This window comes from Nonomuraea mangrovi (assembly GCF_042681425.1).
In the GTDB taxonomy this organism is placed as follows: Bacteria; Actinomycetota; Actinomycetes; order Streptosporangiales; family Streptosporangiaceae; genus Nonomuraea; species Nonomuraea mangrovi.
In genome coordinates, this window is the sequence record NZ_JBHUFV010000015.1 from 450,713 (window position 1) to 507,786 (window position 57,074).

Here is a 57,074-nt window from a genome sequence, read left to right on the forward strand (position 1 = left end):
GTGGTACGCCTCGGGTGACACCGAAGAGCTGGAGTACGTGGCGCTGACCGAGGCGGCGCGAGCCTCCCTGCGCATGCTCGCCGCCGACCGCGCCGACGGCGTCGTCGCCGCCGCCCGCAGGGTCGTCGTGGCGGCAGAGGTGCCCGACGACGTCCTGTCCATGGGCGCCGACCTGGAGGAGCGGGCCAGGGTACGGCTGGCCGAGGCGGTTCCCATGGCCAAGGTGGCCGCCGTGCACATCGACGACACCTTCGCCGCCGACGACATCGAGGCCGCCATCGCCGCCCTCCCCGCCGCCGACCGTGGAGACGACGACGCCAGGTTCACCGTCGACGGCGCCGAGGCGCACGAGCTCATGTGGTACGCCACCCAGGAGATCCCCGACCTGCTCGCCTGATGACCGACAATGGGGACATGACGCAGCACATCGTGTGGGACTGGAACGGCACCCTCTTTCACGACATCGATGCCGTGGTCGGCGCGACGAACGAGGTCTTCAAGCCGTACGGCCTGGCCATGATGACCGCCGAAGGATTCAGGGCCGTCTACACGCGGCCCATCTGGCTGGCCTACGAGCGGCTGCTCGGCCGCCCGCTGCGCGAGGGTGAATGGGAGGAGCTCGACAAGGGCTTCCACGACAACTACTTCAGGCTGATGGCCGCCTGCGGCCTCGCCGCGGACGCCGAGTCGTCGCTGCGGAGCTGGACCGGCACCCAGTCGCTGTGCTCGATGGCACCCCATGAGCACCTGGTGCCCACCATCACCTCCTTCGGCATCGACAGCCACTTCACCAGGGTCGACGGGCTGACCGGCACCACCGGCGGGGAGAAGGCCGAGCACATGGCCACCCACATCGCCGCGATCGCCGTCGACGCCGCCGAGATCCTCGTCATCGGCGACAGCGTGGACGACGGCGTGGCCGCCACCTATGTGGGCGCCAAGGCCGTGCTGTACACCGGCGGCATGACGCCGCGCAGGGAGCTCGAATCGACGGGGTGGCCCGTGGTCGACACCCTTACCGAAGCGCTCAAGCACGCCTGAAACGGGCCGCTGGGCCGTACCCTGGGCATGAACTTCAGGGAGGCCGCCATCAACCGCCTTGTGCTGTGGAACGTCGATCTCACGCTGGTCGACGTCGCGATCGTCACCAGGGACGCGTACGCGGAGGCATTCCGCCACGTCACCGGGCGTCCACTGGTCAAGCTTGCCCCCGCCATGGGCAGGCCCGACTCTGAGATCGTCTTCGAGACGCTCGCCGTCAACGGGATCGTCGCGCAGGACGACCACCTGCCCAGGTTCCTGTCCGCTCTCGCCGTCGCGTTCGCCGACCGGCGCAAGCGGCTGGCCAAGGAGGGCAGGATGATGCCGGGTGCCAAGGACGCGCTGAAGGCGGTCTCCAGGCTCGACGGCGTCGTCCAGTCGGTGCTGACGGGCACGATCAAGGGCAACGCCGTGCACAAGCTCAAGGCGTTCGGGCTCGACAAGCACATCGACTTCGATCTCGGCGGCTACGGCGAGGAGGTCTACCCCAAGGCCACCCTGCTGCAGGTCGCCCAGGGCAGGGCCAAGCAGCGGTTCGGCACGCCGTTCACCATCGCGAACACCGTGCTGATCGGCGACTCCACCCGCGACGTGCAGGCGGCGCGGATCGGCGGTGCGGCGATGGTGGCGATCGCGTCGGGGCGCTCGACGGCGGCGGAGCTGCGGGAGGCGGGGGCGGACGTGGTGCTGCCCGACCTGTCGAACGCTTCGGAGGTCGTGGCGGCGGTGGCGGGCCTGACCTCCCCCGTGGACCGCAAGGCCGGCTGACCCTCGGCCAGGGTGACGCGGTGAACCCGGCCGACCGGCCGGGACCCCGCGGAGCGCCGACCGGTATGGCGCCGCCCGAGCCCGCGGCCCGCCTCCGCCGGCAGGGTGGCCGCGGCCCGCGGCTCCTGCCGGGTGGGTCTAGCGGACGAAGTCCACGTCAGGGTGGGCGGGGGACTCGCCGAGCAGCAGCCGCTGCGGCCGGCGCTTGAGCGACTGGTCGAAGAAGGCGCCGAGGTAGGCGCGCTGGGCCGCGACGCTGCGGTCGGGGTCGACCGTTCCGATGCGCTTGGCCCGCACCTCCTGGACCACGTCCAGTCGCTCGTCGAGCTGCGGCAGGAAGGTCTGCAGGTCCGTGTAGCTGTAGTGCATGGCCTCCGGCATCGACAGGTCGCGCTTCCAGCCCGAGGAGCGCTCCCAGAACGACTTCCACGCCGGCGCGGTCAGGTGGTTCCTGATCCGCCCGTCGGCGGTGCTGCCCGGCGAGCCCATCAGCAGGAACGGCCGGTCGGTTCCCTCGGCGCCGGAGGGGGTGGGCCGCCGCCCGTCGACGTCGTAGGCGAGCCACCCGTCGAGGTCGGCCCCGGCGTCCACGCGCCCGTCGGCCCTCATCACCTCGGCGGCGGTGTCGCCGCCGAAGGAGTGGCCGAACATGCCCACCCTGGACAGGTCCATCGCCTGCGCGAGCCCCTTCAGGGAGGGCAACCGGTCCAGGACGAACCTGACGTCGGCGAGCCTGGTCTCCATCCCGGGACGCAGGTAGTCGTCGCCCTGCGGGCGCTTGGCCGTCTCGAGCCTGCCGCCGGGGAACTCCACGAAGGGAGCCTCGTGGGTGTGGTCCACCGTCACCACCACGTACCCCCTGCTGGCCAGGTCCTCCACGGTGGAGGTGCCCAGCGTGCGCAGGGAGCCCCAGCCCGGCGAGTAGAGCACGACCGGCCACCGCCCCTTCGGCGCCGCGTCCTTGCGGGCGTGCGTCCTGACCCCCGCCCAGTCCACCTGTCCGGGCTTCAGGCCCATCGCGGGCGCGCCCTGGTCGAAGTACCCGGCGGCGTTGGGCGTCATGTACGGCGCGAGCGGCTCGTCACCAGGCCTGGCCGGGTACCAGACGCTCACCATCAGTTCCCTGTTCCGCTTCTGGTCGACCAGGTGGACCTCCCTCATGCCGAGGCGGTGCGGCCCCGTCGGGGCGGGAAGCTCGAAGGTCGCCTTGGCGGGCGGCTCGGCGTCGGCGTGGGCCACGGCCGGGGCGGTCAGCAGGGCGGCGGTGGCGAGCAGGGCGGTCATCGTCTTTCGCATGGCCCTAATCTGGCCGCCGGCCCCACTCCCGCACCTCTGCCGTCCGTCTCCTCACGACCATGACTTTCGTCAGGTCTTCCGAGTGTGGCTACCCCTACCCCCGCTGTGGGGCTGAGCCCATTCTCCGGCCGCCGCCCCGCTTCTAACGTCGAAGAGCAGCAGGTCCGAGACACACCAGGGGGTTGTGGTTCATGAGTGCAGTCACCCGGAGGGGATTCATCGGGAGCGCCGCGGCGGCCGGCGGCGGGGCGATGACGGCGGGCCTGGTCCCCACCGCCACGGCCGGCGCGTGCGCGGCGCCGTTAGGTCCCGTCGTCGTACGGCCGGCCGATCCCCGCTACGAGGACCTGGCCGTCCGCAGGACCAACCATCGCTTCAAGCCCGAGCCCGAGTACTTCCACGTGGTCGGCTCGACCGAGCAGGTCGTGAAGGCGGTCGGTGACGCCGTCCGCGCCAACTGCCGCGTCACCGTCCGCAGCGGCGGCCACTGCTACGAGAACTTCGTCGGCGAGGGCGCGCAGGTCGTGATCGACATGTGTGAGATGTCGGAGGTTTCCTTCGACGAGCGCCGCGGCGCGTTCGCCATCGAGGCCGGGGCCACGCTGATGCAGACCTACCGCAAGCTCTACCTCGGCTGGGGCGTCACCATCCCCGGCGGCCAGTGCGGGGGCGTGGCCGCCGGGGGCCACATCGCGGGCGGCGGCTACGGTCCGCTGTCCAGACGCGACGGCCTGACGGTCGACTACCTGCACGCCGTGGAGGTCGTGGTCGTCGACCGTACGGGCAGGGCCCGCGCGGTGGTGGCCACCAGGAACCCGGCCGACCCCAACCACGACCTGTGGTGGGCGCACACCGGCGGCGGCGGAGGCAACTTCGGCGTGGTCACCCGCTACTGGATGCGGGATCCGCGGGCCACGAGCGACGATCCGAGGAAGCTGCTGCCGAGACCGCCCGCCTCCGTGCTGTCCGGCGTGGCGATCTGGTCGTGGAACGGCATGACGAAGGAGTCGTTCCGCAGGCTGCTGCGCAACCACGGCGAGTGGTACGAGCGCAACAGCGCGCCGGACACCCCGGCCGCCTCGCTGTGGGGCTCGCTGCTGATCCCCGGCCGCAAGGTGGGCGCCGACCCTGGCGGCATCATCCTGCCCACCCAGATCGACGCCAGGCTGCCCGGCGCGGAGAAGCTGATGAACGACTACTTCGCCGCCGTCGCCGAAGGCGTCACCCCTCAGGCGATCATCCCGCCGTTCCAGGCGATGCCGTGGTTCTACGCGGCGCGCACGCTGTCCCTCGGCGAGGAGGCGGAGGCCGGGCGGTACAAGGGCAAGTCGGCCTACCTGCGCAGGCGCTTCACCGACGAGCAGGCCGACGTCGCGTACGACCACCTCGGCACCCCGGGCGACGTCTCGTCGAGCGGCCTGCTCTGGCTGCTGTCGTACGGCGGGCGGGTCAACGCGGTGGACCCGGCGGCGACCGCCACGGTGGAGCGCTCGTCGATCCTCAAGGTGATCCACCTGGCGACCTGGGACGAGACCCAGGACGGCAAGGCGCACATCGAGTGGGTGCGCGGGCTCCACCGCAAGACGTTCGAGAGCACGGGGGGCGTGCCGGTGCCCGGTGGAAACTGCGGCGGGGCGTACATCAACTACCCGGACATCGACCACGCCGACCCGAAGTGGAACACGTCGGGTGTGCCGTGGTCGACGATCTACTACGGCGCCAACCACGCCCGGCTCCAGCGGGTGAAGAACCGGTGGGACCCCCGCAACGTCTTCCACCACGCCCTGTCGATCCGCCCCTCAGGCTCGTGACCACATCCGCACGGCGGCGCCCCGCGAGAGCCGGGCGCCGTCGTGCGACCTCTCAGCTGGACGTGTCGAGGTTGTTCAGGAAGCGGGCGGCGACCGGAGCCGCGACGGCCGCTCCCGCTCCCGCCCCCTCGACGATCACCGCGAAGGCCAGGTCCTCCTGGTACCCCACGAACCACGAGTGCGAAGGCGGTTCCTTGCCCGAGCCGTACTCCGCCGTGCCCGTCTTGCCCGCCGATCCAGGCGGGAACCGGACCGCGTGGGCCGTACCCTCGCTGATCACCGCGGGCATCAGGTCACGCAGCGCGCTCACCACCTTGGGTTCCAGCTTGCGCGGCGCCGACCCGCCGGCGGGGAGCAGGTCCGCGGGGACGAGCCGGGGCGGGCGCCAGGTGCCGTTGGCGATGGCGGCCGCGACGGTGGCCATGTTGAGCGGGCTGGCCAGGACCCGCCCCTGGCCGATGGAGGCGGAGGCGAGGTCGGTGTCGTCCTTCGGGTCGGGGAACTCCGCCCGGACGGCCGGCACGCCGGGCGTGATCGGCGCTCCGAACCCGAAGCTGGCCGCGACCTCGCCCAGCCGCCCGCCGTTCAGCGACGAGACCGCCATCGCGCCGAAGGTCGTGTTGCACGAATGGGCGAAGGCGTCCCTGAACGACAGCGTGCCGTAGTCGTGGAACCCGGCGTTGTGGAAGGGGAAGCCGCCGATGTTCTGTTCGGGCGGGCACGTGACGGTCTTGTCGGGCGCGACGCCGTCGGCGACGAGGGCGGAGGCGGTGACGACCTTGAACGTGGAGCCCGGCGGATACTTGCCGAGCAGCGCCCTGTTGAACCCGCCCGGCTGGTTGACGGCGGCGAGGATCTCGCCCGTCGAGGGGCGTAGCGCCACGAGCGAGGCGGGCTTGGTGACGCCTTCGAGCGCGTCGGCGCCCGCGCGGTGGACGCGCAGGTCGATGGTGGTCTTCAGCGGCTTGCCCTCGGTGGCTCCCTTCTCCGCCACCGTCTCGACGAGCTTGCCGTCCCTGTAGAGGTTGAGTTTGGTGGAGGCGCTGCCGGCGAGCCGGTCCTTGTAGGTCTCCTTGAGCCCGTCGACCAGTTGCTGGACCGATCCGGGCGCGTCCGTGCCGTCGATGCGCGTGCCGTCGGCGGCGCTGACGGCGGCGGTCTCAGGCTTGTCGGTCACCAGCTTGAGGACGGCCTGGTGGCCGAGCGACGGGTGGATGGCGGTGGTCGACCAGTCGAGCTTCCACGCGCCGTCCCATTCGCCGACGTGGAGCTTGCCCTCGTAGGTCCAGTCGACGGCCCCCTTGAGGGTGGCGGTGAACGGGACGACCCTGCCCTCCTCCGACTCCCTTGCGGGCTCGCCCACCTCGAAGGCCGCGGAAGCGATCTTCAGGTCCTTGAAGAAGCGCTGGTAGGCGCCGGTGAAGTCGGGAGGAGGTTCGTGGACGAGCGCCCGCATGGCCGGGTAGTCCCGCCTGGACCAGGCGGAGAGGAACGCCTCCGCCGTCTCTTCGGGGGAGCTTGTGGTGCGCGTCACCCAGATCACCCCTCCCCCGACGAGGAGCGGCGCCAGGATCCCCGCGGTGACCAGCGGCCACTTCTTCCTGCGCCTGCGCTCCACTCTGAGGTTGCCGAGTTCGTGCATGGTGGTGAGCAGACCAGACGCTCGCTGGGCTGTCCAATATGGATATCAAACTACCATTCATCCGGTTTTCGATATCATTCCTGATCGTGGACCTTGTGCGCCATCTCTATTACTTCACGGTCGTGGCCGAAGAACGTCACTTCGGCAACGCCGCGATCCGCCTCGGCATGGCCCAGCCCCCGCTCAGCCAGCGCATCAAACGGTTGGAGGAGGAGCTGGGCGCGCGGCTGTTCGACCGCTCGTCCCGCCAGGTCAGGCTCACCGAAGCCGGACGGCTGCTGCTGCCCGAGGCGCGCGAGGTGATCGCCCGCGTCGACCGCCTTCGCGAGCTGGTACGCCACGGCGAGGCTCGCACGCTCAAGGCGGCACTGCCTCCCGACCTCGGGGCGACGGCCATCGCCGCGCTCGTGGCGCGCTTCCGCGAGGAGAATCCCGGGCTCAGGCTCGTCCCCGCCGAGATGTGGACGGCCGACCAGGTGACCGCGCTGACCGACGGCACGATCGATGTCGGCGTCGTCCGCCACCCCGTCACCGCGCCGGGCCTGCGCTTCGGCGAGGTGCTCGTGCAGACGCCCGGCGTGCTGCTGGCCGAGGCCGACCCGCTGGCCGCGACCTCCACCGTGCACCTGCAGGACCTGGCCGACAGGGAGCTGCTGCTGTTCCCGCAGGAAGGCGAGCCTGGGGCGCATGCCGAGACCCTGTCCGACTGCCGCAGGCACGGCTTCGTTCCTCTGGAGGTGCATCATGGGATCGGCCTCGGGCTGGTGCTCGCGGGCTCGGCCGTCGCCTTCGGGCCCAAGACGGCCGAGCAGCTGGCGCCGCAGGGTGTGGTCTGGCGGCCGCTGCTCGGCTCGCCGCTGACCTGGCGGGTCTCGACGGCGTGCAGGGCGCAGACGCCCGAGGTGGCGGCTTTCGCGGCGGCGGCCGTACGAACGCTGAAGGAGAGTGCCGGGATGACCGAGGAAGGCGTGGCGCCCGCGCGGCAGGTCAGGAGGCGTCCAGCGATGGGGTTCCTGGCATGAACATGGAGGAGCTCTTCAGGCTGGCGGGTGTGGCGGGCTGGCTGCACGCGATCGACATCGACGGGGGCGCCGAGGTGTCCTTCCGTGCGGACGAGCTGGTGCCGATCGCATCGGTGTTCAAGGTGCCCGTGCTGGTCGAGCTGGCCCGGCAGGCGGACGCGGGCGTGCTCGACCCGCGCGAGCCCGTGACGATCACCAAGCGCACGTTCGGTGACACGGGTGTGGGCGCCATGCTCGACGATGCGACGATGTCGCTGCGCGACCTCGCCTACCTCATGATCGCGGTGAGCGACAACACCTCGGCGGACGCGATCACGGCCAGCATCGGACTGGAGAGCGTCAACGCGATGCTCGACGGCTTCGGGCTCGGCAAGACCCGCGTGATCGACGACTGTGAAGGGCTGCTCACGAAGATCAGGGAGGACGCCGGCGGCGAATGGCCGGTGGTCGACCCCGAGTCGCTCGCCCGGCTGCGGGCGCTGAACCCCCTGGCCACCAACAGGAGCACCCCGCGCGAGATCACCCGCCTGCTGTCCATGATCTGGCGGGACGAGGCCGCCTCCGCCGAGCAGTGCGCGTGGATGCGGCGCCTGCTCGGGCTGCAGGTGTGGCCGCACCGGCTGTCGTCCGGCTTCCCGTACGACGACGTGGCGGTCAGCGGCAAGACCGGGACCCTGCCGACGCTGCGCGCCGAGGTGGGGGTGGTGGAGTATCCCGACGGTGGACGCTACGCGGTCGCCGTCTTCACCCGTTCCTTCAGTCCCGCGCTGAACCAGCCGCGCGCCGACGCGGTCATCGGTACGGCCGCGCGTATGGCTGTGGACCACCTACGCGGGTAAGGGGATGTGTGGTCAGCGGTGATGACTTTCCGTTCAGGCGGCGACAGGATGGGACACATGGTTGCTGAAGGTGCACTGCTGTGGGAGCCGACCCCGTCGGTGGTCGCGAACGCGAGGATCACCCGCTATCTCGAAGACATCGGGCGTGACGGCTACCGGGACGCATGGCAGTGGTCCGTCGAGAACCCCGAGGAGTTCTGGACGTCGATCTGGGACTACTTCGGTGTGATCGGTGAGCGTGGTGACGGGCCCGTCATGACTGGGACGATGCCGGGCGTCGAATGGTTCACCGGAAGCTCGCTGAATTATGCGGAGAACGCTCTCAGCCGCGACACCGGCACCGCCGTGATCTTCCACTCGGAGGACGGCACGCGCCGCGTCATCTCCATGGCGGAGCTGCGCGAGGAGGTCGCGCGGGTCAGGCAGGGCCTGGTCAAGCTGGGTGTGCGCAAGGGCGACAGGGTCGCTGGCTACCTGCCGAACATCCCGGAGGCGCTCATCGCCTTCCTGGCCACCGCCTCGCTCGGCGCGATCTGGTCAGCCGGATCTCCCGATTTCGGTGTGCCCAGCATCGTGGACCGTTTCACGCAGATCGAGCCGAAGGTGCTGATCGCCGTGGACGGCTACCGCTACGGCGGAAAGTCCTTCGACAGGTCGGCCGCCGTCGCCGACATCGCCGCCGCGCTGCCCTCCCTGCACGCGACCGTGTGGATCCCCTACCTGGCCACGGCGGCGGACGGACTGCCTCCTCAGCAGGGCGAGTCCGCGCCCACCCGCGCGGCCGCCGTCCCGCACGGCCATACGCTCGGCTGGGAGGAACTGCGCGCCGAGCAGGGGCCGCTGGAGTTCGAGCGCGTGCCGTTCGGCCACCCGCTGTGGATCCTCTACTCCAGCGGCACGACGGGGCTGCCCAAGCCGATCGTCCACGGGCACGGCGGCGTGGTGCTCGAACACCTCAAGTCGCTCTCCTTCCACCAGGACCTGGGGGAGGGCGATGTGTTCTTCTGGTACACCACCACGGGCTGGATGATGTGGAACTACCTCATCGGCGGGCTGCTGGTGGGATCGAGCGTGGTGCTGTACGACGGGGCGCCCACCGACCTGTGGGCGATCGCGGCGGCCGAGAGCGTCACCTACTTCGGCACCGGCGCGCCGTACATCGTCTCGTGCATGAAGAACGACAAGCGGCCCGGTGACCTTCCGGCGTTGAAGGGCGTCGGGTCGACGGGCTCGCCGCTGCCGCCCGAGGGGTTCGCGTGGCTCGCGGAGGCCCTGCCCGGCGTGCCGGTGGGCTCGTTCTCCGGCGGCACCGACGTGTGCACCGGGTTCGTCGGGGCCACGCCGCTGCACCCGATCAGGGCGGGCGTCATCCCCTGCAGGTCGCTGGGCGCGCGGGTGGAGTCGTTCGACCCTTCGGGCAAGCCCGTCGTCGGCGAGGTGGGCGAACTGGTGCTGACGCAGCCGATGCCGTCCATGCCGGTGATGTTCTGGAACGACCCGTCGGGGGAGCGGTACCGCGACAGCTACTTCGACGTGTACCCGGGCGTTTGGCGGCACGGCGACTGGATCAAGATCGAGGAGGACGGCTGCTGCGTGATCTACGGGCGCTCCGACTCGACCCTGAACAGGGGCGGCGTGCGCATGGGGACGAGCGAGTTCTACCGGGTGGTGGAGCGGTTCCCCGAGATCGCCGACAGCCTGGTGATCGACACGGGGCAGCTGGGGCAGGAGGGACGCCTGCTGCTGTACGTGACGGTGGCGTCCGGAGAGGTGACGCCCGAGCTGGAATCGCGGTTGAAGACGGCGCTGAGGGAGGAACTGTCGCCGCGCCACGTCCCGAACGAGATCATCGCGGTGCCGGGGATCCCGCGGACGCTGTCGGGCAAGAAGCTGGAGGTGCCGGTGCGCAAGATCCTCCTGGGAACGCCGGTGGACCAGGCGGCCAACCGCGACGCGATGGCCAACCCCGAGGTGCTGGAGCACTTCAAACCCTGATCGTCGGACGACGATCCCTGGAAGGCCGACGGCCGCCGTCGCCGACGCGAGGGCGGCCGTTCCGCTGGGGCCCGAGGTCAGGCGGAGGTGGCGTCGAACAGGGGCAGGCAGGCTTCGAGTCCGTGGATCGAGACGTCCTCGGCGGGCGTCCAGTCGTCACGGGACATGCGGAACCTGAGCGTGGTGGCCGGCTTCCCCTGACGGTTGTGGATCTCGACCCCGTCCTCCCGGTACCCGAGCTTGCGCGTCACCCCCAGCGACGGCAGGTTGTCCTCGAACGCCTCCGTCCTCGCGTACCGCGCCCCCAACCCGTTGAAGGCGAAGTGCAGCGCCGCGCGCCGCATCTCGGTCCCGATACCCTTGCCCTGGAAACGCTGCCCGATCCACGACCCGGTGTGGACCTCACGGGTGATCGCGAAGTCCTTGCCCGTGACGCCCTGGCTGCCGATAACCTCGCCGTCGAGGAACACCGCGAACTCGCACCCCCACGATTCGGGCGTCCAGGCGCCCCACGTGCGGAAGTGGTACTGGATGGTGGAACGGGCGCGCTCGTCGGGCGAGGCGTCCGTCCACGGGACGAAGAACGGCATGAACCCCGCCTCGTGGACGCCCTCCGCCGCCCTGTCTCCGAGGGCGTCGAGCTCCGCGAGACTCGGCAGGCGAAGCTCCAGCCTGGGCGTACGGATGGACAGCTCGAAAAGCGGCAGATGACGCATGCGCTCCATTATGGCCATCCACCGGCGACGGCGATCTACATTTTTCCCGCCCCCGCCCCCGCCCCCGCCCCCGCCCCCGCGCCCGCGGCACCGGGCGCAGACCCTCGCCGACAGCGCCCACAGGGGCCGAGGCCGGCTCCGGGCTCCAGGAGGGTGCGCGCGGTGGAGATCGACGGGGAGCTACACACCCTGGGGGAACGCGAACAGCCGTCCGGGGTCGTAGGCCGCCTTCACCGCCGACAGCCTGGCCGCGTTCGCCCCGTAGTAGGACTGCCGCCACTGGGCGATGTCGGGGTCGATGTAGTTCACGTACGCGTGCTCCCCGAGATGCGGCCCCATCGCCTGGCGGGTGCCGCGCAGCCACGCCCGGTCGGACCCGTCGGCGTAGTACTGCACGCTGAACAGCGCCTGCCGGTGCGGGAAGGCCGTCGCGTCGGAGCGCACCCTGCCGATCGCGCCGCCCATCGCGTCGATCAGCACCGAGTGACCGCCGGGGCGCGCGACGCGCGCCACGAGCTCCTTGGCCGCCGCCGTGGTCAGCTTCGCGTAGGCGAGGTGCGAGGAGGCGACGAAGGCCTCGCGCGGCATCTGGCGGCACTGCGCGACCGTCCTGCTCGCGCACCCCGCCATGATCATGGTCGCCGCCGTGTAAGAGCGTTCCACGACATACCGGGACGACGGCGCCCCCGTCACCCTGAGCAACTCGTCGAGCAGCTTCGCGCAGCCCGCCCTGCCGCCCAGGTAGAGCCCGCCCACCTGCACGTCCAGGCCGCTGGAGCTGCGGGTGAGGTGGAGGTTGGACCACATCGCGTCAGGGGCGGTGGGCGCCCACGACTGCCACGCCTTCACCACCGAGGCCGCTCTCGACCACGGCCAGTGCAGGAAGAACACCGTGACGTCCCTGGTCGGGTGGGTGCGGAAGGTGAAGGAGACGGCCACGCCGAAGTTGCCGCCACCGCCGCCCCTGCACGCCCAGAACAGGTCGCTGTGGGTGTTCTCGTCGCAGGTCAGCACCCGGCCGTCGGCGGTCACGATGCGTACGCTCTGCAGCGCGTCGCAGGTCAGGCCGTACATCCTGGACACGACGCCGATCCCGCCGCCCAGCGTGAGCCCGGCCACGCCGACGGTCGGGCAGGTGCCGGCGGGGATGCTGACGCCCTTGGCGTGGAGCCGGTCGTAGACGTCGATCAGCTTGGCTCCCGCGCCGACCGTCGCCAGGCCCGAGCGGTGGGTGACGGTGTTCATCCGCGACACGTCGATGACCAGGCCGAGGCCCGTCGACCAGCCGGCGTAGGAGTGGCCGCCGGAGCGGGAGGTGAGGGGGATCCGCTCCCTGCGGGCGAAGGCGAGGCAATCGGCGACGTCCGACGGTGTGGCGCAGTAGGCGACGGCGCGTGGCCTGACCGTGTCGAAGGTGGGGTTGTAGAGGCGGCGGGCGGCGTCGTATCCGGCGTCGCCCGGCCGTACCAGCCGGCCGTCGAGGCCTCTGCCGAGCGCCGCCCAGTCGGGCGCGCCCACCGCCGGGGCGGTGCCCAGCGCCCCGAGGGCGGCGGTGAGGAGGAAACTGCGACGGTCCATCAGATCCTCCCGAGGGGACCGGCGGCTTCAGCCGTCGAGGGAATTGGGGGCGGGAGGGCCGCCAAAGCCCGAGCGTGCCCTGATCTGCCTGGTCCGCGCATCGCAGATTTCCTTCCGGGTTTTGTCGGTGCCTGGCGATAGCGTGGTGTTCTCGTTGCCGAGCGTGGGAGGTGGGTGTGCGCAGGTCGTTCAAGTTCCTGCTGCGTCCCACGAGCAAGCAGGCCGCCGCGCTCGCGCAATGCTTGGAGGACCATCGCGAGCTGTACAACGCCGCTCTTGAGCACCGCCGCACCGCCTACCGACGCGCAGGCGTCACGATCCGATACGGCGACCAGTCCGGCGAGTTGAAGCACATCCGCGCCGACGACGCCGACGGGCAGGCGCGCTGGTCGTTCTCCTCCCAACAGGCCACCCTGCGCCGCCTGGACAAGGCGTACGCGTCGTTCTTCAAGCGGGTCCGTGAAGGCCGCACGCCGGGCTTCCCGCGTTTCAAGGGGCGCGGCTGGTTCGACACGGTGGAGTGGCCCAAAGACGGCGACGGCTGCCGCTGGGACTCCCAGCCCGAGCACCCCACCACCACCTACGTGCGGTTGCAGGGCATCGGGCACATACGCGTACACCAGCACCGCCCGGTCCGGGGCACCGTGAAAACGATCAGCGTGAAGCGGGAAGGCTCCCGCTGGTACGTGATCCTGTCGTGCGACGGTGTGCCCACGCAGCCGCTCCCGGCGACCGGCGCGGTAGCCGGGATCGACATGGGCGTGGCCTCGCTCGTCACGACCAGCGACGGAGACCACCTGGCCAACCCCCGTCACTTGGCAGCCTCCGCCGACCGGCTCGCCGCCGCCCAGCGGGACCTGGCCCGGAAGAAACCCAGATCCAACCGCCGCCGTAAGGTGGTCTCCCAGCTTGCCGCCCTGCACGCGAAGGTGCGGCGTCAGCGCCTCGACGGAGCGCACAAGGCCGCCCTGCACCTGGCCCGCCGCTATGACGTGATCGTGCACGAGGAGCTACGCATCGCGAACATGACCCGGTCGGCGTCCGGCACCCTCGAAGCACCTGGCCGGATGGTCGCTCAAAAGTCTGGTCTGAACAGGTCGATCCTGGACGCGGGTTGGGGGGTGTTGCTGACGATCCTGTCGCACAAGGCTGAAAGCGCCGGTCGAGAGCTGATCGCGGTGAACCCCGCCAATACCTCCCGCGCATGCGCCCGATGCGGGCACTGCGCGAGGGAGAACCGCCTCACCCAGGCCGAGTTCGCCTGTACGGCGTGCGGGCATACCGCACACGCCGACGTGAACGCGGCCGTCAACATTCTCAGGGCAGGGCTTGCCCTTCGCCGGGCTGCGGAAGCGGCTTAGCGAGAAGCCGCTCCCTTCGGGGAGCGGAGGAGTCACGTGATCTCCCTGAAGTCGTCCTGCTGAACCGAAGGATGAGACGCACGAAGAGAGCGACTGGTTGGTCACATTCGGATCACTGGCCCGACACCAGACGGAGGGCGAGAGCGGGACACATCTCCACCGCCCTTCGCGCGTCCCTGCCCATCCAGCCGGGCACCTCGCGGAAGGACGGGTAGCCGTGGTCGTCCAGGTCCACGAACTCAGGCAGCAGGTGCGCGCACAGACCGTGCCCCTGGCAGCGGGTCCAGTCGACGTCGAGCTGGTAGCGCGGCTCGTCCTCCGCCTCAGGAAGCGGCAGCGCGCCGCGGATGGGCCGCCCGCACGAGACGCGCTCCTCGTGGCGCTCCACGTCCAGGGCGAAGGCGTCCAGCGCCGACAGCACGAATCTCGCGGTCCCGTCGGGGTGGAAGCAGGCGCCTCTGCGCTCCACCGATCGGACGGCACGCCGCACGTCGTCGGCGGAGCCCGAGCCCTCGGTGAGGGCGCACAACGTCCTGGCGACCTCGGGCAGCCCCAGACGGCAGGGGCCGCACTGCCCCGACGACTGGGCGGCCAGGTAGGCGGTGACCCTGGCCACCTCGCCCAGTGGGCAGGTCGTCGTGGGAAGCGGCACCACGATCCCCGCCCCGAGCACGCCTCCGGCAAGCCGCATCCCCTCGCGGGAGACGACGGCGCCGGCGGCGGCCTCGGCGCTGAGCCACGCCCCGTGATAGCCGCCGACCAGCACCCCTTCGCCCGGGTCGAGCCCGCATTCCTCCAGCACGGTGGCCAGCGGGACGCCCGTCATCACCTCGACGACCGCCTCGCCGCCCACGGTGAGCAGGACGGTGCCCGGCTCGCGCGGCGTGCCCACCTCGGCGTACCCGATCGCGCCCAGCTCGGCCAGGACGGCGAGCTGGGCGAAGGTCTCCGCGTTGGACAGCAGTGTGGGCAGGCCGCCGACGCCCTCCTCCGTCGCCCTGCGCCTGCGCCCGGCGGGGACGGCGTCGAGCCCGTTCACCCCGCGGACGACCGCGCCGCCCTCGCCGCTGATGAACCGCTCGGGCAGGCCGACCACGCGCATCCGCCCGCCGTACCGTTCGGCGGCTCCTGACACGGTCGCCGCGCGGCGTTCCTCCAGTGCCGCGATCATGGAGGCGTGCGCCACCTCCCCTTCCACGGTGGCGATGACCACCTCGCGCGCCCGCAGCGCCTCGGCGGCCAGGAGCGCGCCGTCCAGCACCAGGTGCGGGGTGCGGACCAGCAGCATCGAGTCCTTGGCGCTGGCGGGCTCGCCCTCGACCGCGTTGACCAGCACCACCCTCTCGCCCGGCGCCACCGCGCGGAGTTTGCGCGCGAAGGGGAACGCGGCCCCTCCGCGGCCACGCAGGTCCACCTCCTCGGCCAGGGCGATCAGCGTGTCGAGCTCGCGCCGCGCGGGCTCGCCGTGCAGCGCCCTGTGCGCGGGCAGGTCCAGCCGCCTGCAGTGGTCGAGGCCCGCCGTGAGCCTGGCCGGCGCGAGCCTCAGCACGCGCGGCACCCTGTGCGGAATCATCCCGCCCTCCTTCTGCGCAGGTCATCCAGGCTGACCAGCTCACCGACGACCACGGGCTCCTCCACGACCTCCGGTACGGCCGGCGGCCTGCGAAGCGTCGCGACCGCCCTGATCAGCAACGCGGACACGACCGCCGCGAGACAGGCGACGTAGGACCAGGCCACCCACCCGGCGGGAGCACGGCCCGCGGTCAGCCCGTGCAGGATCGCGGCGGGCCAGGCCAGATAGGCGGCGCCGTGCAGCACCCGCCACATCCACGGCCGCGGTGTGTGCGCGAACCAGCCGCGCGTCACCCCCGTCGTCGTGGCCAGCGCGAACAGGGCCAGCGCGATGAGGCCGGTCAGTGAGGAGGCCTTCAGCGCGGCGTGGACGAGCAGGAAGGCCATCCCCGTCGCCGCGCCGACCCTGTGGGCCAACTGGGCGCGGATCCTGTTGGGGGCCGAGAGGAAGACGCGCTCGGTGGTGATGAGGCCGAGCGCCACGGTGGCGGTCAGCGTGACGAGGGCGAACACGCCCACGTAGAACTCCAGGAAACCCAGGCCGCTGTTGAGCAGCTGGACACCGCGCTCGGTGCGGGCCAGCGCGACGGCCGACAGGATCAGCGCGGTCACCGACGCGGTGGCGCCCAGGCGCATCTGCCTGGTGTCCAGACCCGCGTGGCGCGGCTGCTTTCTGTGGAGCATCGATTCCCTCCCAGGGAGATGGGTGAGGTGTGCCGCCCGGGAAGTCGTCGACGGTGAACCCGCTAGCAGCGCCTGCCGCGGTTGATGCAGTTCACGACGAAGGACATCAGCCGGTCGGGCATGACGTTGGCGAAGTCGGCATGGTCGGTGACCGGGTTGTGCAGCTGCTCGGGAAAGGCGTCGAGCGCGTAGGACGGGCCCTGGGGCACGCTGTAGGTGAGGATCATCCGCAGCTGCGGCACGGCTCTCATGCCCTGCGGGCAGCCGCCGCCCTGGCCGGGGAAGACCACGTGGGTCCTGTGGTTGGCGCTGTCGGTGTTCTGCCCGTCCCAGCAGCTGGGGAAGTCGAGCACCCTGACCACGAGGCTGCCGCGCGGGCACAGCGGGTACTTGGTGGTGATGCGGTTGGTGAAACCGGTGCACGTCCACGCGGCGCGCGCGTTGGCGCCGCCGTTCGTGGCCGCCTTGGCGTCACCGGTGATCAGCCTGAGGAAGCGGGGCATGGCGCTGACCCTGCTCGCCGCGTTGCCGCGGAACTGCATGATCGCCTGGCGGGGGCGCAGCACCTGGCCGACGTTGCCGTCGGGGTCGTTGAGATTGACGTCGACCTTCCTGTTTCTGAGCACGGGCCAGAAGTAGGTGGATCTGTCGTCGAACCTGCACGTGGTGCCCGCCGCGGCCAGCGACTGGTCGGTGGAGAAGCCGTCGGTGGACACGTTGCCCACGTAGTCGTGCAGGTGGTGGGCGCCGTTCGAGACCCCGGGGGCGACGATGAAGTTGTCGGGGTTGTTGTGGCGGTTGCCGTTCGTGCCGCACTGGGAGACGAACGTGCCCCTCGAGCCCGACCTGAGAGTGGACAGGAGGTTGCCGCCCGGCTGGACGTCGCGGATGTTGACGAAGTCGGTCACGAACGGGCCCAGGTCTGCGCAGTCCTGCCCACCCTCGGAAGGGGTGGGGGAGGGGGTGGGGCGACCTCGTCGTGCGTTCTGCGGTTGCTCGGACTCGGTGGGCTGGGCCTCGGGCGGGTCCTGGTTCCGGGGGTCCTCTTGGCTCTGCTGGTCGTCCGGGTTCTGGGGATCGCGCTGGTCCTGCCGGCCTGCCGGGTCCTGCTGGTCGCGCGGATCCTGCGGGTTCTGTGAGTTCTGTGGGTTCTGCTGGTTCTGCGGGGCCTGCTGGTTGCCGGGGTCCTGCGGGTTTCGCGGATCCTGTCCTGTACGGCGGTCGCCGTTCCCTGCCACGGTCGGCGACGGGGTGGGGTCGACCGGGCTGAGCGCGCCGCCTGTCTGCCCTTGGCCCTGGTCACCGTTCTGCCCCTGGTCCTGGCCCTCTCCCTGATCCTGGCCCTGCCCTTGGCGCTGGTTCTGCCCCTGCTGGTTCCGCCCCTGCTGGTTCTGCGCCTGCTGGTTCTGCGCCTGCTGGTTCTGCCCCTGCTGGTTCTGCCCCTGCTGGTTCTGGCCCTGCTGGTTCTGTTCGGGGTGCCCTGCGGGGTCGCAGTGGTCGGCGAAGGCGGGGATGGCGGGTATGACGGCCGCGGACACCATGCCGCCGGCCACCAGGGCCAGCGACGACATGGCCGCGGCCAACCGTCTGGATGCGATCACTGGTTCTCTCTCCTTGAATCGGCCGCCGCGATGGCGACGGGAGCGGGCGAAGGCGTGGGAGGCTCAGGGAGCGCGTCGTAGTCGACCAGCCCCGTGCTCTCCAGCAGCGTCATGTGCTTGAGCACGAACGCGTTGGCCGTCGTGGCGAACTTCCTGATTTCGTCGTTCCTGGTGCCGGCCCTGACCAGGGCGATCACGCTGAAGACCTTGCCGTGGGCGGCCCGCAGCAGGTTCGCGAAGTCCTTGTCGTAGGCGGCGCCGGTCTTGGTGGACAGCTGGGCCATCCAGCGCTGCTGGTCGGCCGTCGGCTGGCTGGGCAGCACCACGCCGAGGCGTGAGGCGACCGCGATGACCTCCTTGTCGAGCTTCTGGTGGTCCTCGACCAGGTGCTTGCCGACGTCCTTGACGCGCGCGCTGAGCGCCCGCTGCTGGGCCTGCTGCCCGGTGGGGATCTCCCAGAGGCCGGCCTGCCGTACCTTGATCAGCAGATCCTGGTCGGACGTGGTCGGCGCCACCGGCGAGGTGAGGGCGGCGGGCCCCGGCATGACCAGCAGCACCGTGACCACGGCCGCCATGGCGAAGCCCCCCAGCAGGAGCAGCTCTCCGGTGGCGGGCATGCGGCGTAGAAGCCTGTGCATGGTCGGAGGTACGCGCTTCCGACGGAGCAGGTTCACGGCAAGTGTCGAGATAGTCAGAAATGACTGGAGTTATCGGAGTGACTACCGAGGCGATAACGAAGGTGTAAAGATGTGCCCCGTGCTAGGTCACCTCGACGACATGGAGCACCGAATACAGGCGCTCTATGAGCAGTTCGGCGGGCCTTTACTCCGCCACGTGCGCAAGACCACAGGGAACGATCTGCAGTGGGCCGAGGACGTCGTGCAGGAGACGATGGTCAGGGCCTGGCGGCACTCCGACCGGCTGCAGTGGGAGCCCGGCCTTGTCTGGGCGTGGCTGCTCACCGTGGCCCGCCGCATCGTGATCGACGGAAGACGCCGCAAGAGCGCCCGGCCGCACGAGGTCGAGCCGCCAGAGGTGGACACCGTCGCCGTTTCCGACGGCTGCGATCGGGCGCTGTCGGCGATCGTGGTCGCCGACGCGCTGCGAAGCCTGTCGCAAGAACACCGCGAAGTCATCGAGCAGACTTATCTAAGGGATCGTACGATTAGTGAAGCGGCGGAGATTCTGGGGATCCCGCCTGGCACGGTCAAGTCAAGGCTCTATTACGGGATCAGGGCTCTGCGGGGGCTGCTGCGGGACAAGGGGGTTGCCGGCTGATGCATCCGGAGGTGGCTGCCTACGTGCTCGGAGTCCTCGATGAGGCTGATCTTCAGGAGTTCGAGCGCCACCTCGACTCGTGTGAGCGGTGTCAGACCGAGCTGAGGGAACTGCGAGATGTTCCCGATCTGCTCGACAACCTCAAGCTCCAGACCTCGGCGTCGGAGGATGACGACCCCCCTATACCTATGTCACGTTGACGTCTGTGGGCTTTTCGGGTGATATCGGGTACGTCCGGTCAACGAGGACCGGGCTGTTGGGGGAGGTGCCCGGTGGTGGGGACAGGAGCCATGCCTCCTGACCGGAGTTTCGGCGAGGAGGGCGCACGCCTGTCCTACGGCGGATACCTCCGGCTGCCCGCCCTGCTCGAACAGCAGGAACCCCAGTCCTCCGTTCCCGACGAACTGCTCTTCATCACCGTTCACCAGGTCTACGAGCTGTGGTTCAAGCTGCTGCTGCACGAGCTGGAGGGCGCGAGGGCCGCGATGGTCGCGGGCGAGCTGTGGCAGGCCAGGCATCTGTTCAAACGGGTCCACGCCGTCGAACGCGTCCTCGTCGAGCAGGTGGAGGTCCTGGAGACGATGACGCCCCAGGACTTCCTCGAGTTCCGCTCGAAGCTGGCGCCCGCCAGCGGGTTCCAGTCGGTCCAGTTCCGCGAGCTGGAGTTCCTGTCGGGAGCCAAGGACCCCCGTTATCTCCAGCGGATGCGCAACGCCAGCGCCGCCGAACTCGCCAGACTGCGCAGCAGGCTGGACGAGCCGACGCTGTGGGATGCTTACCTCACCGCCCTCTCCCAGCGCGGCCTCGCCGTCTCCGATGAGGAGATCATGGCCTCGTTGCTGGTCGTGGCGAGGGACCGCAGGACGCACGACGACCTGTGGCAACTGGCCGAGGATCTGCTGACGCACGACGAGACGTGCGCGTTGTGGCGCATGCGTCACGTCCAGATGGTCGAACGGCAGATCGGCACCAAGTCGGGCACCGGTGGCTCGACCGGCGCGCCGTACCTCCGGGAACGCACGCGCCTGTACTACTTCCCCCTGTTGTGGGAACTAAGAGGCTGGTTGTGACCAGCTTCCGATATGGCGACCCCTCACAAAGGAGTGAGAGCGAAATGCCGCTCGACGAGGCCAAGGATGAGCTGCTCCAGAACGCCGCGCAGGTCAGCGCGGCAGGCAGCGGCGACCACGGGAGCCCCGAGGAGGCTCTGGCCTACCTGCGCGTCTACTACCGGCACGTGGCGGCCGACGACCTGCTCGATCGCGACCCGGTCGACGTGTACGGCCCCGCGATGTCGCACCGGCAGCTTGCCGAGGTGCGGCCGCAGGGCAGGGCGGTGGTGAGGGCCTACACGCCCTCCGTCGAAGAGAACGGCTGGGACCCGGGCCATTCCGTCGTCGAGGTGGTCACCGACGACATGCCCTTCCTCGTCGACTCCGTCACGATGGAGCTCGCCAGGCATGACATCGGTACCCATCTCGTCGTGCACCCGCAGCTGCGGGTCCGCCGCGACATGACGGGCCGCGTCCTCACCCAGGGCCAGGAAGACGTCACGGGGATGATGCTGGTCGAGTCCTGGATGCACATCGAGATCGACAGGCAGGCCGATCCCGAGGTGCTCAGGTCGATCGAGGCCGACCTGCTGCGCGTGCTGTCCGACGTGCGGCACGCGGTCGAGGACTTCCGCAAGATGCGGGCGCTGGCCGTGCAGACGGCCGAGGACCTGTCGATGAACCCGCCGCCGCTGGAGCCCGCCGAGGTGGAGGACAGCCTCGACCTGCTGCGCTGGCTCGCCGACGGGCACTTCACCTTCCTCGGCTACAGGGAGTACCGCCTGGAGGAGTCCGACGAGGGCACCGCGCTGCGCTCACTGCCCGGCGCGGCTCTCGGCATCCTGCGCGCCGACAGACCGGGCTCCGAGAGCTTCTCCGCGCTACCCCCGGAGGTGCGCGCCAAGGCCCGCGAGAAGCAGCTGCTGATCATCACGAAGGCCAACTCGCGCGCCACCGTGCACCGGCCCGCCTACCTCGACTACGTCGGGGTCAAGATGTTCTCGCCCGAAGGCGAGGTCATCGGCGAGCGCCGCTTCCTCGGCCTGTTCACCCACGTCGCCTACAACGAGTCGATCTCCAGGATCCCCGTGTTGCGGCGCAAGCTCGCCGAGGTGCTCGACCACGCGGGGCTGACCCCCGAGAGCCATGACGGCAAGGATCTGATCGAGATCCTCGAGACCTACCCGCGTGACGAGCTGTTCCAGACGCCGGTGGACGAGCTGGTGCCGATCGCGCTCGGCGTGCTGCGCCTGCGCGAGCGCAAGCAGGTCAAGCTGTTCCTGCGGCGCGACGACTACGGCCGCTACATCTCGTGCATGGTCTTCCTGCCCCGCGACCGCTACACCACCAAGGTCAGGCTGCGGATGCAGGAGATCCTGCTCAAGGCGCTGGGCGGCAAGTCGCTCGACTACAGCGCCATGATCGGCGAGTCGGCGCTGGCCAGGCTGCACGTCGTCGTCCGCGGCGAGCGCGGGAAGCCGCTGCCGCACGTCGGGGTCGACCTGGAGGAGCTGGAAGCGCGACTCGCCGCGATCACCAGGTCGTGGGAGGACGACCTCGCCGCCGCCATCGGCGAGATGACCACCGAGGAGGAGGCTCCCCAGCTCGTCAGGCGCTACCACTCGGCCTTCCCCGAGGGGTACAAGGCCGACTTCCCGCCCAAGATGGCCGTCGTCGACCTGCGTCGCCTGGAAGAGCTGGACGGCAAGCCGGACGAAGAGATCGGCATCAACCTCTACGAGCCGTACGACGCGGCCGAGGGCGAGCGGCGCCTGAAGATCTACAAGCTCGGCTCGCCGATCTCCCTGTCCCACGTGCTGCCGCTCATCCAGCGGCTCGGCGTGGAGGTGGTCGACGAGCGGCCGTACGAGATCGACCGCGACAACGACCCCGCCACCAAGAACGCCTGGATCTACGACTTCGGGCTGCGCTACACGCCGTCGGAGGACGTCGACCGCAACGCCTTCAAGCGGCTGTTCCAGGACGCGCTGCGCGCCCTGTGGACCGGCGACGTGCAGGCCGACAACTTCAACGCCCTGGTCCTGGCGGGCGGCCTGACCTGGGAGCAGGTCGAGATCCTGCGGGTCTACGCCAAGTACCTGCGCCAGGCGGGCACCACCTTCAGCCAGCGGTACATGGAACGTGTGCTGGTCGGCAACGTACGGCTGTCGCGACTACTGGTGCGGCTGTTCGAGGCCAGACTCGACCCGAAGCGCTCCGACGACGTGCGCGCCGATCTCGCCGAGGCGCTGCACGAGGAGATCCTCGGTGCGCTCGACGAGGTCGCCTCGCTCGACGAGGACAGGATCCTGCGGGCCTACCTGGAGATGATCCAGGCGACGCTGCGGACCAACTACTACCAGGTGGGGCACGACGGGCGGCGTAAGCCGTACATCTCGCTGAAGGTCGACCCGCAGGCGATCAGCGTGCTGCCGCTGCCGCGCCCGCGTTACGAGATCTTCGTCTACTCGCCCAGGGTCGAGGGCGTGCACCTGCGCTTCGGCAAGGTCGCGCGCGGCGGCCTCCGCTGGTCCGACCGCATGGAGGACTTCAGGACCGAGATCCTCGGCCTGGTCAAGGCCCAGATGGTGAAGAACACCGTCATCGTGCCCACAGGGTCGAAGGGCGGCTTCGTCGTCAAGCGCCCGCCCGCCTCGGGCAAGCGCGAAGAGGTCATGGCCGAGGGCATCGCCTGCTACCGGATGTTCATCTCCGGCCTGCTCGACCTCACCGACAACCTGGTCGACGGCAAGGTCGTGCCGCCCGCCGACGTCGTACGGCACGACGGCGACGACCCCTACCTCGTCGTCGCGGCGGACAAGGGCACCGCGACCTTCTCCGACATCGCCAACAGCGTCTCCGCAGAGTACGGCTTCTGGCTGGGCGACGCCTTCGCCTCCGGCGGTTCCATCGGCTACGACCACAAGGCCATGGGCATCACCGCGCGCGGGGCGTGGGAATCGGTGAAGTACCACTTCCGCACGACCGGCGTCGACGTCCAGACCACCGACTTCACCGTGGCCGGCGTGGGCGACATGTCGGGCGACGTCTTCGGCAACGGCATGCTGCTGTCCGAGCACATCCGCCTGGTCGCCGCCTTCGACCACCGCCACATCTTCATCGACCCCGATCCTGAAGCCGCGCGCTCCTTCGCCGAGCGGCAGCGCCTGTTCGACCTGCCGCGCAGCTCGTGGGCCGACTACTCCACAGAGCTGATCTCGGCGGGCGGCGGAGTATTCCCGCGCACCGCGAAGTCCATCCAGATCACGCCACAGATGCGGGCGGCGCTCGACCTGCCGTCCGACGTCAACAGCATGCCGCCGAACGACCTCATCAGCGCGGTCCTGCGGGCCCCGGTCGACCTGCTGTGGAACGGCGGCATCGGCACCTACGTGAAGGCCTCGACGGAGTCGAACGCCGACGTCGGCGACAAGGCCAACGACGCGCTGCGCGTCAACGCGGGCGATCTGCGCTGCAAGGTGATCGGCGAGGGCGGCAACCTGGGCTTCACCCAGCTGGCCCGCATCGAGTTCGCCCTGAACGGCGGGCTGGTCAACACCGACTTCATCGACAACTCGGCGGGCGTCGACACCTCCGACCACGAGGTCAACATCAAGATCCTGCTCGACCAGGTCGTCCGTGACGGCGAGCTCACCGACAAGCAGCGCAACCAGGTCTTCACCTCGATGACCGAGGAGGTCGCCGGCCTGGTTCTGCGTGACAACTACGCGCAGAACGTCGTCCTGGCCGCGGCCCGCGCGCAGGCGCCCGAGATGCTCCACGTCCACGCCCGCTACCTGCGCCGCCTGGAGCGCGAAGGGCTGGTCAACAGGGAGCTGGAGTTCCTGCCGTCGGACAAGACCCTCGCCGAACGCCGCCAGGCGGGCATCGGCCTGACCGCGCCCGAGTTCTCCGTGCTGCTGGCCTACACCAAGCTGGTGGCCGACGCCGAGCTGCTCGGCACCGACCTGCCCGACGACCCCTACCTGGCGTCGTGGCTGGTGTCGTACTTCCCCTCCGCCCTGCGCGAGCGTTTCCGCACCTACATGGACGCCCACCCGCTGCGCCGCGAGATCATCACCACCTGCGTGGTGAACGAGCTCGTCAACTCGGCGGGCACGACGTTCATGTTCCGCTTCGGCGAGGAGACCGGCGCCTCCACCCAGGACATCGTCCGCGCCTACCTGGTCACCAGGGAGGTCTTCGACCTGGCCAGCTTCCACCGCGGCGTCGAGGAGCTGGACAACAAGGTCGACTCCCGCACCCAGCTGGCGATGCTCCTGGAGTCGCGCAAGCTCACCGAGCGCGGCACCCGCTGGCTGCTCGCCAACAGGCGCCCGCCGCTGGAACTGGCGAGCTCGGTGAACTTCTTCGTCAAGGGCGTCAACGGCCTGCTCACCCACCTGCCCAAGCTCCTCACCGGGCCCGACCTGCTCGCCTACGAGGAGCGCCGCGACAGCTTCGTCGCGAAGGGCGTCCCGTTCGAGCTGGCCGAGAGGGTCGCGGCCATGGTGCCGGCCTACTCCACCTTCGACCTGGTGGAGATCTCCTCGGTGACGGGGCAGCCCGTCAACGAGGTCGCCGAGGTCTACTTCGACCTCGCCGACCGGCTCCAGTTCGCCCGCCTGCGCGAACGTGTCATCGCCCTGCCGCGTGACAACCGGTGGAACTCGATGGCCCGCTCGGCCCTGCGCGACGATCTGTACGCCGCGCACGCCTCCCTCACCCGCGACGTTCTGGCGCACAGCACGCCGGGCTCGTCGCCGGAGGAGCGGCTTGCCAGGTGGACGGAGGTGAACTCGGCGGCGGTCTCCAGGGCGAGGCAGACGCTGTCGGAGATCTGGGAGAGCGACAACTTCGACCTGGCCACCCTGTCGGTCGCGCTGCGGGCGATCCGCACGCTGGTGGCGACGAGCAGCCTGCCGCCGCACGAGTCCTGACGGCAGGGATCCGAGCCGGGGCGCTCCGCGCGCCCCGGCTCGGGCCGGCCCGCAGGGGCGAAAACGGCGCGGTCGTCGACTCGATCGAGCGGGGATCGCCGGCCTCGGTAGCCTGACGGACGTGGACCACATCCTCACCACCGAGCGCCTGGCCCTGCACCCCGTGACCCCACGGGACCACGCCGGGTTGCTCGCCCACTGGACCGCGGGGGACGTACGGAGGTTCCTTTTCGACGGGGCGATCCTGTCTCCCGAAGAGATCACCGAGGCCATCGAGGACAGCACACGGAGCTTCGCCGCCGCCGGGCACGGCCTCTGGCTCATCAGGGAGAAGGGCGGGGACGATCTGATCGGTACGGCGGGGCTCAGGCCGCTGGAGGACCTCGGCCTCGAGGTCTTCTACAGCCTGGCGCCTGCCGCGTGGGGCAGGGGCTACGCCACCGAGGCCGCTCGCGCCGTGGTCGAGCACGCCCTCGGCCCGCTCGGTCTGCCCGAGGTGCTGGCCGAGGTGGACGAGGGCAACGTCGCGTCGGTCGCGGTCGTCGAACGGCTCGGCATGACCGCTTTCGAGTCGGTGCCAGGCCTGCTCGGCCCGATGACGCGCTACCGCAGGAGTCGCTGACCTGGCGGCGGCTCAGGCCGCCGCCGGCGCGGGCCTGAGCACGCGGGCGAAGCGCACCACCCGCTCGGCCTGGGCGCGGGCGACCAGGCGACCGGCGCGGGTGGCCGGCCGTACTGACCGATGAGGGCCTGGAGGCGCTGCGCGCGGCCGCCTCGCCGCACGTGCGCAGTGTGCGGGCGAACCTCATCGACGTGCTCACGGCCGACGAGCTCCGGCAGTTGACGTCGATCAGCCAGAAGCTGCTCGATCACCTCGACGCATGAGGGCGCCGGTCAGGTGCCGTTGGCCCTCGTGATCGCGCCGTCGTAGCCGATCACCGTGGCCGCGGCGGCGGGCGGCAGCGCGGCGACGTACTGCTGCGTCTCGTAGATCTTCGTGTCGTGGCTGTAGGAGTCGCGCGCCAGCGCCCATCGGCCGTCGGGCGGGATGGGCAGGAACGGGTTGACGAACACGACGTTGGTCATCGACGTCGTCCTCAGCAGGGAGTACTGGACCAGCGCACCGCCGTCCACGGTCCGCAGCGCGTAGACGGGGAAGTCCGCGGGAGTGAAGATCGAGTCGTAGCGGAACCCGTCGGTCTTGGCGTCCGTCCTGTTGTCGGCGATCGTGGCGGCCGTCTCGGTCGTGTAGATGCCGGGTGCGACGAGGTTGGCCGCGATGCCCGCGGGCCCGCGCTCGGCGATGGTGGCGTGGAGCGGGGCGACGTAGCGCGGGCTGATCTGGACGCTCTTGTCGTCGAGACCGACGGTCTCGGCGTAGCCCGCCGCGTCGCGCTTCATCTCGGGCAGCTTCTCCCCGGGCATCAGGAGCGAGAGCGAGCTCAGCCGCCAGTCGGTGCCCTTGGCGAAGGTGAGGACGGCGGTGCGCCCGTCGCGCGGGACGACGACGGTGAACCACAGCGGCTCGTCGGGGCGCAGCCTCGGCACGAGGAAGGACGGGGCGCCCCAGGCGTAGCGGGCGGGACGGTCGCGGGTGGAGGCGTACTCGGCGTTGGCCAGATCGGTGCGGCCGTCGCGGGTGATCTCCCTTGCCAGCCGCCGGTCACCGGCGGCGCGCAGCAGGTCGTCGGTGAGGATGTACTCGGAGAAGGCGTTGGCCGCCTCGCTCAGCGAAACCCCCGGAGCGGTGGTGGGAGTGGGGGTGACGGACACGGTGGCCGCCACGGGAGAGGGCTGCGGCGCGCCCGAGGCAGAGCAGGCCGTCGCCGCGGCCAGCACGCCGGCGGCGAGAGCCGCCCATCCACGCCGCCCGTATGCACGCACCTCGCCATGTTATGGGGTGCGCGCAGGTCGCGTACCCTTGGTAGACGTGGCAGACATCGATCCGGCAGAAGAGATCAACGCGCTCGCGGGCACGCTGCGGAGCATTCAGGACGTTCTCGACCTCGACTCCATGCGCAAGCAGGTCGAGGAGCTGGAGCAGCAGGTGGCCGCGCCCGATCTGTGGGACGACCCTGAGCAGGCCCAGAAGGTCACCAGCAAGCTGTCCCACCTGCAGGGCGAGCTCAACCGCGTCGAGGCGCTCGGTCGCAGGATCGACGACCTGACCGTCCTGTTCGAGCTGGCCGCCGAGGAGGACGACGCCGACACCAAGGCGGAGGCCGACAAGGAGCTGGCCGCGCTCCGGTCCGACATCGGCGCGATGGAGGTCCGCACGCTGCTGTCGGGCGAGTACGACGCCCGCGAGGCGCTCGTGACGATCAACTCGCAGGCGGGTGGCGTCGACGCGGCCGACTGGGCGGAGATGCTGCTGCGCATGTACCTGCGCTGGGCCGAGCGCAAGGGCTACTCCACGGAGGTCTACGACACCTCCTACGCCGAAGAGGCGGGCATCAAGTCGGCGACGTTCACCATCAAGTCGCCCTACGCCTACGGCACGCTGCGCGGCGAGCACGGCACCCACCGGCTGGTGCGCATCAGCCCCTTCGACAACCAGGGCCGCCGCCAGACCTCGTTCGCCGGCGTCGACATCGTGCCCGTCGTCGAGCAGACCGACCACATCGACATCAACGAGGACGACCTGCGCGTCGACGTCTACCGCTCCAGCGGTCCCGGCGGCCAGGGCGTCAACACCACCGACTCGGCGGTGCGCATCACCCACATCCCGACCGGGATCGTGGTCTCCTGCCAGAACGAGCGCTCCCAGCTGCAGAACCGCGCCTCGGCGATGAACGTGCTGCAGGCCAAGCTTCTGGAGCGCAAGCGGCAGGAGGAGGCGGAGAAGATGTCGGAGCTGCGCGGCGCCTCGACGACCTCCTGGGGCACCCAGATCCGCAACTACGTGCTGCACCCGTACCAGATCGTGAAGGACCTGCGCACGGGTCACGAGGCGGGCAATCCCACGGCGGTACTCGACGGCGACCTCGACGACTTCATCGAGAGCGAGATCCGCTGGATGCGCCGCCAGGAGAGCGCGGAGTAGCTCCCGTACGGCACGCACGCGAAGGCGCCCCCGTGGTCATCGGCGGGCGCCTCCTGCCGTCACGTCATGCGGTCCCTTCACGCGCTCTGCGGCCATGCGGGAACGCATGCGCTCTGCGGGCATGCGGGAACGGCGTGACGGCCTGCCTGCCGTGCGGAGGGGTCAGACCAGGTGCTGGAGCGCGAGCGCGAGGAACAGCAGCGTCAGCAGGGCGATGAGGATCAGCATGGGGGAGATCCCGTGCTGGTGCATCCGCTCACGGTTGGCGCGGCACAGGGCGCAGCGACCCTCGATGACCGGGTGGGCGCACTGGGCGCAGACGAGGTGTTCGCAACTCATGTCACCATCCACTCTAGACGGTTCTCAGGCAACAGAATCGTTTTGTTTCCGTTATGGACGTTCCATGCCAGTCTTCCCCCTAGACTGTCCTGCAGCCAAGCGGAACGTCGATCATCAGTAAAGATGGGCGTCCCCGCTGGCGGGCGGTGGGAAGTGGGCATGTGCCACCCTCATTTCCGTCCCGACCCCTAGACTGGCACGTCGTGATGCGCTCGTGATCCATTTCGATAATGTCACCAAGGTCTACGCGAACCAGAACAGGCCCGCTCTCGACCACGTGTCTGTAGACGTGGACAAGGGCGAGTTCGTGTTCCTCGTCGGTCCCTCGGGATCCGGGAAGTCCACCTTCCTGCGGCTGATCCTCAAGGAGGAGAAGCCCAACTCCGGCGCGATCCACGTCGCCGGCAAGGATCTCGCGAGGCTGTCCAACTTCAAGGTGCCGCACCTGCGCCGCCGTATCGGCTGCGTCTTTCAGGATTTTCGGCTGCTCCCGAACAAGAACGTGTACGAGAACGTGGCGTTCGCGCTCGAGGTCATCGGTAAGCCGAGGCGGTTCATCCGCAAGGTGGTGCCCGAGGTCATCGAGCTGGTCGGTCTCGAGGGCAAGGCGCACCGTATGCCCGACGAGCTGTCCGGCGGCGAGCAGCAGCGAGTCGCGATGGCTCGCGCGTTCGTCAACAGGCCTATGATCCTGCTGGCCGACGAGCCGACGGGAAACATCGACCCCGCCACGAGCATCGGCATCATGAAGGTGCTCGACCGGATCAACAGGACCGGCACCACTGTCGTCATGGCCACGCACGACGCCGCCATCGTCGACTCCATGCGCAAGCGGGTCGTGGAGCTGGAGGACGGCAAGATCGTCCGCGACCAGTCGCGTGGCGTCTACGGCCAGGCGTACTGACAGGAGTTATAGGCAGAACATGCGGGCGAACTTCATCCTCTCCGAGGTCTGGATCGGCCTCCGTCGCAACCTGACCATGACGATCGCGGTGATCGTCACCGTGGCTGTCGCCATGGCCCTGCTGGGCGTCGGGTTGATGATCAACGCCCAGGTCGGCCTGATGAAGACCTACTGGTCCGACAAGGTCGAGGTCTCGGTCTACCTGTGCAAGAAGGACTCTCCCTTCCCCTCGTGCAAGGCGTCGCCGAAGGGCGTGGGTGAGGCCGAGCAGGCGCAGCTGCAGACGCAGCTGCAGGCGGTGCCCAATGTCGAGAAGGTCATCTTCGAGGACCAGAACATGGCCTTCGACAACTTCAAGAAGACGCAGTCGAGCAACTCGATCCTGGCGCAGGTCGTCGACGTCAACGACATGCCGGAGTCGTTCCGCATCAAGCTGAAGGACCCCGACCAGTACGGGCCGGTGATCGCCGCCGCCAAGGGGATGAAGGGCGTCTCCACGGTCATCGACCAGCGGGCACAGCTGGAGAACTTCTTCGGGATGCTGGAGAAGCTCCGCTACGCCGCGCTTGCGGTGGCGCTGATCCTGGTGCTCGCGGCGATCCTGCTCATCGGCAACACGGTGCGGCTCTCGGCGTTCAACCGGCGCAGAGAGACGGGCATCATGCGGCTGGTCGGCGCCTCCAACCTCTACATCCAGCTGCCGTTCGTGATGGAAGGTATGATCGCGGGCCTGGTCGGCGGCGTGGTGGCGGCGGTCATGCTGATCGTGGCGAAGGTCTTCCTGTTCGAGGGGACGACCTCGGCGTTCGCCGCCAACAGCCAGCTCGGATGGAACGACGTGGCTCAGGTCATCACCTTCACGATGATCATCGGCGTGGTGATCTGTGTCCTGGCGTCGTTTGTGACGCTTCGCCGTTACCTGAGGGTCTGACGAACCCGGGTAAGGTCGAAGCATGCCACGTGAGACCGGGCGGAAGCTCGTCGCCCAGAACAAGCGTGCCCGCCACGACTACCACGTCGAGGACACTTTCGAGGCGGGCCTGGTGCTGCAGGGCACCGAGGTCAAGTCGCTGCGCGCGGGCAAGGCGTCGCTCATCGACGGCTACGCGTCCATCGACGACGGTGAGGCGTGGCTGCTCAACGTCCACATCCCCGAGTACTCCCAGGGGACGTGGACGAACCACGCCGCCCGCCGTAAGCGCAAGCTCCTGCTCAACCGCAAGGAGATCGACAGGCTCGCCGCCAAGGTCAAGGAGGGCGGGCTGACGATCGTGCCGCTGTCGCTCTACTTCAAGGACGGCAGGGCCAAGATCGAGATCGGGCTCGCCCGCGGCAAGAAGGACTGGGACAAGCGCCAGTCCTTGAAGGAACAGCAGGACAAGCGGGAGATGGCCCGGGCCGTCCGCCACCGCAACCGATGAGACTTCACGTTCGCAGAGTCCTGGCGGCGGCCGTCACGATGACGGTCGCCGGCATGACGTTGACCGGGTGCTTCGAGGAGCCCTCCGCGCACGAGGCCGTGCGCGACTTCCTCGTCGGCTGGCAGTCGGGCGACTACGCCCTGGCGGCGAGCCGTACCGACGGCGACCCGACGGCGGTCGCCAGGGCGCTGGAGGACGCCCGCGTGCACCTGGACGCGGCCTCCTTCCGCTTCAAGATCAAGAGCCTGACCGAGAACGGCGGCGAGTCGACGGCCGACTTCGCGGCCGAGGTCGACCTCGGCGAGAACAACTCGCTGTGGGAGTACACAAGCAAGCTGCCGCTGCACCTGGTCGACGGCGTGTGGAAGGTGCGCTGGTCGCCCAGCGTCATCCACCCCCAGTTGCACGAGGGGCAGCGGTTCGCGGTGGAGGCCAAGCCCGAGCCGCGCCGCTCGGTGCTCGACCGGACGGGCGAGCCGCTGCAGAAGGACGCCACGCTCTACGTGGCAGGGGTGACCCCCGTGACGCTCGGCGACAACGCCGAGAAGGCGGTCGAGCAGCTCGCCGCGCTCACGGGCTTCGCCCAGGACCGGCTGCTGAGCCGCGTCAGGTCGGCGCCGCCCAGCACGTTCGTGCCGCTGGTCACCTTCGGCCGGCTGAAGTTCGGCCAGCTCGAGTCCAAGCTGAAGGCCATCCCCGGCGTCACCATCCAGGAGCAGAAGCAGCCCGTGGCGCCCGCCGCGCCCGAGCAGATCGTGGGCACGGTGAGCGCGCTGACCGCCGAGACCGAGCAGGAGCTCGGCGGCCCGCAACGCGCGGGCGACTCCGTCGGCCTGACCGGGCTGCAGAAGGCCTACCAGGACAACCTGACGGGCTCCACGCAGACCTCGGTGGTCACGCTCGACCTCAAGACCGGCGAGCAGGTCGCCGAGCTCAAGAAGTGGCCTGGGCGGCCGAACGCGCCCGTCGAGACCACGATCGACAGCACGATCCAGGAGGCCGCCGAGGCGGCGCTCGCGGGCACCAGGTCGGCGACGATGGTGGCGGTCAAGGCCTCCACGGGCGAGGTGCTCGCGGTGAGCGCCTCCCACAACCTCAACGAGGAGAAGGACGCGCTGGCGGGCAAGTACCCCGCGGGCACCGCCTTCTCGATCGTCGCGGCCGAGGCGTTGCTGAAGAAGGGCGTCAAGCCGAGCCAGCGGCTGTCCTGTCCCGCCGAGCGGTCGGTCGGCGGGGCCAGGTTCGAGCAGGTGGGGCTGTCGGCCACCGCCACGCAGAGCTTCCAGTCGAGCTTCGCCAAGAGCTGTGTCACGGCGCTGGCCTCGCTCGCCCGCAGGGTCACCGGTGACGAGCTGACCGGGGCCGCGGCCGATTTCGGCCTGGGCAAGCCGTGGAAGCTGCCGCTGAAGTCCTTCAGCGGCAAGATCGCCAAGCTCGACTCCGACGCCGACAAGGCCAGGGCCATCGCGGGCCAGAACGTCGAGGTCAGCCCGCTGGCGATGGCGCTGGTCGCGGGTGCCGTCGCCAAGGGCACCTGGCGGCCGCCGCTGCTGGTCGTCAAGCCCGCCACGCCTGACCCGACCGCCGAGGTGCTGCCCGCCAAGCCGCCCGCGCCTGTGACGTTGGACGCCAAGACGCTGCCGGTCCTGCAGGCGATGATGCGCGCGGGCGTCACGTCGGGTACGGCGGCCGCGGCGGCCACGGGAGGCGAGCAGGTCTCGGGCATCACCGCCCCGGTGACGGGCAAGAGCAAGAAGCAGGCGTGGTTCGTGGGGTGGCAGGGCGATGTGGCCGTGGCCGTCTTCGCCGAGGACGCCGACCCCGCCTCCTACGCGGGCCGCTTCTTCTCGGCGCTTCGCAACCCTGCGTGAAATTATTCTCACACTGAGCAACCATTGGCGGGCACGGCTGCGTCTTCCAGAGTGACCAGGCCCGATCGGGGGGTTGCGGATCTGGTCGTCGTGATGAGACAGGACTTCATCTCGGGGGAAGTCCTGCCGTCCAAACCGGCACGACCCTGCCGGTCGCCCCCGGGGGTGTTTCGCAGTTGTGCGCGCCTCCGGGGGTTCGCCCCGGGAATTGGGTTGGCGTTCCCCGTGTTGTCACATGTATCTTCGTGTTGCTCGGCCGTTCGCGGTCGTGTTGACAACTGCACAGGGGGTGATCGGTTTCGACTTTGACCTTGCAAGTCAGGTGAAGCGGGCCGAGGACTGCGGACATAACCTCGTTAATCCTGTGACCGCAAACAAACAAGTGCCAACTCTAAGCGCACTGAGGTCGGCCAGGGTTCCCTGGCTCTCGCTGCCTAAGTAGCGAAACCTCTGTCAGCCCGGGCATGCCTTCGGCCCGGGGTCTGGCATCGTCAGAAGGCTCAACCGCTCGACCCGGCCACGGGGGAGAGCGGGAAATCAAACAGTGGCTGAGCCTGTCGGTGACGCGCCTGCGCGAGCGCCGGGGCAGAGAAAACGTTAAGCAGGCTGCGCCCGGAGAAGCCCTGTCTTGGGGTTGAAGGACGCGGGTTCGATTCCCGCCACCTCCACCGATCCAGAAAGGCCCGGTTCCCGATGAGGGAACCGGGCCTTTCTGTTGTCCGGGCGTCCGTTCGCCGACCGAAGGCGTTGCTCTCCTGGCCATCATTGGATAGTGTGACTATCCAAGGTAAGGAGACAGTCATGATCGTCCTCATCGCTCTTGTCGCGAGCACTCTCGTCTTCCGGCTCATGGGCGCGCTGGGCGTGCGCCGCTTCGACACCTGGGTGGTGGCCGCCGCGCACGGCATGGCCGTCATGCTCGTGCTGGCGGCCAGCGCCCACTTCGTCCCCAAGGGCGTCACCGTGATGCCCAACCACGCCGACATGGTGGCCATCGTGCCGCCGTTCGTGCCGTTCCCCAGCCTGATGGTCTACCTGACAGGCGTGTTCGAGCTGCTGGGCGCGCTCGGGCTGGTGATCCGCTCGACCCGGTGGGCCGCCGGGCTCGCTCTCGCCCTGCTCTTCGTGCTGCTGCTGCCCGCCAACGTCTACGCCGCCGTCGCCGACATCCCCTTCGGCGGCGAGGCCGCCACGCCGCTCTGGCAGCGGATCCCCGAGCAGATCCTCTACATCGCCATCGTGCTCTGGGCCGCGGCCTCGGCGCCGCGGCCGCAGTGGGCGCAGCGACCCCTCCTACGCAGGGCGTAGGCGAGAGTGGCGGCGCCGAGTGCCGCGCCCCAGACCGGCCAGAAGCACTCGGGCAGCCACGCGCCCCACTCCGACAGTTCGAAGGCCCCCGCCAGCGACCGCCTGATGTAGGTCAGGCCCGCCTCGGTGATGATGATCGCGACCAGGGTGGCGGGGACGATGGCGAGGAGCGGCGGCACGCGCCTTCCACGCAGGCCGGCCATCCAGCGGGGGAAGACCTCGCCCCAGCGCTGCGCCAGCCCGAGGGTCAGCAGCCCGCCGAGGGCGCCGAAGGTCGCCAGGTAGGCCCCCGCCATCCAGATGCCGGGCGCGTCCCTGTCACCCTGCTCCAGGAAGCCCTCGCTCACGCCGAGCGGGATGCCGAGCGCCCACGCCCACCGGGTGGCGCAGTAGAACAGCGGGGTGGCGACGGCGACGGCGACGGCCGTACGCCCCCATCGGGCGGCCGCGGAAGGGCTCGTCCAGCCCCCGCCGTCGTCGGTACGCCCGCAGGGCACGCAAGCGTCGCGGCGGCGGCGCTGGGCGGCCACCGCGGCCGCGGCGAGCAGGGCGCCGCCGAGCACGCACAGCAGCTGGTTGACCACCGGCCACTGCCACACATCGCCGAGGCCGACTTCTCCCCACGGCCCGTCGAGGAAGGCGGACACGCTCAGCAGCGGCGTGTAGGCCACGCCCATCATGAGGCGGGAGTCGGGCACCACCAGTACGAGGAATGCGGCCAGCGGCCACGCGGCCATCAGCGGGGCCCTGCCGCGTCCGCGCAGCAGCGCGACCGAGGTGGCCAGGCAGACCAGGGCGAAGGCGGCGATCCACCAGCCGCCGGGGTCGGGGGAGAGCCACGCCAGAAGGGAGCCCTGGCCGTCAGGATCGGGGTCGCTCGCGCCCCACGGGAAACCGGGTGCGCCCAGCGCCCATGACACGCCGAGCGCCGCGTAGCCGACCGACCAGACGGCCGCCGCGTGGCCCGCCTTCGAGATGATCGTTGTCATGACTCCAGCCTCGGGCCGGCACCCGGGCAGGGACCATGTGCCGTTCGGCAGGTAATGGCCGTTCCCTGGGCCCCGCCGGGTGCCGTTCGGCATGTCCGTATCGTGGCTGCCGTGGAGTTCTCGGTGGTGCCGCTGGTCGCGGCGGTGGGCGTGCTGGCGTGGGGGGTCGTCGGCGGCGCCCGCAGGTGGGTGCGCCTGCCCACGGCGGCCTGTGTGGCCGCCGTCCTGTCCCTGGCGGTCACCTGCTGGTACGTGATCAGCGGCCCGCGCAGGGGCGAGGACCTGATGGGGCTGGCCGAGAGCCTCGCGCTGACCGCGCTGGTCGGCCTGATCGCCCGACGGTCCCCCGCACGGCAGGCCGTGCCGTCCGGCCTGCTGTCGGGCGCCGCCGCGTCGGTGTGGCTGCTGCGCTACATGGTCCCCGCCTCGCCGCTGGAGGGCCTGGGGATGTGCGCGTTCTGGGGTCTCGGCGTGTGCGGCGTCGCAGGCGTGGGCCTCTACCTCCGCTCGCTCGACACCCGGCGGGTGCGGGCGGTCGAGGACGAGCGGGCCAGGCAGCGGCTGCGCCTGGCCAGGGACCTGCACGACTTCGTCGCCCATGACGTCAGCGAGATGGTGGCGCAGGCGCAGGCAGGGCAGGTGGTCGGCGCGGCCGAGCCCGCCCAGGCGCTGGCGGCGCTCCAGCGGGTCGAACAGGCGGGGCTGCGGGCGATGGCGACGCTGGACCGCACCGTGCTGGAACTGCACGACAGTCCTGGCCTGGCAGGGCTCGCCGACCTGGCCGCCAGGTTCACCTCGGCGGGGGCCGCCCGTGTGGAGCTCAGCGTCGACGACGTCGAGGTGCCTGAGGAGGTGGCAGGACTGGGCTACCGGATCGTCGTCGAGGCGCTGACCAACGTCCGCCGCCACGCCCCCGAGGCGACCAGAGTGGACGTCACCGTCCGGGCCGAGGGCGCGGCGCTCGTGGTGAGCGTGGCCGACGACGGAGCCGGCGGCGCGAAGCCGGGCGAGGCGCGCGGCGGGTCGGGACTTCCCGCGCAGGCGGATAGCGGGTCCGGACGTCCCACGCAGGCGGACGTCGGGTCCGGACTTCCCGCGCAGGCGCGCGGTGGGTTCGGGCTTCCCGCGTTGAGGGAGCGGGTCGAGGCGATGGGCGGGACGCTGCGGGCCACCGCCGTGCCAGGAGGGTGGTCGCTGGCGGCGCGGCTGCCTCTGGGACGATGAGCGGCGTGACAACGCGGATCCTCATCGCCGACGACCAGGAAGGCATCCGGAGCGCGTTCCGGCTCGTTCTGGACGCCCAGCCTGACATGACCGTGGTCGCCGAGGCCGCCGACGGCGCAACCGCGGTCGAGACCGCGCTCGCCATCCGTCCTGACGTGGTGCTCGCCGACATCCGCATGCCCCGTGCCGATGGGATCGAGGTCACGCGAGCCCTGGCGGAGACCGGCATTCACGTCGTGGTCGTGACGACGTTCGGCGAGGAGGCGTACGTGCGGGCGGCGCTGCGCCACGGCGCATCGGGATTCGTGCTCAAGCGCTCGGGGCCCATGCTGCTCGTCGAGGCCGTACGGGCGGCGATGAGCGGGGACGTGCTCATCAGCCCCCAGCTCACGGTCGGCCTGCTGCGCGGTTCGAGCGCGCCCGACGCCCCCGCGGAGGACCCCGGGCTCACCGACAGGGAGGACGACGTCGCCCGCCTGGTCGCCCAGGCCAAGACCAACGCCGAGATCGCCGAGGAGCTCTTCCTGTCGGCGGGAACGGTCAAGAACCACATCGCCAGCATCCAGCGCAAGCTCGGCGTGAGGAACAGGGTCGGCATCGCGGCGTGGGCGTGGAGTACCGGCCGGGCAGATACACCCTGATTCGATAGCATCGCGGGCTATGGCCGCGATCGTGACCAACTGGGCGGGAAACCTCGCCTTCCACGCCTCTGACGTGCACCGCCCGGCCTCGATCGAGGAGCTGAGAGCCCTGGTGGCGCGGTCGTCGTCGGTGCGCGCGCTCGGCAGCGGCCACTCCTTCAGCGACGTGGCCGACACCAGGGGCGCGCTCGTCTCGCTGGACGCGCTGCCGCGCACGGTCGAGATCACGGACACCGGCGTGCGGGTGGGCGGCGCCGTACGGTACGCCGAGCTGGGCCCGACGCTGCACGAGGCGGGATTCGCGCTGCACAACCTGGCCTCGCTGCCGCACATCTCGGTCGCGGGCTCCGTCGCCACGGCCACGCACGGCTCGGGCGACGGCAACGGCAACCTCGCGACCGCGGTGTCCGCCATCGAGCTGGTCACCGCCGACGGCGACCTGGTGACCCTGCGCAGGGGCGACCCGCGCTTCGCGGGCGCCGTGGTCGGGCTCGGCGCGCTGGGGATCGTGGTCGGGCTGACGCTCGATCTGGTGCCCGCCTTCGAGGTGCGGCAGCACGTCTTCGAGGGCCTGCCGTTCGACGTGCTCGACGACCACTTCGACGAGGTCTTCGCCGGCGGCTACAGCGTGAGCCTGTTCACCAGGTGGGCCGGCCCCGTGATCGACCAGGTGTGGGTGAAGCGGCGCGATGCCGAGCGGCCCGAGATGTTCGGCGCCAGACCGGCCGACGGGCCGCGCCATCCCATCCCTGGCGCGTCGGCCGAGCCGTGCACCGAACAACTCGGCGTGCCCGGGCCCTGGTACGCGCGGCTCCCGCACTTCCGGCCCGAGTTCACGCCGAGCGCGGGTGAGGAACTGCAGTCGGAGTTCCTGCTGCCCAGGAGGCACGCCGTGGCCGCTCTGCGCGCGCTCGCCGAGGTGCGCGACAGCTTCGCCCCCGTGGTGCTGATCTCGGAGATCAGGACCGTCGCCGCCGACGACCTGTGGCTGAGCCCCGCCTACGGGCAGGACGTCGTCGGATTCCACTTCACCTGGGTCAAGGACGCCGCTCTCGTGCGGGCGGCCGTCAAGACGGTGGAAGCGGCGCTGGAGCCGTACGCGGCCAGGCCCCACTGGGGCAAGCTGTTCACCGTCCCGGCCCGCTACGAGCGGATGCACGACTTCGCGTCGCTCGTGCGGGACTTCGACCCGGAGGGCGTGTTCGCCAACGACTTCCTGCGTAGGGTCATGTGATGCGGTTCGGGATCCTGGGCCCCGTCGAGGCGCGACGGGCCGACGGCGGCGCGATCACCGTCGGCGGCGCCCGCCTGCGCGCCCTGCTGGCGATGCTCGTCCTCGACGCGGGCAGGATCGTGCCCACCGAGCGGCTCATCGAGGGCCTGTACGGCGAGCAGCCCGTGACCGGCGAGACCAACGCCCTGCAGTCGCAGATCTCCCGGCTGCGCAGGAACCTGGACACCCCGATCGAGTTCCACCCCGCCGGATACCGCCTGGCCGTCGACGGCGAGGAGGTCGACGCCCACCGCTTCGAGCGACTGATCCGCCAAGGACGCGCCACCGAGTCGGCCGCCCAGCGGTCCGCGCTGCTCGCGGAGGCGCTGCGCCTGTGGAGGGGGCCCGCGCTCTCCGACGTGCGCGAGGCGCCGTTCGCTCCCGCGCAGGCGGCGCGGCTGGAGGAGCTGAGGGTCGACGCCACGGAGGACCGCGTCGAAGCCGACCTCGAACTGGGCAGGCACAGGGAGCTCGTGGCCGAGCTGCAGGAGCTGGTGGAGGCGCACCCGGTCAGGGAGCGGCTGCGCGGCCAGCTCATCAGGGCCATGTACGCCGGCGGCCGGCAGGCCGAGGCGCTGGCCGCCTTCGAGGACGCCCGCAGGACGCTGGCCGACGAGCTGGGCGTCGATCCCTCGCCGGAGCTGCGGGAGATCCACATGGCCGCGCTGCGCGGCGAGCTCTACACCCCGGCCACCGGTCGGCCGTCGCCCTCCGCGGTCCCCGACGAGCGCGAGCAGCGATCCGCCCGGACTCCTGCGCCGCCCGCCGCCCTGCCCTCGCAGCTCACCAGCTTCGTCGGCAGGGAGGGCGACCTGGCCGAGGTCGGCGGCCTGCTGGAGCGGGCCAGGCTGGTGACGCTCACGGGGCCGGGCGGCGCGGGCAAGACGAGGCTCGCCATCGAGGCGGCGGCCACGGTGCGCGGCGAGGTGGGCTTCGTCGAGCTGGGCGCGCTGGCCGAGGGCGGCGACGTGGCGCAGGCCGTGCTCACCAGGCTGGGCCTGCGCGTCGGCCAGGACCAGCCCGATCCCGCCGAGCGTCTGGTCACCGCGCTGGCGGGCCGGCGGATGCTGCTCGTGCTCGACAACTGCGAGCACGTCGTGGAGGCGGCGGCCGGGCTCGCCCACCGCCTGCTCAGCGCCTGCCCCGACCTGCGCGTCCTGGCCACCAGCAGGGAGGCGCTCGGCATCACGGGCGAGCGCATCTGGCAGGTGCCACCGCTGCCCGGCTCGCTGGCCGTCCACCTGTTCGAGGACAGGGCCGCCGCCGTGCGGCCTGGGTTCGCGGTCGACGAGAGCAACCTCGCCGACGTCCAGCTGATCTGCGCGGGGCTCGACGGCCTGCCGCTGGCGATCGAGCTGGCCGCCGCCCGTCTGCGCTCGCTGTCGGTGGCCGAGGTCGCGGCCAGGCTGGACGGCGGGCTCGGGCTGCTGTCACGCGGCAGCCGTACGGCGCAGCCGCGGCACCGCACGCTGCGCGCGGTGGTCGAGTGGAGCTGGGGTCTGCTGGACGAGGAGGAGCAGGAGGTCGCCAGGCGGCTGACGGTGTTCGCCGACGGCGCCAGGCTGGAGGCGGCCGAGAGGGTCTTCGGCACGAGGGACGCGGTCGAACTGCTCACGGGTCTGGCCGACAAGTCGCTGGTCGAGGTGGTCGGCGACCGCTACAGGATGCTCCAGACCATCCGCGCGTTCTGCGCCGAACGGCTGGACGAGGCGGGCGAGGTGGCCGCCTACCGCAGGGCCCACGCCGAATACTTCCTCGGCCTGCTGAGAGAGGCGGCCCCGCACCTGCTGCGCGCCGAGCAACTGGAGTGGGCGGCCATGCTCGACCCCGAGCACGACAACCTGCTGGCGGCCCTGAGCTGGGCCACCGCGCACGACCAGGCCATGGCGTTGCGGATCATCGCGGACCTGTCGACGTACTGGTGGCTGCGCGGACGGCGGGGCGTCGGCGTGCGGCCCGCCCGTGAGCTGCTGGCCGCCGTCGGCCCCCGGCCCCCCGAGGGGCTCGAGTCCGAGTACGTGATCTGCGTGACCAGCGCGGCCTCGGGCGGCGAGCACCTCGAGGTGGCGCAGAAGCTGATGCGCGAGATGGACCTGGTCGCCGACCGCCCGCAGGTGTCGTTCTTCTGGGGCAGCTTCGTCGGCCCCTCCTACGAGGACGGGTTCGTCGAGGTGATGATGGAGCGCGTCCAGGCCAGCGGCGACGCGTGGGTCAGGGGCCTCGACCACGTCGGCAGGGGCTACCTCTGCCATCTGATGCTGAGCGACGTCGAGGGCACCGAGCGGGAGTTCTCGCTCGCGCTCGACTACTTCCGCTCCCTCGGCGAGCGCCTCGGCACGGCGATGGCGCTGTCGGAACTGGTGAGGGTGGCCGCGTGGCGTGGCGACAGGGAGCGGTTCACCGAGCTGATCGAGGAGGCGCTGCGCCTGGTCGGCGAGCTCGGCGCGCAGGAGGACATCGCCGACCTGCTGTGCCAGCGCGGCGAGGGCGAGGCGCTGCTCGGCGACCTCGACAGGGCCGAGGCCGACTACCGGCGCGCGGTGGACCTGGCCCGGAGCGTCGGCGCGCTGGAGGGCACCACCAGGGCCAGCTGCGGCCTGGCCGAGGTGGCCAGGCTGCGCGGCGATCTGGACGAGGCGCGCCGCCGCTACGAGGAGCTGCGGGCCAGGGAGCCGAGCGGATCCTTCGGTGAGTCGCTGACGGACGTGCACGTCGGCGTGGCGCTCGGCCGCATCGCGGCGGCCTCGGGCGACCTCGAACGCGCCACGGCCATGCACGAGGAGGCCTTCGTCGCCGCGCTGCACGTGCAGAGCATGCCGGTGCTGGCGCTCGCGGTCGAGGGGCTCGCGGGCGTCGCGAGCCTGCGCGGCGACCACGACAGGGCGGCGACGCTGCTCGGCGTGGGATCGGGGCTGCGCGGCATGTCCCCGGCGGGCGACCCCGACGTCGCGCTGGTGCGCGACCGGGCCCGCTCGGCGCTGGGCGAGCAGGCCTTCGCCGAGGCGTACGCCAGGGGCGCGGCGCTGTCGCGTGAGGACGTGGCGGGGCTGCTGTGACGGCTCGGACGATCGGCGGATACACGCTGCTGCGGGTGCTCGGCCGCGGCGGGATGGGCGAGGTGCATCTGGCGTCCACCCCCACGGGAGGGCTGGCGGCGGTCAAGCTCATCCACCCCGCCCTGGCGCGTGACCCCGCCTTCAGGCGGCGCTTCTCCCGCGAGGTGTCGGCGGCCAGGAGCGTGGCCAGGTTCTGCACCGCGGCCGTGCTCGACGCCGGGCTGGACGGGGAGGTGGCCTACCTGGTCACCGAGTACGTCAAGGGGCCGGACCTGTCGCATGCCGTACGGGAGCAGGGGCCGCTGACCGGCGGGAACCTGGAGGCGCTTGCGGTGGGTATCGCGACCGCGCTGGCGGCCATCCACGGCGCGGGGGTGATCCACCGCGACCTCAAGCCGTCGAACGTGCTGCTGTCGCCCCTCGGGCCACGCGTGATCGACTTCGGCATCGCGCAGCTGATGGGCGCCGACAGCCTGGCCAGCCAGGCGATCATGGGGACGCCCGCGTTCATGGCTCCCGAGCAGGTACGCGGCGAGCAGGCCGGACCCTCGGCCGACGTGTTCGCCTGGGGCGGCCTGATCGCGTTCGCGGGCACCGGGCGGTTGCCCTTCGGCGGGGGAGCGCCCGCCGAGGTGCTGTACAGGATCGTCAACGAGGGCCCCCGGTTGCAGGGGCTCGACGAGCGGATGCGCGGGGTCGTCGAGTGGGCGATGGCCAAGGATCCGGGCAGGCGGCCGACGGCCCACCGGCTGCTGGCCGAGCTGGTAGGCGGTCAGCCGACCCCGGCGGCGGCCACCATGGTCGTCGAACGGACGTGGACCCCCGAGACCTTCCAGCGGGACCCGGAGACCTCTCACCGGAGCCCTGAGGTGGCGGTGCAGGGGTGGGGCGCGGCCGCGGCCTCAGGGCCCGCGGCGGCGCTCCCGCGGAGGAGGGGGCGGCGGTGGCCGTGGGTGGCAGGCGCGGCGGCCCTGGTGGTCGCGGCCGCGGTGGCGGGCCTGGTGATGTTCAGGCCGGGGGCGCCGGACTGGCCGTACCACGCCGACTTCACCGACGGCTGGGAGACGGGCCGCACCGACGGCGGCACCGTCGCGCTGTCGGGTGACGGCTACGTGCTCACCGCCAACCCCGGCTGGCGGCTGTGGCGCTCGGCGCCGCTGCCCACGGAGCCCGGCACCGGGGCGGTGATCAGCGCGAAGGGCAGGCAGGTCACCGGCACCGGCGAGTTCGGCGTGTGGTGCAGGGGAGTCGACGCCGCCCGGCGGTACGAGTTCGCCGTGACCAGCGCGGGGCAGGCCACGATCACCAAACGCCGGGCGGGCAAGGGCACGCTCCTCGACAGCGGCGCCGCGCCCGAGAAGTCCGGCGATCGCCGCATCGTCGCCGAATGCAGGAGTGAGGGGCCGAAGACGGTCCTGCGCATGTGGCTCGACGAGGAGCTGGTCGGCGAGGCCGCCGACGCGAACGGCCCGCTCGGCCCAGGACCGAGCGGGGTGTTCGCCGCCCCCGACGGCGACCAGCGGATCAGCGTCAGGTTCGGCTCGTTCGACGTGCGGGCCGCACAAGGATGAGCGCGCGGTTCCTTCTGCTCGGGCCGCTGGCCGTGCGGGACGGGGAACGTGATGTCACCCCCGGCCCCGCCAAGCACAGGGTGCTGCTGGCGGCGCTGCTGCTGCACGCGGGACACGCCGTCACCGTCGACCGGCTGGTCGCCGCGGTGTGGGGCGAGGAGCCTCCCGCTTCGGCCGAGGCGGTGCTCAGGGTGTACGTGAGCGCGCTGCGCAAGGTCGTCGAGGGCATCAGGACCGTGCCCGGCGGCTACCTGCTGGCCGTGGAGCCGGACGAGGTCGACGCGCTGCGCTTCGAGCGCATGGTGGCGTCCGCCCGCAGAACCAGGGACGCGGGAGGCGCTCAGGACGCGGCGGAGCTGCTGCGGGAGGCACTGGGGCTGTGGCGGGGACCCGCTCTCGACGGGATCGAGGGCGAGCTGCGGCGGGCGCGTGCCGTACCGCTGGAGGAACTGCGGCTGGCGGCGCTGGAGGAGCGGGTCGCGCTCGACCTGGGGCTCGGCAGGGGCGGAGAGGTGATCGGCGAGCTGCGCGCGCTGGTGGCGGCTCACCCGCTGAGGGAGCGGGCATGGGCGCAGCTCATGCTGGCCCTTCACCAGGCGGGCCGCAGGTCGGAGGCGCTGGAGGCCTACCAGGCCGCACGCGGCACGCTCGTGGACGAGCTCGGTCTCGAGCCGGGACCCGAGCTGCGCGAGGCGCACGACAGGGTGCTCGCCGAGGACGACAGGCCGAGCGTCCCCCACGAGACGCCGCCGGACGTCGCCGACTTCACCGGCCGGAAGGCGGTGCTCGGGTGGATCGCCGCGGCGGTCCCCGCGCCGGGGGCGGCGCCCGTCCACCTCGTCCTGTACGGCCCGGCGGGCTCGGGCAAGACCGCGCTCGCCGTCCACGCGGCCGGCGGGCTCGACCTGCCCGACGGCACGCTGTACGCCTCCCTGCGAGACAGGACGCCTGGCGCGGTCCTGGAGGACCTCGTGCGCTCGCTCGGCTGCCCTGACGGCGCGGTCCCAACGACGCTCGACGAGCGGGTGCGCCTCTACCGCAGCCTGGTGGCGGGCAGGCGGGTGCTCGTCGTGCTCGACGACGCCACCAGCGAGGCGCAGGTCAGGGCCCTGCTGCCGACGGGAGCGGGATGCATGACGCTGGTCACCAGCAGGTCGCCGCTGTTCGGCCTGGAGGCGGCCCGCGCCTATCCGCTCGACGTGCTGGAGCCCGGCGAGGCGGTGGCGATGCTGGAGGGGATCGTCGGCGCCGGCCGCGTCGCCGCCGAGCCCGAGCAGGCGCGGCGCATCGCGCGGCTGTGCGGGGGGCTGCCGCTGGCGCTGCGGATCGCGGGGTCGAGGCTGGCACGGCGCGGGGGATGGACGCTGGAGTACCTCGCCGACCTGCTGGGCGACGAGCGGGGCAGGCTGGACGAGCTGAGCGCGGGCGACCTCGCCGTCCGATCGAGCCTGGCCCTCGGCTACCGGGCGCTGGCCGACGACGAGCGTGTCCTCCTGCGCCGCCTCGGCGCCCTGACCTCGCCCGACTTCGCCCCGTGGATCGCCGCCGCCCTGCTCTCCCGTGACGGCGAACCGCGTGAGGGCAGGCGGGTGCTGGATGCGCTGACGGAGGCGGGGTTGCTGCAGGAGCGCGGCCTCGACCGGTACGGCTGGCATGACCTGACCCGCCTGTACGCCGCCGAGCGCCTGGCCGAGGAGGAGGGCGCGGCCTCGGCCGTCCTCGCGAGGGTCGCGGGGGAGATCCTCGACCGCGCCCGGAGGGCCAGGGAGCTGATGCTGCCCGCCGAGCCGGGGTCGGGGCTGACCCTCGCGCGGACCGCCGAACGGGACCTGGCGACCACCCGGCTGGCGGAGTCGGCCCGCTGGCTGGCGGCCGAGCGCACGTTCATGGTCGCGGCGGTCACCGACCTGCACAGGGCGCGCATGGACGAGGCCGCCTGGCGTCTGGCGTTCTACCTGACTCCGCTGTTCGAGTTGGGCGCCTACCACGACGACTGGCGGGCGACGGCGCTGCTCGGCCTGGAGTCGGCGCGCAGGGCCGGGCACCCGCACGGTCAGGCGTTGCTGCTGCGCTCGCTCGCCGACCTCGACAGGGCGGAAGGCAGGCTGGAGGAGGCCGCGGACGCGCTGCGCGCCGCGCTTTCGCTGACCGAGCAGGGCGAGGTGGCACGCACGACGCTCAGGCTCGGCCTGGTGTATCGCGCCCAGGGCGACCTCGCCGAGGCGGAGCGCTGTTTCGCCGAGTGCCTGGCCGCCTTCGGCGCCGACCCCCGCGGCATGGCCGATGCGCTGAGGGCGCTGGGCGAGCTGCGGGGGAGCGAGGAACTGCTGCGCCGGGGGCTGGAGGGCTACAGGGAGCTGGGCGATCCGCGTGGCGAGGCGGCGGTCCTCCTCGACTTGGCCGCGCTCGTCCTCGGCCTGCGCAGGACGAAGGAGGCGAGGGACGCGGCCGAGCGGGCGCTGGGACTCAGCAGGAGGCTCGGCGACCGGCTGCCCGAGGCGGCCGCGGCGCTGGTGCTGGCGAACGTGGCCATGTCCGAAGGCCGACCCGACACGGCCGCCACGGCGGCGCGGGACGCGCTGGCCGTCTTCGAGACACACGGTGACGGGCGCGGAAGGGCCAGAGCGCTGCTGACGATCGCCGCTGCCAGTCTCGACCTCGATGAGGTGGATGAGGCGGTTGATGCGATTGCATCCGCTATGGGAGAGTTTGACGCTCTCGGTGACAGGCGTGGCCTCACCGAGGCAGAGGAGCTCGCGACAGAGGCGCGTCGCCGCCGTGGCCTGCGATAACAGCCGGCTATACGGATCCTGAACGTCGTCCTCCTAGCGTCGGGCTCGTTGATCCCCCGACCGCAAGAGGTAGAGCAGGATGCGAAGGAAGCTTGCGCTGGCGGCGATGCTCGCCACGACGTTGACCGGCTGCGGAATGCTGCCCGGCCAGCTCGCCGCCGGCGGCGGCGAGGAGAAGCAGCCCGTGCCCACGAAGGAGCAGACGGCCACGAAGGAGCAGACGGCCACCTCGGAACCGCCTTCCGGGCAGCCCGGGACCGGAGCCCCCGCCGCGCGGACCGAGGAACTCCAGGCGATCGCCAGCCGCAAGGTCAAGCACGACGAAAGCGATCTGCGGATCGACATCACCGGTCTCAAGCGGCAGGGCAAGATCGCCACGCTGACCTGGACCATCTCCAATCTCGCCACCTCCGACGCCGCGGGCGACGACTGGTACGTGGGAGCCAACCTGGGCAACGACGCCCTGGACTGGACCGTGGCGGGCGTCACGCTGATCGACCCGGTCAACGGCAAGCGGTACAGGGTGGCGCGCAAGGGGACGGGCGAGGACGCCGCCTGCGTGTGCAGCAGAGTGAACCAGCGCATCAAGGGCGGCGGATCGCTGGAGATGTACGCCGTCTACGGCGCGCCTCCCGCCGACGTCACCAAGCTGACCGTCGAATTCCCCGACCTGGGAGTCTTCACCGATGTTCCGGTTTCCTGAGCTGGCCGTCGCCGCCGTGCTCTCGGGGGCGGTGCTGGCCGATCCCGCCGTCCCGCCCGACGCCGCCTTCCAGGTGGAGGACCTGGTCTTCCCCGTCGAGGACATCGTCCCCGAGATCGAGTCCATGGACGGCTCGGAGAGCGAGTCCAGACTCGGCGAGGAGGTGACGGTGGCGCTCACCAGTGACGTGCTGTTCGCGCTGGACAAGTGGGTGCTGACGGCCGAGGCGAGGCAGCGTCTGGCGGGGGTGGCGGGGAAGGTCAAGGCGGAGTCGGCGGGTGGGGTGGTGAAGATCCAGGGTCACACCGACGACCAGGGCGCCGACGGGTACAACCAGGCGCTGTCGCTGAGGCGGGCGCGTGCCGTCCAGCAGGCGCTGGAACGGCTGGCGGCGGGTGCGGTGACGTTCGAGGCGGCGGGCTTCGGCGAGACCAGGCCCAGGCTGCCCAACCTGGTGAACGGCAGACCGAGCGAGTTCAACAGGGCGAAGAACCGCCGCGTCGAGATCGTCTTCAACGTCAAGCAGTGAGCTGGCCGAGCGTCACGGTGAGCGTCTCGGTGGCGCCGTTCGACCTGAGCACCTCGATCTTGGCCTGATCACCCGGCTTCAGCTGCGCGAGGACCTCCGAGAGGTCGGACATCTGCGGGGTTTCGGTCCCGTTCACCGAGACGATCACGTCGCCCTCTCTGATCCCCGCCTTCGCCGCGCCTCCTCCGGCGGTGACCCTCACCACTCCGACGCCCGCGGGGGCGCCGTCGGAGCCGATCACCGTGCGGCCTGCGATGCCGAGCGCGGCCTTGCGCGTGTTGACGACCTTGCCGTACTTCACGATCTGCGCGGTGATGTCGGTGGCGGTGTTGCTGGGGATGGCGAACCCGATCCCCGGCGCGCTTCCCCGTAGCTGGGGGTCGGAGGCCACCAGCGTCGGGATGCCGACCACCTGCCCCGACAGGTCGACCAGCGCGCCGCCGCTGTTGCCCGGGTTGATCGCGGCCGAGGTCTGGATGGCGTTGGCGATCGTCGCGGCCGGCCCGCCGCCCTCGTCCTGCGGCTCGGTGATGGTACGCCCCAGTGCCGACACGATGCCGTTGGTGACGCTGCCCGAGAAGCCCAGCGGGTTGCCCATGGCCAGGACGATCTGGCCGACGCGCAGCTTCGATGAGTCGGCGAACCTGGCGGGGACGAGCCCTGCGGCGTCCTCCACCTTGATCACCGCGAGGTCGTCGGGCGGGAAGGCGGCGACCAGTCTCGCCTTGCGCGGCGCGCCGCCCGTCGCCAGCGTGACCTCCATCTCGGTCGCCTCGCCGACCACGTGGGCGTTGGTCACGATGTGTCCTGCCGCGTCATAGACGATGCCCGAACCGAGGCCGACGGCGGTGGTGATCTGGACGATCGACGGCAGCACGTCCTTGATGACCGTCTCGTAGGCCGCCTCAAGCTCGTGCGCCGATCCGGCCGTGGCGCTGCGGGAAGGCGTCGGCGACGCCGTGGGCGTGGGCGACGGCCTCGAGATGGAACCCGTGCAGCCGGTGATGAGCGAAACTGTGGCTGCGAGGGCTGCGACGATCATCCTCATGCGCGGTTATGTTCCCGCGTCAGCTGGAAAGATACGCCTCCCTGACATCGCGCCTGCTCAGCTTGCCCGTCGGAGTGCGCGGCAACCGCGCGCGGTATTCGACCACCCGCGGATGCTTGAGCCTGGCCAGGCGCGGCTCGCAGTGGCGCAGCAGCTCGGCGGTGAGCTCGTCGCCCGGCGTCGCGCCCTCGGCGGGCTGGACCAGCGCGACGATCCTGTGGCCCCACTCCTCGTCGGGCACGCCGATCACGGCCACGTCGGCGACCGCCGGATGTTCGAGCAGGGCCGCCTCGATCTCGGCGGGGTAGACGTTGACCCCGCCCGAGATGATCAGATCGGTCCTGCGGTCCAGCAGGAACAGGTAGCCGTCCTCGTCGAGGTAGCCGATGTCGCCGGGGGTGTAGTCGCGGCCGCGCATCGCCGCCGCGGTCTTGGCGGGATCGCCGTGGTACTCGAACCTGTTGATGCCGCCGATGTAGACCAGCCCGGGCTCGCCGGGGGCGGCTTCGCGGCCGTCGTCGCCCACGATCGTGAACGTCATCCCCTCCAGCGCCCTGCCGACCGTGCCCGGCTTGGCCAGCCACTCCCGCGAGGACACCATCGTCGCCACGGCGGCCTCGGTCGAGCCGTAGTACTCCCACAGCACGGGCCCCAGCCAGTCGATCATCGCGTGCTTGGTCGCGGGCGGGCACGGGGCGGCGCCGTGGTAGAGGTGGGTGAGCGAGGACAGGTCGTACGTCCGCCGATCGGGCACGGCGAGCAGCCGGTGGAACATCGTCGGCACCATGAACGCGTTCGTCACCCGGTGGCGCTCGATCAGCTCCAGAGCCCGCACGGCGTCGAACCTCTCCGGGGCGACGACGGCGTGGCCCAGGTTGAGCGCCATCATCGCCTGGCCGTAGGGAGCGGAGTGGTAGAGCTGCGAGCACACCAGGTGGACACCGCCGAACGGCAGCCCGAAGTGCTTCCAGCTCTTGCGCATGAGGATGGGGTAGAGGTCCTCGGGCGTCAGGTCGAGCAGGCGCCGCCGTACCCCCTTGGGCCTGCCGGTGGTGCCCGAGGTGTAGAGCATCATCGAGCCGGCCCTCCGGTGCGGTGGCGAGCCCGCGGGCCGGTCGTCCACGTCGAGAGGGGAGCGGACGACGACCTTCGCCCCGCTGTCGGCGACGATGTAGTCGATCTCCTCCTCGGTGAAGTGCCAGTTCACCGGGACGTGGTAGGCGCCGAGCTGGTAGGTGGCGAGCATCATGGCCAGCGCCTCGGAGCCGTTGCGCAACACCGTGACCACGGCGTCGCCCGGCCCGGTCCCGCGCTCGGCCAGGCCGTGGGAGAGCCGGTTGGCGCGGGCGAGTAGCTCCCCGTAGGTGCGGCCGTCCTCCCCGAGGACGGCGGGTCGATCGGGCTCGGCGGCGGCGATCTCGTAGAAGCCCCTCATGCGGTGACCTTACAGAATTACATTCTGTCCAAGGAAGACGGTCGATCACGTAGCCTCGGAACATGGCGCACAATCAGGGACAGGAGCCGTATCAACCCTCCTATGACGCGCCCACCACTCCTTTCCAGCGAGTGGAGCTCTCGCCTGCCGACCGGACCGTCAACGTGCCGATGCCGCCGACGGCGGGGCCGTTCAGGACGCCGCCCGCTCCGCCGCGCAGGGGGTTCGTGGGACGGCTCGTGACGGGCATCGGCGACGTGCCGATCAAGGCCGTCTACCTGCTCGCCGCGGTGATCGCCACCGTGCTCGCGGTGGTCGCGATCTTCGCGCTGTTCTCCGGCGACGAGCCGAACGCGATCGAGCCGCAGCGCGCGCAGGACTCCGGTCCTGCCCCCGCGTCCGGGGCGGGAGAGGCGGGAGTGGCGTTGGCGCCGGTGCCGGAGAGCCTCGCCTTCCCTGCCATGGCGGGCAAGGCCAGCAAGGTGATCGGCACGGTCGTCGACAAGCGGACCGGCATCAGCTACCCCAAGCTCGGCACGCCGTGGGCGGCGAAGTCCTTCGCGCCGTTCGCGATCGCCCAGCGGGTGGGGAAGGTGGAGCTCCCGCACACGATGGTGGCCTCTGCGCCGCTTCCCGTGACCGCGGACAAGCCCGTGACGAGTGCCGACTACAGGGAGCTCGCGGTCAGGGCGGCCCGCTGGTCGCTGCGCACCCAGCATCCCGAGGACGGCACGGTCACCTGGACGGCCTCGCAGAAGCCGGTCAAGGGCAAGGGCTGGATCGTCGGCTTCAAGGTCGACTACACCCTCGACGGCGAACGGCACTCGTCGCAGGCGCTGGCCGCGGTGATCGAGGCGGGCAGGAAGAAGCCGGCCATGCTGCTGGCCACGATCCCCGACAGCGGCAAGAGCCACTGGCGCGACCTCAACACTCTCGTGAAGGGGCTACGTTCGGCATAGAAGCATCCTCTAGAATATGGTTCTGGGAACCATAGGAGGCTGACATGGCGATCGGGTTGAGCGAGGAGCACGAGGCGCTCCGCGAGTCGGTGGCGGGCTGGGCGGAGCGCAACGTGCCCGCCGAGGTCGTGCGGTCCCAGGAGGGCGGGCGCCCGCCGTTCTGGACGGGCCTCGCCGAGCAGGGGCTGCTCGGCCTGCACCTGCCCGAGGAGTTCGGCGGATCGGGGTACGGCCTGCTGGAGGCGGCCGTGGCCGTCGAGGCGCTGGCGGAGCGCATGACCCCTGGCCCCTTCGTGCCGACCGTGCTGGCCGGCGCGGTCATCGCCGCGTCCGGTTCCGAGAAGGCGCGCGCCGAGCTGCTGCCCGGGCTCGCCGACGGCTCGCTCACCGGCGCGGTCGCCCTGTCGGCCGCCCTCACCGGGGACGGCGGCGACTCCATGGTCGTCTCGGGTACGGCGACGCAGGTGCTCGGCGGCGCGATGGCCGACGTGCTCGTCCTGCCCGTCGGCGGCGTATGGGTGGCGGTGGACGCCGCGCAGGCCGAGATCGAGCAGGTCAAGTCGCTCGACATCACCAGGGCCGTGGCCACGGTGACGCTGGACGCGGTGGCCGTGCCGGCCGACCGGGTGCTCGGCGCGGTCGACGTCAGGAACCTCGCGGCGATCATCCTGGGCGCCGAGGCGACAGGGCTCGCGGCCTGGTGCGTGCGGGCGGCGGCCGACTACGCCAAGGTGCGCGTGCAGTTCGGACGGCCGATCGGGCAGTTCCAGGGCATCAAGCACAAGCTGTCGCGCATGCTCGTCGCGCTGGAGCAGGCACGCGCCACCGTGTGGGACGCGACCAGGGCCACCGGCGACGAGCGCGACTACGCGGCGGCCATCGCGGGCGTCATGGCGCCCGACGCGGCCGTGCAGTGCGCGAAGGACGCCATCCAGACCTTCGGCGGCATCGGCTACACCTTCGAGCACGACGCCCACCTCTACTACCGGCGCGCCCTCACCCTCAGAGCGCTGCTCGGCTCCTCCGCGACATGGGCCGCCACGGTCGCCGAACTCGCTCTCGCCGGCGTCCAGCGCCCCATGGAGATCGACCTGCCCGAGTCGGCGGCGGCCCTGCGCGCCTCGATCGCCGCCGAGATCGCCGACCTCGCCGCTCTGGAGGGCGTCGAGCAGCGCAGGGCGCTCGCCTCCGCGGGGTTCGTGATGTCGCACCTGCCCAGGCCGTGGGGGCGCGACGCCGACCCGCTGGAGCAGGTCCTCATCCAGCAGGAGCTCAAGGCCGCCAAGGTCAAGCTTCCCAACATGATCATCGGTGCGTGGGTGGTGCCGTCCGTCGTCGCGTACGGCACGCAGGAGCAGCAGGAGCGCTTCCTGCCCAAGACCCTCAGCGGCGAGACGATCTGGTGCCAGCTGTTCTCCGAGCCCGGAGCGGGCTCCGACCTCGCGTCGCTGCAGATGAAGGCGACCCAGGTGGAGGGCGGCTGGACCCTCACAGGCCAGAAGATCTGGACCTCCGTCGCGCACGTCGCCGAATGGGGCATCTGCATCGCGCGCAACTCCTCCGCGGGCTCCAAGCACGAGGGCATCACCTACTTCCTCGTGGACATGAAGTCGCCTGGAGTCACGGTCAGGCCGCTGACGGAGATGACCGGCGAGAACCTGTTCAACGAGGTGTTCCTCGACGAGGTGTTCGTGCCGGACTCGCTGGTCGTCGGGCAGGTGGGCGAAGGCTGGAAGGTCGCGCGCAACACGCTGTCCAACGAGCGGGTGTCGCTGTCCTCGGGGTCGGGCGGCACCGGCGCGTCCGTGCCCGACCTGCTCGGGCTCGTCTCCCGGCTCGGCAGGCCGTTGACGGCGGTGGAGGAGCAGGCGGTCGCGGCCGTCGTGTGCGAGGGACACTCGATCAACGCCCTGTCGCTCCGCGTGACGCTCAAGCAGCTGGCGGGCTCCGAGCCCGGCGCCGACGCCTCGGTCCGGAAGCTGCTGTCGACCTCGCACGCCCAGCACGTGTCGGAGACGGCGGTGGAGCTGCTGGGCGAGGCGGCGACGGTCGCGGCGGACATGAGGCTGGGGGACGCGGGCTACTGGAACAGGGCGGTGCTGGCGACCCGGGCGATGACGATCTACGGCGGGACGACGGAGGTGCAGCTCAACATCATCGGCGAGCGCATGCTCGGCCTTCCCCGCGACCCCGAACCCGGCAAGTAGCCAGGCGTTCCCCGACCGGCCGCCCACCCCGCTTCGTCGCGGTGCGCGGCCGGTCCTTCGGGGACGCTTCCCGAAGCCCGGGAGGGCCGGCGCGCGACCACCGGCTGGGCCACGGCGCTGGGCGATCCGGCGATCATCGCGGCGCTGAACCGACCAAAGGTTCTAGAGTAGAACGCGTTGCAGTTTTCCCGGCCCCGATCGTATCGTCGGCCCATGCGGACACGTGTCACCGACCTGTTCGGGATCGAGTTACCGATTTTCGCCTTCAGCCACTGCCGGGATGTCGTCGCCGCGGTCAGCCGCGCGGGCGGGATGGGCGTGCTGGGCGCCCTCTACTTCACCCCGGAAGAGCTCGAGATGGAGCTCAAGTGGATCGACGACCACGTCGACGGCAAGCCGTACGGCGTCGACGTCGTCATGCCCGCCTCCTACGAGGGGGCCGACTTCCCGCCGGAGGAGCTGGTCTCCCGCCTGCAGGGCATGATCCCCGACGGGCACAGGAGCTTCGTCGAGAACCTGCTCGCCGAGCACGGCGTCCCGCCGCTGTCGGACGACGCCGACCCGGGCAAGGTGCTGCTCGGCTGGACGGACGCCACCGCCAGGCCGCAGGTCGAGGTGGCGCTGCGGCACCCGATCGCGCTGCTGGCCAACGCCCTGGGCCCGCCCCCCGCCGACGTCGTCGAGCTGGCGCACGCGCAGGGGGTCAAGGTCGCCGCCCTGGCCTCCACCCCACGCCACGCCGTCAAGCAGGCCGAGGTCGGCGTGGACGTGGTCGTCGCGCAGGGCACCGAGGCCGGCGGTCACACCGGCGAGATCTCCACGATGGTGCTGATCCCGCAGGTCGTGGACGCCCTTCGGGGCGCGGGTCCTGACGGCTCCGACGTGCCGGTCCTGGCGGCGGGCGGCATCGGCGGCGGCAGGCAGATGGCCGCGGGCATGGCGCTGGGCGCGGAAGGCGTGTGGACGGGATCGATCTGGCTGACCGTCGAGGAGGCGGACACGCCCGAGCTGGCCAAGCGGCGGATCCTGTCGGCCACCTCCAGGGACACGGTCCGCTCGCGCAGCTGGACGGGCAAGCCCGCCAGGCTGCTCAGGAACGAGTGGACCGACGCGTGGGAGGCGGAGAGCTCGCCGGGCACGCTGCCGATGCCGCTGCAGTTCATGCTGGTGTCGGACGCGTTGCGGCGCATCGGCCGGTCCGACGCCGCAGAGCTGGCGACCTTCCCCGCCGGGCAGATCATCGGGACGATGAACCAGGTGAAGAGCGCGCGCGACGTGGTGTTCGAGATGGTGGAGGAGTACATCGAGGCCATGGAACGGCTCGGCCGCATCACCGAGTCCTGACCTGGCGGAGGGAGGGGAGCGCTCTTCCGCGGGGCGGCGCTCCCGACTTCCTTGACGGCGAGGGCGAGCCGCCCGGCGGCCGGCGTCCCGCGGGAGGTGACCGGGCGACTCTCCTGGACGGCGAGCCGCCGGGCGGTCAGCGTCCGTGGAAGGCGGCGGGGCGCTTCTCCTTGAAGGCTCTGGCGCCCTCCTTCGCGTCCTCCGAGCCGATCACCGGCCAGCCGTACTCGTCGGACACCTTCAGCGCCTCGGGCTCCGAGAGCCCGAGCGTGTCCCGGTAGGTGCGCAGGATCGCCTGTACGGCAAGCGGCCCCGAGGCCGCGATGTCGTCGGCGATCTCCCGCGCCACCGCCAGGGCCCGGCCGTCGGGAACGACCCTGTTGACCAGCCCCATGGACAGCGCCTCGGCCGCGGTGACCGAGCGTCCGGTGAGGAGCAGGTCCATGGCGTGGCAGTAGGGGATCTGGCGGGGCAGCCTGACGGCGCTGCCGCCCATGGGGAACAGCGCCCGCTTGGCCTCGAACAGCCCGAGTGTGGCCGACTCGGCCACCACTCGCAGGTCCGTGCCGACGAGCAGTTCGGTACCGCCCGCGACCGCGTAACCCTCGGCCGCGCAGACGATCGGCTTGGTCGGCAGCTCCTCGCGCAGCAGCCCCTTCCAGTGGAAGTTCGGGATGGCGGCGGCCCTGGCCTGGACCTCGGGATCGGTGGACGGCCGGCCCATCGCCTTGAGGTCGGCGCCCGCGCAGAAGGTGCCGTTCGCGCCGGTCAGGACGGCCACGCGGACCTCCGGTTCGGCCGAGACGTAGGCCCAGGCGGACGCGAGGCCGATGAGCATGTCGGACGACAGGGCGTTCTTGGCCTCGGGGCGGTCCATGGTGACGATCACGACGTGGCCGTCTCGTTCGACGCGACAGTGGGGGGTGCTGATCGGCAGGGTCTCCATGACTGACCTCCATCATCACGAACCAAGCGCTTGGTAGCGCTGATCCTCTCAGGGAAGGCGCTCCCATGGAAGGGCGGCGGAAGGAGGGGCGTGGCCGTCCGCCCTTGCGTCCGGCCGGGATGTTGCCGATCGTGGGGGGACCGAGCCCGCGCGAGATCGCCGGCGGGGGGTGCGGCGCCCGGTGTGACGGGTGGGACGAAATCAAGCGCTTGCTAGGCCGCTTCGCTCCGGGTTAGTCTGCCGTCACAAACGAGAACAGGTTCTCGTTTGCCGTGTTGAGGGAGTTCCCTATGGGCACGCTCGGATTCTGGAGGCTGGCGCAGGCGGATCCCGAGTGGATCGCCGCGGTCGATCCCGACGGCGCCGAACATCGCGCGGGGGACCTGCTCGCCAGGGCCAACCAGCTCGTCCACGGCCTGCGCGAGCTCGGCCTCCGGCCGGGTGACGGCATCTGCGGCCTGGTCCCGAACGGGGTCGACGGACTCGTCCTCTACCTCGCGGCGTTACAGGCGGGCTGGTACTACACGCCGATCAACTGGCACCTGGCCCCGCCCGAGATCGCCTACATCGTGGCCGACAGCGAGGCCAAGGCCTTCTTCGTCCACCCGCGCTTCCGCGACATCGCCCCCCTGGTCGAGGGCGGCTCGTTCGCCTTCGGTGACATCCCGGGCTTCAGGCCGGTGGCGGAGCTGACGGAGGGCCGCCCGACCACGGCGCCTGCGGACCGTACGGCGGGCGCCGCCATGCACTACACCTCGGGCACCACCGGCAAGCCCAAGGGCGTCAGGCGCAAGCTGTCCGGCCTGGATCCCGACGACGGCGCCGAGCTGATGACGTTCCTGCTCACCCTGTTCGGCATCACGCCGGGCAGGCCCAACGCCCATCTGGTCACCTCGCCGAGCTACCACACCGCCGTCACCCAGTTCGGCGGTACGGCGCTGCACATGGGCCACACCCTCGTCTACATGGACAAGTGGGAGGCCGAGGAGACGCTCCGCCTGTGCGAGCGCTACCGGGTCACCAACTCGCACCTCGTGCCCACGCACTTCAAACGCCTGCTGTCCCTGCCGGAGGAGACCCGCGCGAAGTACGACCTCTCGTCGCTCCGGTGGATGATCCACGCCGCCGCGCCCTGCCCGGTCCCCGTGAAGTGGGCGATGTTCGAGTGGTGGGGTGACTGCATCTACGAGTACTACGCGGCCACCGAGGGCGGCGGCACGATCGCCACGCCCGACGGCTGGAAGAAGCATCCGGGGACCGTGGGCACCGCATGGCCGATCAGCGAGCTCCTCATCGTGGACGACGAGGGCGAACCCGTCCCGACGGGAACGCCGGGCACGATCTACATGAAGATGATGGGCGTCGCCTTCGAGTACAAGGGCGATCCGGACAAGACCGCCGCCGGCCGCCTGAGGGACCACTTCACCGTCGGCGACATCGGCTACCTCGACGAGGACGGCTTCCTCTACCTCTGCGACCGCAAGGCCGACCTGATCATCTCGGGCGGGGCGAACATCTACCCCGCCGAGATCGAGAACGAGATCGTGATCCATCCCTCGGTCGCCGACGTGGCCGTGTTCGGGATCCCCGACGAGGAGTGGGGCGAGCAGATCAAAGCCGTCGTCGAGCCCGCGCAGGGCGTCACCCCCGGCCCCGAACTGGCCGCCGAGATCCTCGACTCGCTGGAGGGCCGCCTGGCCAGGATGAAGTGGCCCAAGTCGATCGACTTCATCGAGGAGATGCCGCGCGAGCCCAACGGCAAGCTGCTCAAACGCAAGCTCCGCGCGCCGTACTGGGAGGGCCGCGACCGTGCCATCTGAGCCGGGTTCCGACGCGCTGACCGCCGACCACGTGCTGGAGTTCCCCGGCGGCTACACCAGGACCACGGGCCCCGTGATCGGACGCTTCCTCACCGAGTTGAGGGACGGACGGCTCATGGGGGTCCGCACCGCCGAGGGCAGGACGCTGGTGCCCCCGCTGGAGTACGACCCCGCCACCGGCGAGCCCGTGACCGACGAGTGGGTCGAGGTCGGCCCGGCGGGTACGGTCACCGCCTCGGCCTGGGTGCGGGAGCCGCTGGACGGTCACCCGCTCGACCGCCCCTTCGCCTGGGCTCTGATCAAACTCGACGGCGCCGACACCTCGCTGGTCCACGCCGTCGACGCGGACAACCCCAAGGCGCTGCCGCCCGGCACCAGGGTCCGCCCGGTCTGGCGCGCCACTCGCACGGGTCACATCTCGGACATCTCCCACTTCGCGCCCGAAGTCACGAAGA

The 57,074-nt window shown here is 70.9% G+C and carries 46 protein-coding genes and 1 other RNA gene (2 of these 47 running past the window's edge); 33 read left to right on the forward strand and 14 right to left on the reverse strand.

The window, feature by feature from the left end:
* The 3 genes in view from ACFSKW_RS09580 to ACFSKW_RS09590 are tightly spaced (at most 27 nt apart) and all read left to right on the forward strand, a layout consistent with a single transcriptional unit that may run on beyond the window.
* Positions 1-397 carry the 3' portion of a DUF6912 family protein gene (locus ACFSKW_RS09580; protein ID WP_379571306.1) on the forward strand. It extends 110 nt beyond the left edge of the window, so 397 of the gene's 507 nt are visible here — the last part of the coding sequence; its start codon lies off the left edge, out of view; the stop codon is at positions 395-397.
* A 17-nt stretch (positions 398-414) separates the two neighbouring features.
* Positions 415-1,041, forward strand: coding sequence for an HAD family hydrolase (locus ACFSKW_RS09585; RefSeq protein ID WP_379571308.1), 627 nt, complete (start codon positions 415-417; stop codon positions 1,039-1,041).
* 27 nt (positions 1,042-1,068) lie between these two features.
* Positions 1,069-1,809 carry an HAD family hydrolase gene (locus ACFSKW_RS09590; RefSeq protein ID WP_379571310.1) on the forward strand — a complete coding sequence of 247 codons (741 nt, stop codon included), beginning with the start codon at positions 1,069-1,071 and terminating at the stop codon, positions 1,807-1,809.
* Positions 1,810-1,947: 138 nt separating this feature from the next.
* Here ACFSKW_RS09590 and ACFSKW_RS09595 read toward each other — a convergent pair whose 3' ends face one another.
* Positions 1,948-3,105: an alpha/beta hydrolase family protein gene (locus ACFSKW_RS09595; RefSeq protein ID WP_379571312.1), complete on the reverse strand. Its 1,158-nt coding sequence runs from the start codon at positions 3,103-3,105 to the stop codon at positions 1,948-1,950.
* 191 nt (positions 3,106-3,296) lie between these two features.
* Between ACFSKW_RS09595 and ACFSKW_RS09600 the strand changes: the two genes are divergently transcribed.
* Complete coding sequence (locus ACFSKW_RS09600) at positions 3,297-4,916, forward strand: FAD-binding oxidoreductase (protein WP_379571314.1); 1,620 nt, start codon at positions 3,297-3,299, stop codon at positions 4,914-4,916.
* A 52-nt stretch (positions 4,917-4,968) separates the two neighbouring features.
* On the opposite strand, the gene ACFSKW_RS09605 is transcribed toward ACFSKW_RS09600, so the two are convergent.
* Positions 4,969-6,558, reverse strand: coding sequence for a penicillin-binding transpeptidase domain-containing protein (locus ACFSKW_RS09605; protein WP_379571316.1), 1,590 nt, complete (start codon positions 6,556-6,558; stop codon positions 4,969-4,971).
* 86 nt (positions 6,559-6,644) lie between these two features.
* Between ACFSKW_RS09605 and ACFSKW_RS09610 the strand changes: the two genes are divergently transcribed.
* The 3 genes from ACFSKW_RS09610 to ACFSKW_RS09620 are packed head-to-tail and all read left to right on the forward strand — an operon-like array spanning position 6,645 to position 10,414.
* Positions 6,645-7,580 (forward strand): LysR family transcriptional regulator, encoded by a 936-nt coding sequence (locus ACFSKW_RS09610; protein WP_379571318.1) that lies wholly within the window; start codon positions 6,645-6,647, stop codon positions 7,578-7,580.
* On the forward strand, positions 7,577-8,419 hold the full coding sequence (locus ACFSKW_RS09615) for a serine hydrolase (protein ID WP_379571320.1): 843 nt from the start codon (positions 7,577-7,579) through the stop codon (positions 8,417-8,419). The genes ACFSKW_RS09610 and ACFSKW_RS09615 overlap by 4 nt, the downstream gene beginning before the upstream one ends.
* A 57-nt stretch (positions 8,420-8,476) precedes the next feature.
* Positions 8,477-10,414, forward strand: coding sequence for an acetoacetate--CoA ligase (locus ACFSKW_RS09620; RefSeq protein ID WP_379571322.1), 1,938 nt, complete (start codon positions 8,477-8,479; stop codon positions 10,412-10,414).
* Positions 10,415-10,491: 77 nt separating this feature from the next.
* Here the strand turns inward: ACFSKW_RS09620 and ACFSKW_RS09625 are convergent, their stop codons facing one another.
* Both ACFSKW_RS09625 and ACFSKW_RS09630 read right to left on the reverse strand, forming a co-directional pair.
* Positions 10,492-11,130: a GNAT family N-acetyltransferase gene (locus ACFSKW_RS09625; protein ID WP_379571324.1), complete on the reverse strand. Its 639-nt coding sequence runs from the start codon at positions 11,128-11,130 to the stop codon at positions 10,492-10,494.
* Positions 11,131-11,310: 180 nt separating this feature from the next.
* A complete protein-coding gene (locus ACFSKW_RS09630) occupies positions 11,311-12,708 on the reverse strand; it encodes an FAD-binding oxidoreductase (protein WP_379571326.1) in 1,398 nt (465 codons plus the stop codon).
* 176 nt (positions 12,709-12,884) lie between these two features.
* Between ACFSKW_RS09630 and ACFSKW_RS09635 the strand changes: the two genes are divergently transcribed.
* Entirely contained in the window at positions 12,885-14,069 is a 1,185-nt protein-coding gene (locus ACFSKW_RS09635; RefSeq protein WP_379571328.1) for an RNA-guided endonuclease InsQ/TnpB family protein, read from the forward strand.
* A 112-nt stretch (positions 14,070-14,181) separates the two neighbouring features.
* Here ACFSKW_RS09635 and ACFSKW_RS09640 read toward each other — a convergent pair whose 3' ends face one another.
* The 4 genes from ACFSKW_RS09640 to ACFSKW_RS09655 form a co-directional block, all read right to left on the reverse strand.
* Positions 14,182-15,642 carry an NADH-ubiquinone oxidoreductase-F iron-sulfur binding region domain-containing protein gene (locus tag ACFSKW_RS09640; protein ID WP_379571330.1) on the reverse strand — a complete coding sequence of 487 codons (1,461 nt, stop codon included), beginning with the start codon at positions 15,640-15,642 and terminating at the stop codon, positions 14,182-14,184.
* Positions 15,639-16,325, reverse strand: a complete 687-nt coding sequence (locus tag ACFSKW_RS09645) for a hypothetical protein (RefSeq protein ID WP_379571332.1) — start codon at positions 16,323-16,325, stop codon at positions 15,639-15,641. Before ACFSKW_RS09645 ends, ACFSKW_RS09640 begins: the two co-directional genes overlap by 4 nt.
* Before the next feature lie 62 nt (positions 16,326-16,387).
* Complete coding sequence (locus tag ACFSKW_RS09650) at positions 16,388-17,926, reverse strand: DUF1996 domain-containing protein (protein ID WP_379571334.1); 1,539 nt, start codon at positions 17,924-17,926, stop codon at positions 16,388-16,390.
* Positions 17,923-18,543: a DUF4142 domain-containing protein gene (locus ACFSKW_RS09655; RefSeq protein WP_379571336.1), complete on the reverse strand. Its 621-nt coding sequence runs from the start codon at positions 18,541-18,543 to the stop codon at positions 17,923-17,925. The genes ACFSKW_RS09650 and ACFSKW_RS09655 overlap by 4 nt, the downstream gene beginning before the upstream one ends.
* A gap of 130 nt (positions 18,544-18,673) precedes the next feature.
* Here ACFSKW_RS09655 and ACFSKW_RS09660 point away from each other — a divergent pair, with 130 nt between their 5' ends.
* The 5 genes from ACFSKW_RS09660 (at position 18,674) to ACFSKW_RS09680 (ending at position 25,818) form a co-directional block, all read left to right on the forward strand.
* Positions 18,674-19,204, forward strand: a complete 531-nt coding sequence (locus ACFSKW_RS09660; RefSeq protein WP_379571338.1) for a sigma-70 family RNA polymerase sigma factor — start codon at positions 18,674-18,676, stop codon at positions 19,202-19,204.
* On the forward strand, positions 19,204-19,404 hold the full coding sequence (locus ACFSKW_RS09665; RefSeq protein ID WP_379571340.1) for a zf-HC2 domain-containing protein: 201 nt from the start codon (positions 19,204-19,206) through the stop codon (positions 19,402-19,404). The genes ACFSKW_RS09660 and ACFSKW_RS09665 overlap by 1 nt, the downstream gene beginning before the upstream one ends.
* A 90-nt stretch (positions 19,405-19,494) precedes the next feature.
* On the forward strand, positions 19,495-20,274 hold the full coding sequence (locus tag ACFSKW_RS09670; protein WP_379571342.1) for a tryptophan 2,3-dioxygenase: 780 nt from the start codon (positions 19,495-19,497) through the stop codon (positions 20,272-20,274).
* Between the two features lie 44 nt (positions 20,275-20,318).
* Complete coding sequence (locus ACFSKW_RS09675) at positions 20,319-25,196, forward strand: NAD-glutamate dehydrogenase (protein ID WP_379571344.1); 4,878 nt, start codon at positions 20,319-20,321, stop codon at positions 25,194-25,196.
* 121 nt (positions 25,197-25,317) lie between these two features.
* Positions 25,318-25,818 carry a GNAT family N-acetyltransferase gene (locus tag ACFSKW_RS09680; RefSeq protein ID WP_379571346.1) on the forward strand — a complete coding sequence of 167 codons (501 nt, stop codon included), beginning with the start codon at positions 25,318-25,320 and terminating at the stop codon, positions 25,816-25,818.
* 272 nt (positions 25,819-26,090) lie between these two features.
* On the opposite strand, the gene ACFSKW_RS09685 is transcribed toward ACFSKW_RS09680, so the two are convergent.
* A complete protein-coding gene (locus ACFSKW_RS09685; protein WP_379571348.1) occupies positions 26,091-27,080 on the reverse strand; it encodes a DUF8094 domain-containing protein in 990 nt (329 codons plus the stop codon).
* A 46-nt stretch (positions 27,081-27,126) separates the two neighbouring features.
* Between ACFSKW_RS09685 and prfB the strand changes: the two genes are divergently transcribed.
* The gene (gene prfB / locus ACFSKW_RS09690) at positions 27,127-28,239 is read left to right on the forward strand and encodes a peptide chain release factor 2 (RefSeq protein WP_379571350.1); all 1,113 of its coding nucleotides are present in this window, start codon (positions 27,127-27,129) and stop codon (positions 28,237-28,239) included.
* A 162-nt stretch (positions 28,240-28,401) separates the two neighbouring features.
* Here prfB and ACFSKW_RS09695 read toward each other — a convergent pair whose 3' ends face one another.
* Positions 28,402-28,578, reverse strand: coding sequence for a hypothetical protein (locus ACFSKW_RS09695; RefSeq protein ID WP_379571352.1), 177 nt, complete (start codon positions 28,576-28,578; stop codon positions 28,402-28,404).
* Positions 28,579-28,792: 214 nt separating this feature from the next.
* Between ACFSKW_RS09695 and ftsE the strand changes: the two genes are divergently transcribed.
* The 6 genes from ftsE to ACFSKW_RS09725 all read left to right on the forward strand — a co-directional run bounded on the left by ftsE (position 28,793) and on the right by ACFSKW_RS09725 (position 34,082).
* Entirely contained in the window at positions 28,793-29,482 is a 690-nt protein-coding gene (gene ftsE, locus ACFSKW_RS09700) for a cell division ATP-binding protein FtsE (protein WP_183649839.1), read from the forward strand.
* A gap of 19 nt (positions 29,483-29,501) precedes the next feature.
* Positions 29,502-30,413, forward strand: coding sequence for a permease-like cell division protein FtsX (ftsX, locus tag ACFSKW_RS09705; protein WP_379571354.1), 912 nt, complete (start codon positions 29,502-29,504; stop codon positions 30,411-30,413).
* Between the two features lie 22 nt (positions 30,414-30,435).
* Positions 30,436-30,903, forward strand: a complete 468-nt coding sequence (gene smpB, locus ACFSKW_RS09710; protein ID WP_379571356.1) for an SsrA-binding protein SmpB — start codon at positions 30,436-30,438, stop codon at positions 30,901-30,903.
* A complete protein-coding gene (locus ACFSKW_RS09715; RefSeq protein ID WP_379571358.1) occupies positions 30,900-32,774 on the forward strand; it encodes a penicillin-binding transpeptidase domain-containing protein in 1,875 nt (624 codons plus the stop codon). Before smpB ends, ACFSKW_RS09715 begins: the two co-directional genes overlap by 4 nt.
* Before the next feature lie 285 nt (positions 32,775-33,059).
* Positions 33,060-33,445: a transfer-messenger RNA gene (gene ssrA, locus ACFSKW_RS09720) on the forward strand.
* A gap of 130 nt (positions 33,446-33,575) precedes the next feature.
* Positions 33,576-34,082 carry a DoxX family protein gene (locus ACFSKW_RS09725; RefSeq protein WP_379571360.1) on the forward strand — a complete coding sequence of 169 codons (507 nt, stop codon included), beginning with the start codon at positions 33,576-33,578 and terminating at the stop codon, positions 34,080-34,082.
* Here the strand turns inward: ACFSKW_RS09725 and ACFSKW_RS09730 are convergent.
* Complete coding sequence (locus tag ACFSKW_RS09730) at positions 34,001-35,071, reverse strand: hypothetical protein (protein ID WP_379571362.1); 1,071 nt, start codon at positions 35,069-35,071, stop codon at positions 34,001-34,003. The two genes, ACFSKW_RS09725 and ACFSKW_RS09730, sit on opposite strands and share 82 nt — an antisense overlap.
* Positions 35,072-35,182: 111 nt before the next feature.
* Between ACFSKW_RS09730 and ACFSKW_RS09735 the strand changes: the two genes are divergently transcribed.
* From ACFSKW_RS09735 to ACFSKW_RS09770, 8 genes are all read left to right on the forward strand, one after another.
* Complete coding sequence (locus ACFSKW_RS09735) at positions 35,183-36,295, forward strand: sensor histidine kinase (RefSeq protein ID WP_379571364.1); 1,113 nt, start codon at positions 35,183-35,185, stop codon at positions 36,293-36,295.
* A 5-nt stretch (positions 36,296-36,300) separates the two neighbouring features.
* Entirely contained in the window at positions 36,301-36,936 is a 636-nt protein-coding gene (locus ACFSKW_RS09740) for a response regulator (protein ID WP_379571366.1), read from the forward strand.
* Between the two features lie 19 nt (positions 36,937-36,955).
* The gene (locus ACFSKW_RS09745) at positions 36,956-38,170 is read left to right on the forward strand and encodes a D-arabinono-1,4-lactone oxidase (RefSeq protein WP_379571368.1); all 1,215 of its coding nucleotides are present in this window, start codon (positions 36,956-36,958) and stop codon (positions 38,168-38,170) included.
* Positions 38,170-41,265 carry an AfsR/SARP family transcriptional regulator gene (locus ACFSKW_RS09750; protein WP_379571370.1) on the forward strand — a complete coding sequence of 1,032 codons (3,096 nt, stop codon included), beginning with the start codon at positions 38,170-38,172 and terminating at the stop codon, positions 41,263-41,265. Before ACFSKW_RS09745 ends, ACFSKW_RS09750 begins: the two co-directional genes overlap by 1 nt.
* Positions 41,262-42,836 (forward strand): serine/threonine-protein kinase, encoded by a 1,575-nt coding sequence (locus tag ACFSKW_RS09755; RefSeq protein WP_379571372.1) that lies wholly within the window; start codon positions 41,262-41,264, stop codon positions 42,834-42,836. Before ACFSKW_RS09750 ends, ACFSKW_RS09755 begins: the two co-directional genes overlap by 4 nt.
* Positions 42,833-45,628: an AfsR/SARP family transcriptional regulator gene (locus ACFSKW_RS09760; protein ID WP_379571374.1), complete on the forward strand. Its 2,796-nt coding sequence runs from the start codon at positions 42,833-42,835 to the stop codon at positions 45,626-45,628. The genes ACFSKW_RS09755 and ACFSKW_RS09760 overlap by 4 nt, the downstream gene beginning before the upstream one ends.
* 79 nt (positions 45,629-45,707) lie before the next feature.
* Positions 45,708-46,331 (forward strand): hypothetical protein, encoded by a 624-nt coding sequence (locus ACFSKW_RS09765; RefSeq protein ID WP_379571376.1) that lies wholly within the window; start codon positions 45,708-45,710, stop codon positions 46,329-46,331.
* The gene (locus ACFSKW_RS09770) at positions 46,315-46,860 is read left to right on the forward strand and encodes an OmpA family protein (RefSeq protein ID WP_379571378.1); all 546 of its coding nucleotides are present in this window, start codon (positions 46,315-46,317) and stop codon (positions 46,858-46,860) included. Before ACFSKW_RS09765 ends, ACFSKW_RS09770 begins: the two co-directional genes overlap by 17 nt.
* Here the strand turns inward: ACFSKW_RS09770 and ACFSKW_RS09775 are convergent.
* Both ACFSKW_RS09775 and ACFSKW_RS09780 read right to left on the reverse strand, forming a co-directional pair.
* Positions 46,850-47,908 carry a S1C family serine protease gene (locus ACFSKW_RS09775; RefSeq protein WP_379571380.1) on the reverse strand — a complete coding sequence of 353 codons (1,059 nt, stop codon included), beginning with the start codon at positions 47,906-47,908 and terminating at the stop codon, positions 46,850-46,852. The two genes, ACFSKW_RS09770 and ACFSKW_RS09775, sit on opposite strands and share 11 nt — an antisense overlap.
* A 19-nt stretch (positions 47,909-47,927) precedes the next feature.
* Positions 47,928-49,343, reverse strand: coding sequence for an AMP-binding protein (locus tag ACFSKW_RS09780; RefSeq protein WP_379571382.1), 1,416 nt, complete (start codon positions 49,341-49,343; stop codon positions 47,928-47,930).
* A 62-nt stretch (positions 49,344-49,405) separates the two neighbouring features.
* Between ACFSKW_RS09780 and ACFSKW_RS09785 the strand changes: the two genes are divergently transcribed.
* From ACFSKW_RS09785 to ACFSKW_RS09795, 3 genes are all read left to right on the forward strand, one after another.
* Positions 49,406-50,302 carry a hypothetical protein gene (locus ACFSKW_RS09785; RefSeq protein ID WP_379571384.1) on the forward strand — a complete coding sequence of 299 codons (897 nt, stop codon included), beginning with the start codon at positions 49,406-49,408 and terminating at the stop codon, positions 50,300-50,302.
* A 44-nt stretch (positions 50,303-50,346) separates the two neighbouring features.
* Entirely contained in the window at positions 50,347-52,509 is a 2,163-nt protein-coding gene (locus ACFSKW_RS09790; RefSeq protein ID WP_379571386.1) for an acyl-CoA dehydrogenase, read from the forward strand.
* Positions 52,510-52,722: 213 nt separating this feature from the next.
* Positions 52,723-53,853 carry an NAD(P)H-dependent flavin oxidoreductase gene (locus ACFSKW_RS09795; RefSeq protein WP_379571388.1) on the forward strand — a complete coding sequence of 377 codons (1,131 nt, stop codon included), beginning with the start codon at positions 52,723-52,725 and terminating at the stop codon, positions 53,851-53,853.
* Between the two features lie 136 nt (positions 53,854-53,989).
* Here ACFSKW_RS09795 and ACFSKW_RS09800 read toward each other — a convergent pair whose 3' ends face one another.
* Positions 53,990-54,799 (reverse strand): crotonase/enoyl-CoA hydratase family protein, encoded by an 810-nt coding sequence (locus tag ACFSKW_RS09800; protein ID WP_379571390.1) that lies wholly within the window; start codon positions 54,797-54,799, stop codon positions 53,990-53,992.
* 290 nt (positions 54,800-55,089) lie between these two features.
* Here ACFSKW_RS09800 and ACFSKW_RS09805 point away from each other — a divergent pair, with 290 nt between their 5' ends.
* Both ACFSKW_RS09805 and ACFSKW_RS09810 read left to right on the forward strand, forming a co-directional pair.
* Positions 55,090-56,619, forward strand: coding sequence for an acyl-CoA synthetase (locus ACFSKW_RS09805; RefSeq protein WP_379571392.1), 1,530 nt, complete (start codon positions 55,090-55,092; stop codon positions 56,617-56,619).
* A protein-coding gene (locus ACFSKW_RS09810; protein ID WP_379571394.1) for a Zn-ribbon domain-containing OB-fold protein crosses the window boundary here: on the forward strand, positions 56,609-57,074 show its 5' portion. Its footprint extends 443 nt past the window's final position; the window shows 466 of its 909 coding nt (coding positions 1-466); its start codon is at positions 56,609-56,611; its stop codon lies off the right edge, out of view. Before ACFSKW_RS09805 ends, ACFSKW_RS09810 begins: the two co-directional genes overlap by 11 nt.

Bases quoted from the DNA above. Each gene is read 5' to 3' on its own strand.
- ACFSKW_RS09595 (WP_379571312.1), bottom strand. From the start codon at position 3,105: ATGCGAAAGACGATGACCGCCCTGCTCGCCACCGCCGCCCTGCTGACC.
- ACFSKW_RS09665 (WP_379571340.1), top strand. From the start codon at position 19,204: ATGCATCCGGAGGTGGCTGCCTACGTGCTCGGAGTCCTCGATGAGGCT.
- ACFSKW_RS09615 (WP_379571320.1), top strand. From the start codon at position 7,577: ATGAACATGGAGGAGCTCTTCAGGCTGGCGGGTGTGGCGGGCTGGCTG.
- ACFSKW_RS09605 (WP_379571316.1), bottom strand. From the start codon at position 6,558: ATGCACGAACTCGGCAACCTCAGAGTGGAGCGCAGGCGCAGGAAGAAG.
- ACFSKW_RS09800 (WP_379571390.1), bottom strand. From the start codon at position 54,799: ATGGAGACCCTGCCGATCAGCACCCCCCACTGTCGCGTCGAACGAGAC.
- ACFSKW_RS09775 (WP_379571380.1), bottom strand. From the start codon at position 47,908: ATGAGGATGATCGTCGCAGCCCTCGCAGCCACAGTTTCGCTCATCACC.
- ACFSKW_RS09660 (WP_379571338.1), top strand. From the start codon at position 18,674: ATGTGCCCCGTGCTAGGTCACCTCGACGACATGGAGCACCGAATACAG.
- ACFSKW_RS09790 (WP_379571386.1), top strand. From the start codon at position 50,347: ATGGCGATCGGGTTGAGCGAGGAGCACGAGGCGCTCCGCGAGTCGGTG.
- ACFSKW_RS09675 (WP_379571344.1), top strand. From the start codon at position 20,319: ATGCCGCTCGACGAGGCCAAGGATGAGCTGCTCCAGAACGCCGCGCAG.
- ACFSKW_RS09715 (WP_379571358.1), top strand. From the start codon at position 30,900: ATGAGACTTCACGTTCGCAGAGTCCTGGCGGCGGCCGTCACGATGACG.
- ACFSKW_RS09760 (WP_379571374.1), top strand. From the start codon at position 42,833: ATGAGCGCGCGGTTCCTTCTGCTCGGGCCGCTGGCCGTGCGGGACGGG.
- ACFSKW_RS09645 (WP_379571332.1), bottom strand. From the start codon at position 16,325: ATGCTCCACAGAAAGCAGCCGCGCCACGCGGGTCTGGACACCAGGCAG.
- ACFSKW_RS09730 (WP_379571362.1), bottom strand. From the start codon at position 35,071: ATGACAACGATCATCTCGAAGGCGGGCCACGCGGCGGCCGTCTGGTCG.
- ACFSKW_RS09770 (WP_379571378.1), top strand. From the start codon at position 46,315: ATGTTCCGGTTTCCTGAGCTGGCCGTCGCCGCCGTGCTCTCGGGGGCG.
- ACFSKW_RS09785 (WP_379571384.1), top strand. From the start codon at position 49,406: ATGGCGCACAATCAGGGACAGGAGCCGTATCAACCCTCCTATGACGCG.
- ACFSKW_RS09765 (WP_379571376.1), top strand. From the start codon at position 45,708: ATGCGAAGGAAGCTTGCGCTGGCGGCGATGCTCGCCACGACGTTGACC.
- ACFSKW_RS09630 (WP_379571326.1), bottom strand. From the start codon at position 12,708: ATGGACCGTCGCAGTTTCCTCCTCACCGCCGCCCTCGGGGCGCTGGGC.
- smpB (WP_379571356.1), top strand. From the start codon at position 30,436: ATGCCACGTGAGACCGGGCGGAAGCTCGTCGCCCAGAACAAGCGTGCC.
- ACFSKW_RS09745 (WP_379571368.1), top strand. From the start codon at position 36,956: ATGGCCGCGATCGTGACCAACTGGGCGGGAAACCTCGCCTTCCACGCC.
- ACFSKW_RS09585 (WP_379571308.1), top strand. From the start codon at position 415: ATGACGCAGCACATCGTGTGGGACTGGAACGGCACCCTCTTTCACGAC.
- ACFSKW_RS09625 (WP_379571324.1), bottom strand. From the start codon at position 11,130: ATGCGTCATCTGCCGCTTTTCGAGCTGTCCATCCGTACGCCCAGGCTG.
- ACFSKW_RS09695 (WP_379571352.1), bottom strand. From the start codon at position 28,578: ATGAGTTGCGAACACCTCGTCTGCGCCCAGTGCGCCCACCCGGTCATC.
- ACFSKW_RS09750 (WP_379571370.1), top strand. From the start codon at position 38,170: ATGCGGTTCGGGATCCTGGGCCCCGTCGAGGCGCGACGGGCCGACGGC.
- ACFSKW_RS09805 (WP_379571392.1), top strand. From the start codon at position 55,090: ATGGGCACGCTCGGATTCTGGAGGCTGGCGCAGGCGGATCCCGAGTGG.
- ACFSKW_RS09795 (WP_379571388.1), top strand. From the start codon at position 52,723: ATGCGGACACGTGTCACCGACCTGTTCGGGATCGAGTTACCGATTTTC.
- ACFSKW_RS09670 (WP_379571342.1), top strand. From the start codon at position 19,495: ATGCCTCCTGACCGGAGTTTCGGCGAGGAGGGCGCACGCCTGTCCTAC.
- ACFSKW_RS09600 (WP_379571314.1), top strand. From the start codon at position 3,297: ATGAGTGCAGTCACCCGGAGGGGATTCATCGGGAGCGCCGCGGCGGCC.
- ftsX (WP_379571354.1), top strand. From the start codon at position 29,502: ATGCGGGCGAACTTCATCCTCTCCGAGGTCTGGATCGGCCTCCGTCGC.
- ACFSKW_RS09725 (WP_379571360.1), top strand. From the start codon at position 33,576: ATGATCGTCCTCATCGCTCTTGTCGCGAGCACTCTCGTCTTCCGGCTC.
- ACFSKW_RS09620 (WP_379571322.1), top strand. From the start codon at position 8,477: ATGGTTGCTGAAGGTGCACTGCTGTGGGAGCCGACCCCGTCGGTGGTC.
- ACFSKW_RS09780 (WP_379571382.1), bottom strand. From the start codon at position 49,343: ATGAGGGGCTTCTACGAGATCGCCGCCGCCGAGCCCGATCGACCCGCC.
- ACFSKW_RS09655 (WP_379571336.1), bottom strand. From the start codon at position 18,543: ATGCCCGCCACCGGAGAGCTGCTCCTGCTGGGGGGCTTCGCCATGGCG.
- ACFSKW_RS09640 (WP_379571330.1), bottom strand. From the start codon at position 15,642: ATGATTCCGCACAGGGTGCCGCGCGTGCTGAGGCTCGCGCCGGCCAGG.
- ACFSKW_RS09590 (WP_379571310.1), top strand. From the start codon at position 1,069: ATGAACTTCAGGGAGGCCGCCATCAACCGCCTTGTGCTGTGGAACGTC.